Raw genomic sequence first — 56,236 nt, 5'->3', positions numbered from 1 at the left:
TGTTCTTCCGGCTAAAAGCGAGGTGACCAATATAAAATCGCCGGTATCGTGGGTGGGAAACAAAGCGCCCATCCTCCCCGTTATTTACAATCTGTTCCCTCTGGAATACGGCAGGTTTGTAGAGGTGTTCGGCGGCTCCGGCAGTGTTCTGCTGGGCAAACCGCCCGATTCCTTTGAGGTCTATAACGACTTCGACCGGAACCTCACCAACCTTTTTCACTGTATGAAAGAACGTACCATGGCAACTATTCGCGAGTTGGGCTTTTGCAATCTGAACTCTCGTGATGACTTCCAGGCCATCAAGAAGTTTTTCCAGCACGAACACTTCGATGACCGTTTCCTGGCAGAAGAAATGGAACTGACGGAAGTCCTGTTCTCGCCCCCAGCCGCAGAGGAACTGCAGGCCATCCGGCAGCGCATCACCAAGGACTACGACGTGCGCCGGGCGGCCATGTACCTGAAACTGCTGCGCTACAGCTATTCCAGCGGAAAGAAATCCTTTGCATCCCAGCCATTCGACCTACGGCGGCTGTTCGGCCTTATCCAGCAGCTAGAGAGCAGGCTGGCCAACGTGGTCATAGAGAACCAGGACTTCGAAACCCTCATCCACCACTATGACCGGCCCGACACGTTCTTCTACCTGGACCCGCCCTACTTCTCTACGGAAGATATGTATGCGGTTGAATTCGCCTGGGCCGATCATGTGCGCCTGCGGGATACAGCAGCCGCTATGCAGGGAAAGTTCCTGCTGTCCTACAACGATTGTGCTGAAATCCGGGGGTTATACGATGGATTCCCCATGTTTGATTTTACCAGGGTACACTCCATGGCCCAGAGGTACGAGGCCGGGAAGGAGTTCAAGGAGCTGCTCATCGGCAACTATGACCTGTCTGTGCGGGAAAAGGCCGAGCCTGCGCAGATGAAATTTGAAATATAGGGAGTGATTATTTTGTCAACTGAACAATTTATTCTTGTGTCCGTCCCCCTGGAGATGTTCCTGGAGGCGGGCATCAATACGGAGAGTATCATCCAGGTGAGTTCCCGTGCAGGGAAAATCATCATCGACACACCCGACACCACCAGCGACTACGTCTGCGACCGGGACTGTGAAAGCTGCCCTCTCAACACCATGCCCTGCGAGTTTGACTGTGAGAATTGTCCCTGCGAGGCCAACTGTGATGGAAGGGGGTTGGACGAATGAACACGAAACTTTTGCGCATCTTGGGCAAGCGCGGCCGCATCACCATCCCCTATGAGATCAGGCAGCGTGTGGGCTTTGCATACAACGACGTGCTGTCCTTCACCGAATCCAGCGACGGCAGGTCGGTGATCGTCCGCAGAGAGAAGCTCTGCGACAACTGCCAGGGCAAGACTGTGCAGGCAGTGACGGATGACAGAGCCATGCTCCTGGAACTGCTGGATTCCCTGCCCCTGGAACTGCAAAAGGCAGCGTTCGTGCAGCTTTCGGAAAGCCTGGGCAGGCTGCCCCGCAGGGAGATCAGAACTTCCCCTCCGGGCATCCGGAGCGCCGACACGCCCCTCTAACAGGAGGTGCATCCCCTTGAAATTAATACGCGCTCCGCCCAGATCACAAGCCATTTCTGACCGTATCTTTGTTGTATATTTATTCGGTTTTGGTCTGGACTTTTGGATTTCTTGTGGTATGATTGTGGTCAAGAAAAACTCCAAGAAAGGATGAATCCTATGAAGAAAATCTTGACCGCCATCCTGACCGCGGCGCTGCTTATAAGCAGCGCCGGGTGCCAAGCAAAACAGCCCCAGGCCGCACAAAGCGCGCCGGAACCCACTCCCCAGGCCCTTGTAGTGAATGTGGAATCGCCCACTAAAACAACCGATGAACGCATCGACACAAGCGCCACTATGGAGCAGATCACCGCTGGACTCAAGATAAAGCTGGATACCACAGAAAAGGGAAAAGCGGCCACGCAAACCCAAGACAAGGCGCAGTACACCGCCCCGGTAACAAGCCAGGAAAAGGCCAAGGAACCCGCGGAAAGCCTGGATATACAGCAGTCCGAACCCACCACAGCACCAAGAACAGCGGCATCCACACCTGCCCCAAAACAACCTGCCACAGAGCCGGACGCCTACCTGAAAGTCACTGTGAAGGCCACTCCTACCCCACCACCAGCGGCTACACCGGCTCCCACGCCGGAACCGCCAGCACCTACACCTGCCCCTGCCGAGCCTACCCCGGAACCCATCATCGAGGAACCTGCCTTCGACATCGGCTACTGGATCGGCTACGCCCAAAGCTGCGCCCAGGGCCTGGGCCTGCGGCTGGAAAGCAGCGCGGTAGACTGCTGGGATAACCCCATCGGGGCTGGGCCGCACAGCACCTGTCTGGAGAGGGACATCAACAGCAGACTGAATAGATATGCAAGCGACCCGGATATCACCGATGTGTGGATATGGTACGAGTCCACCGGCGGGAACACCTACAACATTTATATCGGATACGCATGAAAATAAAATAACCATCAAAAAGCGCACTGTGAAAAAGCAGTGCGCTTTTTTTATTGCCCGTCAGGGCAGAAAAGGAGAAAAATATATGACATCTACTCTGAAACGGAGAAGTCTGGCAGTTATTATGACGCTGCTCATGTGCTTTTCCATGTTCGCCAGTTTCGGCACCACAGCCCAGGCCGCAGGGGAGCGTTCCGAGATCTATATGATTAGTTTTCCGCGCGGCACCGATGCCAACCGGGAGCATTGGGAGCGCGATGACCTCCAGTTCATGAACGGCTGGCATATGGACGCCTATGATATGTTCGCCGCATTCTGCGTGGGCTCGTATGAGGGCAAGATTGCCTACTGCATCGAGCCGGGCGTTCATATTGAAAATGGCGACCCTTTCACCTCCAAAGATGAAACCTTTTGGGACAACTACCCGTCGGCCTACAACAAAACTATTGACGCCGATACTATCAAATCGCTGATTGGGCGCATTTTGCAGTACGGCTACACCGGCACGGTCGACCCCGATTGGGTATCACAAAACGCTGCGGGCGCAGACAAACTGGCCCATGTCTATGCTACGCAGCTTTTGATTTGGGAAACCATCGTGGGTGAGCGGGACGAAAATTTCGGCCATGTCAGCACCGGCGGAAAGAATCCTGTGATGGATTTCATCAAGCAGGGCCATCCTCTGCGCAGCAGGATTCTGGACCACTACAACAGCATGGTCACCAGTGTGCAGAACCACAGCAAGGTTCCCTCTTTTATGGCAAAAAGCAAGGGCAAGGCCCCCACTATTGAACTGGAATGGGACGGCAGCCAGTATACTGCCACACTGACCGATACCAACAAAGTGCTGGATAACTACACCTTTTCGTCCGATTATACTGGCATGAAGTTCACCGCCAGCGGGAATACGCTGACTATCACCACTCTCACCGCGCCCACCAGCGACGTGACCGTCAGCGCCAGCAAGAAAGATTCCAAGCGTATGGGCCTTGTGGTGTGGGACGATGGCACCTTCGGGCCGAACAGCGGCAAACAGGACACGGTGACCTATACCCAACCGGTCACGGACCCTATCGCCGCCTATCTCAAAATGAAAGTCTCCTACGGCTCCGCTAAGATCGTCAAGACTTCCGAGGACGGCAAAGTGTCTGGCATTACCTTCCAGGTCACCGGCAACGGCATCGACCAGACCGTCACCACAGACAGCAAAGGTGAGGTGCAGATTGAGAACCTCCAGCCCGGCGAATACACTGTAACCGAGCAGATGTCTGGTGACTATGTTCCCCAGGAGCCGCAGAAAGTGACCGTGCAGGCCGGTCAGACGGTAACCGTGTCTTTCAACAACACTCTCCAGAAGGGCAGCTTGACCGTCACCAAAAACAGTGAAGATGGCCTAAACTCTGGTGTTCGCTTCCATCTCTACGGCACTTCCAGCGTAGGCGAAACTGTTGATTTGTACGCCACCACCAACAGTTCCGGCGTGGCACAGTTTGCCGATGTTCCCACCGGCAGCGGGTACACTCTGGAGGAAGTGGACACGGCTGTCCGCTACGTTGTGCCTGCTGCACAGACCACCAAAATTGAGTGGGAGAAGGTCACCAATGCCACCTTCCGTAATGTGCTGAAGAAGTTCAATATCTCGCTCAATAAAGTGGACAAAGAAACCTCCGCTCCCCAAGGGGACGCTACCCTCGCTGGTGCTGTTTACGGCGTATACAAGGACGGCAGTCTGGTGGACACCTACACCACCGACAGCGACGGTCATTTTACCACCAGCTATTACACCTGCGGTTCCGGCTGGACGGTGCAGGAGATCGCTCCCAGCGAAGGGTACCTGTTGGATACAGCCGTGTATCCCGTAGGCGCTGACCCCAAGCAGTATGAGGTGGAGTTCAACTCTGTTCCCGCTCTCACCAGCCCAGAAACCGTGCAGAAGGGAAAGATCACCATCATCAAGCACTGCGATGATGGCTCCACACAGATTGAGACTCCCGAAGTCGGCGCTGAGTTTGCCGTGTTCCTCAAGTCTTCCGGCAGTTATGATAACGCAAAGGAGTCCGAGCGGGACTATCTGACCTGCGACGAAAACGGCTTTGCTGCTCCCTTACGGCGTGTATACCGTCCGCCAGACCAAGGGCTGGGATGGGCGCGAGCTCATGAAGGACTTCGACGTGTTCATCAATAAGGACGGCGGCGTGTACCGCTATCTCATTAACAATGCTCCCTTCGCTAGTTACGTCAAGGTCATCAAGACGGACGCGGAAACCGGCAAGGCCATTCCCTATGCAGGTGCGGGTTTCCAGATTTACGATCCCAACGGTCAGTTGGTGACCATGCAGTTCACCTATCCGGCAGTCACCAAAATCGATACCTTCTATACCACCAACGACGGCACCCTCATCACCCCGGAGTCCCTGCCCTACGGCACAGGATACTCCCTGGTGGAGGTGCAGGCCCCATACAGCTATGTGCTTAACTCCGAGCCTGTCTATTTTGACATCACCCCGGACAATTCCACTGAAGAAAGCGCCGTCACCGTGGTAGAAGTTGAGCGGCCAAATATGCCTCAGAAGGGCAAAATCTGCATCACGAAACTGGGCGAAGTGTTCTCCTCCGTGACAGCTCTGGGCGGAGCTGCCACCGACGAGGACGGTAATGAAATCATCTTCCCTGTCAGCTACCAGCCGGTATATGAAGAAAAAGCCCTGGCAGGCGCAGTCTATGAAATCACCGCGGCCGAGGATATCGTTACTCCCGATGGTACCCTGCGGTATTCCGCAGGCGAGGTGGTGTCCACCCTTACGACCGTCCAGGACGGCCCCGTTGCCACTGAACCCCTCTACCTGGGGAAGTACCAGGTGCGGGAAGTCGAGGCCCCGTTTGGCACAGTGTTGGACCAGGAAACGCACATCGTAGAAATGACCTACGCAGGACAGGAAATTGATATCACTGAAACTTCTTCCACTCTCCATGACGACCGGCAGAAGATAAAAATCAGCCTGGATAAGGTACTGGAACAGGACGAGAATTTTGGGATTGGCATGAACGGCGAGATCACTATGGTGCAGTTCGGGCTGTACGCTGCCGAGGACATCACCTCTGCGGATGGTTCCGTCATACCCGCCGATGGCTTGATTGAAACCATAAACTGCACCGAGGACGGCTCCGTTGTGTTTGTCACCGACCTCCCTCTGGGCAGTTACTATGTCAAAGAGGTTTCTACTGATAAGCACTACACCCTGCCGGACACTGTGTACCCGGTTGTGTTTGAGTACGCAGGACAGGACGTGGCTCTGGTGGAAATTGCCCTGAACGACGGCGAACCCATTCCCAATGAACTCATCTATGGCAGCATCAAGGGCCTGAAAATTGACCGGGAGAACCAGGAAACCATCGCTGGTGCGCTGTTTGGATTGTTCCATCCAGGTACACTTCAGTTCACCTCTGACACTGCCATACTGACCTCTACTTCAGATGAGGAAGGTGTGTTCAGCTTTGAGAATGTCCCTCTGGGGAACTGGATCGTCCGTGAACTGCAGCCTGCCGAGGGCTATCTTCCCAACACGGATGTCCATCATGTGCAGGTGGAGCGGGACGAGCAGGTCATTGAAATTAACGTGGTAAATGACAAGGTGCCGGAGTTGGGCACTACCGCCAGCATCGGCGGCGAGAAAGAGATCAACGCAACGGAGATTTTCATCCTGGAAGATGTAGTAGAGTACACCCACCTGGTGCCGGGCAAGGACTATACCGTCAAGGGTGTGCTTATGGACAAGGCAACCGGCGACCCCCTGAAAATCAGCAACGAAGAAGTCCGCTCTGAAACCGTATTCACCCCTGAGAATCCCAGCGGCACGGTAACCGTTGTCTTTGAATTTGATTCCAAGTATATCAAAGCTGATACCGATATCGTGGTGTTTGAGAATCTGTACCAGGATGGCCGGGAGTTGGCTGTTCATGCGGATATTGAGGACGAGTCCCAGACCGTAACCGTCCATGTGCCGGAGATCGGCACCCAGGCCACTATCGGAGAGGAAAAGGAAGTAACAATCGATGGTCCGGTCACCATTGACGATGTGGTAGCATTTAAGAACCTTACTCCCGGCAAGGAATACAGTGTTTATGGAATCCTCATGGACAAAACCACCGGCGAGGCCCTCAAGGTTGCAGGTGAGGAAATCCATGCAGAAACCACCTTTATCCCGGAAGCGGCTGACGGCGACACTGTAGTACAGTTCACCTTCGACACCACCGGGCTGGTGGATTCCACCGAGATTGTGGCCTTCGAGAGCCTGTCCCGTGAAGGGATCGAGCTGGCTGCTCATGCCAATATTGAAGATCCTGCCCAGACCGTCAAAGTGACTGTCACCGGGCCGCGGATCGGCACGAAAGCCACTGTGGACGGCAAGAAAGAGGTATCCGCCGAGGGCCTCATCACTATTGAGGACGTGGTGTCTTACAAGGGCCTGGCTGCTGGGAAAGAGTACAAGCTGACCGGCACGCTCATGAACAAGACCACTGGCGAACCTTTCAAGCTGAATGGTGAGGAAATCCACAGTGAAGTTGTGTTTACTCCCGAAAAAGCTGAAGGGGAGGTCACTGTTTCCTTCCCCTTTGACACCTCTTGGGTGAACTCCACTACAGATATCGTGGTGTTCGAGAAACTGTCTCTGAACGGCAAGGAGATCGCCCGTCATGAGGATATTGGCGACAAGGAGCAGACCGTCACCATCATCGTCACCAGGCCGGAGATCAGCACAAAGGCCACCATCAACGGCAAGGGAGAAGCTGCGCCTGCTAAGAGCATCACCATCGAGGACGTAGTGTCCTACAAGAACCTGACTCCCGGCACAGAGTACAAGCTGGCAGGCGTGCTTATGGATAAGGCGACCGGCAATCCGTTCAAGGTTGGCGACAAAGAAATCCGCGCCGAGGCCACCTTTACGCCTGAAAAGGCCGATGGCGAAACTGTAGTGCAGTTCACCTTCGACGGCAGCGGCATCACCCAGGCCACGGAAATCGTGGTGTTTGAAACTCTGTACCAGGGCGAAGTAAAAATCGCCGCCCACGAGGATATCAGCGACGAGGGCCAGACCGTGAAGATCGTGCTGCCCACGCCGGATAAGCCCACCACTCCCAACCCCGGAAATCCTCAGACCGGCGACCGCTCCATGATGGGCTTCTGGCTGGGCCTGGGCGCAATCGCCTTGGGCGGCCTGGTGTCCGGTATCATTATGTACAGCAGAAAGAAAAAGGAGCAGGATTTTGAATGATGAAAAAGGTGTATATCTGCGCGCCCCTTGCAGGGGACGTGGAAGGAAATATTGAGAAAGCACGGCGGTACTCTGAATACGCACTGAGGTGCGGGGCGGCTCCGGTCACCCCGCATTTTTATGCGCTCTGTTTGAATGATGATTTGCCCGAGGAGCGTGAGATGGGCATGGCTGCGGGGCTTAGCCTGTTGTGGTTCTGCGATGAGGTCTGGGTGTTCAGCGACCAGACTACGGACGGCATGAGGGCTGAAATCAGGCTGGCGCACAATCTCAATATCAAGGTTAGAATTATCAAGGAACACGAAATCAAAAAAGTGATAGGAGATGTTGCGGCATGAAAAAAAGATGGATGAAGATTCTGTTCTGTACGATTTTTGCGGCGCTTCTGGTGCCGGTGTTCGCCATTGCTGCAAGCGCCACTGGCGATGTGGCCGGAGCTATCCAGAGCACCTGGACTGCAGCCCAGACCCAGATACGCACGGTAGTGGACAATGTGGTGTTCCCCGTCATCGACATGATCCTGGCGGTGCTTTTCTTTGTTAAAGTAGGCGGTGCGTATTTTGATTACCGCAAGCATGGTCAGCTGGAGTTTACGGCTCCGGCCATCCTGTTCGCCTGCCTGATTTTTACCCTCACAGCGCCGCTCTATATCTGGACGATCCTGTAATTTTTTGAACCGGGAGATGGGCGGCGTGTGCCGTCCATCGTCCCTACATTTTAGGAGGTGGTCAACATTTTTGATTGGTTAGGCGACATCCTGGGCGGCATCGGAAGTGCCGTGGGCGGGGTGTTCGATACGATTGGAGAGCAGGTCTCGGCGGCCATCTGGGACGCGATGATACGCTGGTTTTATAACACGATTTTTGACGCGGCCAGCGATTTCTTCACCATGATGGGCAACATGGGAGCCGATATTTTCGACCTGAACTGGGTCAGCGCGACAATTTCCCTCTTCACCTTGTTCGGCTGGTCGCTGTTTATTGCTGGTACCGTTGTGGCCGTCTTCGATATAGCTATAGAATATCAGACGGGCAGGGCCAGTGTCAAGAATACAGCGATAAATGTGCTGAAAGGATTCTTCGCCTGCTCCCTCATAGGAGTTGCACCCATGGAACTCTACAAATTCTGCATCAGCCTGCAAAACACCTTCGCCGGGGACTTGACCCGCATTTTCTCCGGCGAACAGGCACAGGGGTTATCCGAGCAGAGCATCGCCATTCTGACGGCAAACTTTGTACTGCCTCAGAACACCGTGATAGGGCTGTTTGAACTGCTGGCTCTAATTGCCTTTTCCTACTGCGTAATGAAGATATTCTTTGCAAATATCAAGCGCGGCGGTATCCTCCTCATCCAGATGGCGGTGGGGGCGCTGTATATGTTCTCGGTTCCCAGAGGATACACCGACGGCTTCAACCAGTGGGTGAAGCAGATCATTGCCCTGTGCCTGACGGCATTCATGCAGACAACTCTGCTGTTCCTGGGCCTGCTGACCTTCTCGGACAATATGCTGCTGGCCCTGGGCATTATGCTGGCGGCAGGCGAGGTACCGAGGATCGCACAGCAGTTTGGGTTGGATTCCAGCGTAAAAGTCAACATGATGAGTGTTGTTCATGCCACCAGCACGGCGGTCAACATGACCCGGTCGGTGGCAAAGGCCCTGGCGTGAGGTGCGGCATGAAAGATAATATGGAATTGGAGCGCGGCGATATCTCCATTGACCCTGACATGGAGATAGACGGTGATATTGGCCAGGAAATCACGGTTTATATTGAAACCTGGTTTGATGTGGATAAGAAGTTCGGCATTCACATCAATGCGGAAGAAGAGGCTTGGCTCAATTTATACGGAAAATTCAACCCCTTTGAAGATACTCTGCGCATTGAGTGCGAGATCAGCCGGGATAATGAATGTTCGTATTTTGACTATGAACCCACTGCCGCTGAGTCTCAGCTCATCAAGGAAATGATCTCAGAAAAAATTCAGGAGAAATACGGCACAACTCCCCAGGAATTCTGCGATGAATTTATGGTGGGGCCAAGCCTGGGAGGTATCAAATGACGACCTATTTATATCCGCAAAATCTGAAAGCGACGGCGAATCTCTGGCTGTGGGGCCTGCGGGATTTCGCCATACTGTGCGTAGCGGCGCTGCTGTCCGTACTGGCGCTGGTGCAGCTCCACTTTATGGTACCGGCGGCAGTGACGTTGTGTTTTGGCTTTCTCACCATCCGCATGGATGACACAACGGTGCTGGATTTCCTGCGGTATGCCGCCAGCTACTTTATATCCAGCCAGCAAGTATTTGAATGGAGGTAACAATATGGGCAAAAAGAAGAAAGGGCGCTCCACCCAGGGACTCATGGGGATACAGAATTTCACAAGGTACGGGCTTGCCACCAGCCGTGGCGAGCTCTTGTTTTTCCTGGTGTCCCCCACCAATATCTCGGTGCTGTCACACACGAACATCGAGATAAAGATCAGGCACCTCATGATGGTGCTGTCCGCCATCCCGGACATTGAGATCACCTGCACCGACTCCTGCGAGTGCTTCGATGACAACCAGGCATATCTGCAAGGGCGGCTTTATGAAGAACGCAATCCCCAGGTGCGGCAGCTCCTGGAGCAGGACATGGATATGCTGGACCGGGCGCAGGCGGAGATGGCAACAGCCCGGCAGTTCCTGTTTATCAGCCGGTGCAAAGGGATGAAATCCGACCAGGTGTTCCAGGCTGTGAACCGTATCGAGAAAGTCATATCCGAGCAGGGCTTTGAGGTGCGGCGCATGAGGAAAAGCGACATCAAGCGCTTTCTGGCTATCTATTTCGATTCCAGCATGAATGGCGACCAGCTGCCCGACACAGACGGCGGCCAGTTTTTCGAGGTATATCATGACGAACCGGAGGATTAAGTTCGGCGTTTTTGCCTTTCTGTTGTTGGGTATCATCGTCACCTGTGGGGTAATGATTAGCAGTGAATTCCTCTCACAGCAGAAAGAAAAAGAGGACTTCGAGCAGCTCGTCAAGCTGGTGACGGTGAAGAATCTCGATGCGGTTCCCGCGCCATCGGGAACTCCCGCTGCCGCTGAGCAGCCAGGGGCTACCGCAGCTCTTAACCCGGATAACGGGGAAGAATCCCAAGAACAGCGCCGTGACCTCTCCGAATTGTTCGCCATGAACGATGATTTTGTAGGTTGGCTGTGTATCCCCGGCACCGATATCAACTATCCGGTCATGCACACGACGGATGATCCAGAGCGGTACCTGCGCAGGAATTTTCACGGCGAGTACAGCGAATCGGGTGTGCCTTTCCTGGATTTTCGGTGTAGCCTGGATAGCGACAACCTCATCATTTACGGTCACAACATGATGAATGGAACCATGTTCGCGGGGCTGCGGGGGTATGTGCAGAAAGATTTCTGCGAACAGCATCCCATCATTGAGTTTCAAACAGCGGACGGCTGTGCTGAGTATCAGGTGTTCGCCGTGGTCCAGGTAAAAAGTAACGACGCGTGGTACAAATTTGTGGGCGCCGATACTGCGGAAGATTTCAATAAGGCCGTTGGGAATATTGCAGACAGGGCGCTGTTCACGGTTGGATGTTTGCCTGAATATGGCAGCCAGCTTTTGACTCTGTCCACCTGTTACGACTCTGCCCACAATGGCAGGCTGCTGGTTATTGCGGCAAAAATATAGAAATGGAAGTGTTTATATGTTTAAGCAAAAGCGTAGAAAGATGAATCCGGCCCAGCTTGAAGCCGTCCGCACCAAGGACTTCTTCGACTGCATCCTGCCTGGTACTGTGCGTTTCATGAGTGACTATTATATCGTGGGCGACAGCTACCGGTCAGTGTGGGTGGTGCGCGAGTACCCGCCCAGCACCGAGGAGCAGGCCATCCTCTCCCAGCTTGCCGACCGCAGCGGCGTGACCCTGCGCATCTACCATCGGCTGGTGGAGCCTATGGAGCAGAGGAAAATCATGCAGAACGCCACCCGCAAAAACAAGCTCATGTCCGGCGGCAATGATGTGAATGAAACTATCGAGGCCCAGGGCAATCTCCAGGATGTAGTGGAACTGCTGGCGAACCTGCGGAAGAACAAGGAACCCCTGCTCCACTGTTCCGTCTTTATCGAGCTCAAGGCTCGGACACTGGACAAGTTGAAAGAGTTGCAGAGCGAGATATCCATGGAACTGACCCGCTCCAAAATCTCTGTCGACCGGCTCACCCTGCGGCAGAAAGAGGGCTTCCTCTCTGTACTGCCTGTGGGTGCCAATCAGTTTGGGGCGCAGTATGAACGGGTACTGCCTGCCAGCTCGGTGGCGAATTTGTACCCCTTTAACTTCTCCGGCAAGACAGATCCTCATGGGCTGTATATCGGCAGGGACAAATATGGCTCCAATGTGCTGGTGGATTTCGACCGCCGCGCCGAGGACAAAACGACCAGTAATATTCTCATCCTGGGCAATTCCGGGCAAGGCAAGTCCTATCTGCTGAAACTCATTTTAACAAATATCCGGGAAAGTGGCAAGACCTGTATTTGTTTAGATCCCGAAAGTGAGTATGAGGAACTGACCCGCGCCCTGGGCGGCTGCTATATCGATTTCATGTCCGGCGAGTACACCATCAACCCGCTGGAACCCAAGGCATGGACGGACGGCTCTGGCGATGTGGATGCCGGTACGCCTGATGCCTTCAAGCGGGTAACACGACTCTCTCAGCACATCGCTTTCCTCAAAGACTTCTTCCGGGCCTACAAGGATTTCAGCGACCCGCAGATCGATACCATTGAGATTCTGCTTATGAAGCTCTACGCCCGGTTCGGCATCACGGACAGCACCGATTACTCCACTAAGCGGCCCACAGATTTCCCCATCATGTCCGACTTCTATAAGCTCTGCCAGGAGGAATTCAACACCTACGACAGAGAAAGGAAGTACCTCTATACCGAGGAAATGCTCCAGGAAGTGTGCCTGGGCATCAACTCCATGTGCGTGGGTGCGGAGTCCAAATATTTCAACGGACACACCAATATCGTCGATGATAAGTTCCTGTGCTTTGGTGTCAAGGGCCTCATGGACACCAACAAGCGCCTGAAAGACGCCATGCTGTTCAATATCCTCTCTTATATGTCCAATGAACTGTTGGGCAAAGGCAATACCGCCGCCAGCATCGACGAGCTCTATTTGTTCCTGACTAACATGACCGCAATCGAATATATCCGTAACGCCATGAAGCGTGTTCGTAAAAAGGATTCCTCGATCATCCTGGCCAGCCAGAATATCGAGGATTTTCTGATTCCTTCGATTCGGGAGTTCACGAAACCGCTGTTCTCCATCCCCACCCATCAGTTCCTGTTCAATGCAGGACAGATCAATCCCAAGGACTTCATGGACGCCTTGCAGGTGGAGCCCAGCGAATTTGAGCTGATAAAGTACCCGGAGCGTGGCACCTGCCTGTACCGCTGCGGTAACGAGAGATACCTGCTCCAGGTAATCGCCCCGGATTACAAGTCCGCTCTGTTCGGGAAAGCAGGCGGCAGATGAGCGCAGCTCTGGGGGCTGCGCTGAAAAAGATTGCTGTTGCTCTGCTGTCAGACCCGAAAACGCTGAAGAAAGTGGTCGGCATCGTGCTGACGCTGTTAGTGGCGGTCATCATGCCCATCGCGGCGGTTATCGCCATTTTCAGCACTGATTTTGAAATCGATGTGGGCGACTTCCAGCGGCTGGCGGTACAGAACCTCACTGTCGAACAGCGTGCCGATCTGCAATTCATGGAGGACACCGGCAATGCCATCCAAGCGGAACTGACCGGCAGCGGGCAGGAAAAACGGCTCAAAGAGGCGTTGGTGCTGTTCGTTTTTGCTCTGGGCGACTTTGCCCATGAGCCAGATTTTGCCGCAAAGCTGGCCGGATGTTTTGTTGAGGGACAGACCCATGCAGAACTCATCGCCGCTGTCAATGCCGCTTTCGGGACGGACATCGACCCTGCGGATTTCGAGAAGATCATGACCTTCGTGAACCGGCAGATCGTGGACGTGGCCCGCTCCCAGCTTGGCAACGTGGGCGGTGAACCGTACTGGAGTTGGTATGGATTCCCCTCGCGGGTAGAATGGTGCGCCTGTTTTGTCTCTTGGTGCTCCGACCAGTGCGGCTATATCGACAGTGGCATCATCCCCCGCTTTTCCGGCTGCAGCCAGGGCGTCAACTGGTTTAAGGCGCGGGATTTGTGGCTGGACGGTTCCGCCACACCCACCTCCGGCATGATAATATTCTTCGATTGGATGGACGATGACGGAACCCAGGATGGCAATTCAGACCACGTCGGCATCGTGGAGAAGGTAGAAAACGGCAGGGTGTACACCATAGAAGGGAACTCCGGCGACGCCTGCCAGCAGAACAGCTACCCCATAGGGTACTTTGAGATCCTGGGTTACGGCACACCAAAATATGAGATTATGGGAGGTAACGACGATGATAGTGAAAGTAATTCCCCAGCGCAAGGAGCCTGAGATCAAGGCCCAGCCTTGGGAGATCGAGCGCATTGTGGAGCTGCCGCCCGGCGAGTTCCGCTATTTGAAAGAACACCTGCTGCGGGACCATCCTTGCATTGCGGAACACGCCAGTGAACTGCACATAGATGGGCATGGCATCACCCACGGAATGCTGGTGCTGTGTGAGGGCATCGATGACGGCATCCTTGTGAATTCGGAGGGGATGGCCTACGCACGGTACGCCGCATATCTGTCTGGTGCGAGGACGCTGTCCCTCATGGATCGGTATCCCACTCTGCGGGATTTCTGTGTGCAGATGGACGCGCTGGTGGACAAGTACGTCCATCAGGCGATTGCCGGTCAGGAGGATGGGAAGTATACCATCTCCTATACAGATGTGGAAGCGGATGTCGAAAAACAAATCTTTGACGAGGACCTGACTGCTTTTGACTGGCGGCTGTTTCTGGATATGCTCTCCGCGCGCCCGGAATTTGATGAGATGGATACCACAAACAATGAAATATGCCTGACAGTTGCCCAGGAGTTTGTGCAGGACGAAACTCCTGGGATGTCTATGTGAAGCCGTCATGCTGGTAGAAGAAACGTTCTTCGGCAGACATGATAAAGTACAGATCGCCATCGACCGGCTCCGCACCTTTGAGCCGCCGGATGGGTACTATCTTGCATTCAGCGGCGGCAAAGACAGCCAAACCGTCTACCACCTGTGCCGGGAAGCTGGGATAATCAGATTAGTTTTGAAGATTTACAAATATAAGGAGTTGATTTGCCATGAAAAAGGATTCTATCACCATCCCCTACGATGAAGAAAAGCTGGCTGCTCTGCGGCTGTACCTGGAGCAGAAAGGTCAGTCGGTGGAACAGGAAATGGTCTCTGCTGTGGATGCCCTGTACGCCAAAGCCGTTCCCGGCAACGTTCGTGAGTTCCTGGATCTTCGCTCGGGCGTGGAAGTAAAACCTGCAGAACGGCGTAAGCGCCCCAGGCCGCAGGCAGAGCCGGAACCTGCTCCGGCTCCTGCCCCGGAAAGCAGTGACAGCTTTTGAGGACGCAAAAGTTTGGAATAGAGATCGAGATGACCGGCATCACCAGGGCCGCGGCAGCCCAGGTGATAGCCGGTCATTTTGATACCAGCGCCACCCATGTGGGCGGGATATATGACGCCTTCGCTGTCCGTGACGGCGGCAACCGCCAATGGAAAGTGGTCAGCGATTCGTCTATCCGCAGAGAATCCCGGCGGGGACAGTCCGCCAACTCTTCCTATGCCGTGGAGTTTGTGTCCCCCATCTGCAAGTACGAGGACATCGAAACTATTCAGGAATTGATTCGTAAATTGCGCTCTGCCGGAGCTAAGGTCAACGATTCCTGCGGCATCCATATCCATGTAGATGCTTCAAACCATGACGTGAAAACTCTCCGCAATATTGTGAATATCATGGCCGCAAAGGAGGACTTGCTCTACAAAACCCTCAAGGTGGACGTACACCGGCAGCATTATTGTGCGAAAACGGATACCAGATTTCTGGACGAACTTAATGAAAAGCGTCCCACTTCCATGAATACCCTGGAGTATATTTGGTACAACGGGCCGTCGGGCAGGTATCAGCATTACGATGAAACACGGTACCACGGGCTTAATCTGCACAGCGTGTTCTCCAAGGGGACCATCGAGTTTCGCCTGTTTAACTCCACGCTCCATGCCGGGGAGATCAAGTCCTATATCCAGTTGTGCTTGGCGATAAGCCACCAGGCGCTGGTACAGAAATCGGCATCCAGAATTAAGACGCAGAGCAGCAATGAGAAGTATACCTTCCGGGTATGGCTCCTGCGGCTGGGGCTGATCGGTGACGAGTTCAAAACGGCCCGGCACCATCTGCTGAAGAACCTGGAAGGTAATATCGCCTGGAAAGATCCATCCCAGGCCGAAGCTCAAAAGCAGCGTTTGGCTGAGAAACGGCTGGCGGAATCGGTTGCCCAGGCCATGCAGCAGTCCCCTGTGCCGCCAGAATCCACAGAAGAAAATGAGCAAGATGAGTCCCATGAAATGGGCATGAGAATGTGAAAGGAAGGCTGATATGGCTAAAAAATTGTATGTTGCCTACGGCAGCAATCTCAACAAGGGACAGATGAAGTACCGCTGTCCTACTGCTAAATTTTACGGAACCGGTGTGCTGCAGGGATATGAGTTGCAGTTCAAGGGCCGGGAGCACACAGCGTTCGCTACCATTGCGCCCAAGGACGGTGCCTCCGTCCCTGTTGGGCTATGGGAGATCCAACCCAGGGATGAAAGGGCGCTGGATATGTATGAAGGATTCCCCAGCCACTATTTCAAGAAAGATGTGCCGGTACAGGTGGGCGGCAAAGAAGTCAGCGCCATGGTTTATGTGATGAACCTGCGGATGAATTTCAACCTGCCCTCGCCCAGCTATTACGCTACGGTGCATCAAGGTTACCGTGACTGTGGCCTGGACACTGCTGCGCTGGAACAGGCTTTGCAGAGCAGCGCACAGCATTATTACGATTCCGCCGTGCGGTATGAACAGCAGTCCCTGTTCGATTACGACGAGGATGAACCGGGGGAAGATGAGGATTTCGGTGAGGATGAGGAAGATGAATGGGAGGATGTGGATGAAGATGAGGGTTATGATTTCCGCTTTCATATGTAAGGAGGTGGCAGCGTGAACCGGGCAAAAGAACTGCGGCGTTCCCTCGGTGATGATTATTCATTTCAGAAATTCATGAGTGACCGAAGGGTTGCCCGTCTGTGCAGGCAATCTTTACCCCGGCGGATTAATACCGTTGCCGCCAGCCTGACTGTAGGCTGCATGAAAATAAACTCGGTGCTGTTCCAGGCAGATGGTTCCCTGCGGTTGGGTTATGATGTGTATGTCAAGGATTCCCCTGGCTCTGCCGAGTGGATTTGTTTCGACAGCCCCAGCACCCCCGCCAGCCTGAAAGAGCAGGATATGCTGGCCGTGCTGGACAGGATCGTCAGCGAGAACGGCCTGTCCTATACCGAGTGCTGCTTTGAGCGGCTGGAGGGCATCATGCCGCCAGATAAGAAAATCTAATGCGGTGGATCAGCACAGTCGGCCCACGTTGCCCGCCTTGTAGCCCTGTGTCGGGGCTTACAGGGCCAGGTCGGGAAAATACTCGGCCCAGGTCCCAGGCAGACCGTGTTGGGCCTTTGTGGGCCAGGTTTGGATAGGTGCTGGTTTTAGGGGATTTGGGGCGGGTTTAGGCAAGGTCGAAAAGCAAGCGGGAGAAAATGCAGGGGTTGCTGCTGCACCCCTGCATGGTTCACCGCGTCCGGCAATGCCGGTCGCGTCGGGCGTTTTCGGGCTTCAGGGTCAAAAAACAAAAAGGGGTTGCTAAATTCGTTTTCCGAGAAAAATGAGGTTGCAAACCGGATAAACGGCGGTATTCCGCCAGATATTCCGGGGTTGCGCTGATAGAAGGGAGTGTCGCAAGATTTCGGTACCAAAGGACAAATACAAATTCGCGCTGTGGCTCCACCCGGACACGCTGGCGAAAGTCAAGGAGCTATACCGGCAGGACGATTGCCGCAGTAAATCTGAGTTTATCGAAAAGGCGATTCGGTTTTATATTGGCTGTCTCAGCGCCGAGGATAGCACATCCTATCTTCCCAACGCCTTTCTCTCCAACATGAAAAGCATTGTGGCTGAGAGCGACAGTCGTCATAGCAAAATGCTTTTTAAGTTGGCGGTGGAGCTTGCCATGCTCATGAACGTGGTTGCTGCCAGCAGTGAGATTGACGAGATATCCCTGGCTCGGCTGCGTGGGGAGTGCGTTCAGGAGGTCAAGCGGCTCAACGGCAACTTCCGTTTTGAGGATGCGGTCGAGTGGCAAAGTTAGTCACGAAGTTTAAATTCTTGAAACCTAGCGCTCGACAGGGGCGCGGCGGGTACGCAAAATATATTGCTACCCGTGACGGTGTAGAAAAAATCGATGACAGCAAGAAGTTCGCGCCTGCCACCTGGAATCAGAAGCAACTCATAAAAAAGATACTGCGCGATTTTCCAGATAGTAAGGAGATGTTGGAGTATGAAGATTACCGGCAGAAACAAACGGTTGAATCTGCGTCGGAGTTTATCTCCCGCGCCATTGAGGACAATGCCGCATCCGACACTATGAACGCAAAAACCTACGCCGACTATATCGCCACCCGGCCCCGCGCTGAACGCTTCGGCTCCCATGGACTGTTTACGGATGACGGTGTGCAGGTGAACCTCGCGGAGGTATCGCGGGAGCTTAACGAATATGGCGGCAATGTGTGGACGGCAATCGTTTCCCTGCACCGTGAAGATGCAGAGCGTTTGGGCTTTGATAACGGCTCCCGCTGGCGGGATATGCTGCGCACCCAGACCCAGGCGCTCTCAGAAAACCTGCGCATTCCCATTGGGCACCTGAAATGGTTTGCCGCGTTTCACAACGAATCGCACCACCCTCATGTGCATCTGATTGCATACTCCACCGTAGAGAGTGAAGGATACCTCACCAAGCAGGGTGTGCAGAAATTGCGTTCATCTTTTGCAAAAGATATTTTTGCACAGAATTTGCTCTGCATCTATGAAAAGCAAACGGAGCATAGAAACCGGCTATGCTCAGAGAGCAAAGATGTGTTGTCTGAAATCGTTTCGCAGATAAATGCTGGTGGGTATTCTAATCCGCATTTGGAGGAACTGCTGGTACAGCTTGCCCGGCGGCTGTACCGTACCAAAGGCAAAAAGGTGTATGAGTATCTCAAGGCCGACGTGAAAGCGATTGTGGATTCCATTGTAGATGAACTGGCAAAAGACAATCGTATCTCCGCGCTTTACGATTTGTGGTATGAGCAGAGGGAAAATGTGTTGCGCACCTATAACAGCGATCTGCCTGAGAGGGTGCCGCTGTCGCAGAACAAGGAGTTCAAAGCGATAAAAAATGCTGTTATCCAAGCAACTATGGATTTGGTTTTGGATAGTCAGCAGGGGCAGATTATAGCTGAAAATGAGGATGAAATCACGCATAGGCAATCCCCACCAGTTGCCGGTGCTGGTATTGGCATGAACGCTCTGCGCCTGCTCCAGCAGACCAGCCAAATCCTACAAAACAAGGTGCGTCCTATCTATCAGGACAGAAACGTCGACCGCAAGCTGCGCCGGAAAATCAATGAGAAAAAGCAGGCGCAGGGGTTGCGGCAGGGGTAAAATCATACTGATTTTTTCAGGAAATCTTCTGTAGGTTTGCCCACTCGGTTTCTCTGGACTTGTGCCGCCAAACTGGGTATTGTTGTGACTGGAGGTGTTACTATGAAAATACTTGATATGCTCTATGATGGCCAAATCTATCCTGCTGAAACCGTTAAGCCCGCAACAGAAAAGTATCAGCGGCTTGATAAGGAACGGACGCAGGTGCTGGATGAACTGCACGACTCCCTGGCTGACAACCAAGTTCATCAGTTAGAAAGGGTGGTAACTTTGTCTCTTTCCCTCTCTGACGAGGAATGCAGGGCTATTGTTCATCGAGGGCCTGCGCGTCGGCATAGGGCTGATGCAGGAACTGGACGAGCTAAACCGGCAGAGCAAGTAAAAACAGAAGGAGGGGGCCGTGCCACCGGGCGCGGCTTTTTCCTCTTGGAAAGGAGATCAATGGCATATATTCATTTTACCGACCAGCAAAAAGAGAAAGCACGGCACACCGACCTAGCTGGCCTGCTCCGCAGCCAAGGCGAAACCCTGCGTAAGTCTGGTTCGGAGTTGGAATGGCTGGACGGTTCTCAGAAGGTCACCATCCGTGGCAATCTCTGGTTCCACCAGTACGAACAGGTGGGCGGTGACTCCATTGACTTTGTGAGAAAATTCTACCACAAATCCTACCCGGAGGCAATGGAATATTTGCTGGGCCAGAGCGGTGGTATGCTTTCCGTTATGCCTCCCAAGCAAAAACTTGCGCCAAAATTCGAACTGCCGCCTGCCAATCACAATATGCGCCGGGTGTTCGCCTATCTGCTGAACAGGCGCGGTATCGATAAGGATGTGCTATACGCTTTTGTTCACAAAAAGATGATATACGAATCCGCACAGTACCACAACGTGGTGTTTGTGGGCTTTGATAATGATGGCACTCCCCGCCACGCTAACAAGCGTGGAACTGGCTCTGCCTCAACCTACAAGGGCAACGCGGCAGGAAGTGTGCCTGAGTACAGTTTCCATTGGAACGGTAGGAGTGACCGGCTTTATTTGTTTGAGGCTCCCATCGATATGCTGTCCTTCATCTCCATGAACAAGGACGGCTGGCGCGACCACAGCTATGCGGCGGCCTGCTCTGTTTCGGACAAAGTGCTGTTTCAATGTCTTCATGATAATTCTGCAATCAGCAAGGTTTCCATTTGTTTTGACAGCGACGAACCGGGCCAGCTTGCCGCCCAAAGAATAAATGCAAAACTCATCATGCAGGGTGTAGATTCCGAAATTCTCGTGCCGGTCAACAAGGACTGGAACGAGGATTTGCAATGTGATGAAGGATTGGAGGTGGATGAACCATGCCAAACATTGCGCCGTTGATTTTTGTGGCGGCTCTCATGTTCTGTGTCCTGTCGGGCGTGACCCTGCTGGCGCATATCTATAACCTCAACAATATTAAGGCAAAGACCGTTGGCGACGGACAACATGGTACCGCTCGATGGGCAACAAAAGCGGAGATAAAAAGGGTGTACCGCCACGTTCCATTTACACCGGAACGCTGGCGGGAGCAGGCCGCTCATGCACAAGAACCCACCATGGAAAATGGTGAGCCGCTCCCCCAGGGAATTGTTGTTGGTTGTACCAGCAAAAAAGAAACCTTTGCCATGATAGACACCGGCGATGTCCACACTATGATGATCGGTGCGGCGGGTGTGGGCAAAACTGCATACTGGCTCTACCCCTGCATTGAGTATGCCTGCGCGTCCGGCATGAGCTGGCTCGGGACGGATACAAAGGGGGACGTGGCACGAAATTACGGCGCCATTGCCGAAAAATACGGCTACCATGTTTCTGTGATTGACCTGCGTAACCCCACCCGCTCCCATGGAAACAACCTGCTCCATCTGGTTAACAAATATATGGATGCCTATCTTGAGTGTCCCGACCAGCTTGCGTACAAGGCCAAGGCTGAGAAGTACGCCAAGATCATCGCCAAGACCATCATCATGTCCGGCATGGACGGCGCGTCCTTTGGAGACAATGCCTACTTTTACGATGCCGCTGAAGGTCTGCTGACAGCGACCATTTTGCTGGTGGCAGAGTTCTGCGAACCGCAAAAGCGGCACATCGTTTCCGTGTTCAAAATCATCCAAGAACTCCTTGCCCCTTCCCAGCAGAAAGGGCAAAACCAGTTCCAGCAGCTCATGGCAATGCTCCCAAATGACCACAAAGCCAAGTGGTTTGCCGGGGCCGCGCTGAACACTTCAAAGGAGTCTATGGCAAGTGTTATGGGTACGGCACTGTCACGGCTAAACTCGTTCCTCGACAGCGAACTCGAACAGATTCTATGCTTTGATACAGAGATAGATGCCGAGCGGTTTTGCAACGAGAAGTGTGCCGTGTTCGTTATTTTACCGGAGGAAAACCCTAATTCTTTCTTTATGATCTCGCTGATTATTCAGCAGCTATACCGTGAGATCCTCTCCGTGGCTGACGAAAACGGCGGCAAGCTGAAAAACAGATGCGTGTTCTTTGCTGACGAATTTGGCACCATTCCAAAGATTGAATCCGCTGAAATGATGTTCTCCGCCTCCCGCTCCCGCCGCTTGCAGATCGTGCCCATCATCCAATCCTTTGCCCAGCTTGAAAAGAACTACGGAAAAGAGGGTGCGGAAATTATCGTCGACAATTTACAGGATATTATCTTCGGCGGGTTCGCGCCCAACAGCAACTCCGCCGAGGTGCTGTCCAAGGCGCTGGGTAGCAAGACGGTGATGTCCGGTTCTGTTTCCCGTAGCAAGAACGACCCCAGCCAATCTTTGCAGATGATAGAGCGCCCACTCATGACGCCAGATGAGTTGAAGTCTATGCCCAAGGGTCAGTTCATCGTGATGAAAACCGGCTTCTACCCCATGAAGGTCAAGCTCAAGTTGTACTTCGATTGGGGTATCCAGTTTGACGAGCAATACGCTGTCCCAGAAAACGGTAACCGCAAGGTGGCCTATGCGGAGAAGAACGAACTCCTCCAGGCCATCGTGCTGAAGTACCATCCCGACTGGCTGAAGAATGATGATACACCGCCGGAGGATGTGCCTGCTGGTGGACAGAGTCAGGACGCTCCCGCGCAGAGACAGCGCAAACGCACGTCAAAGAAGAAAGGCCCCGCCAACAGGCAGAACAGGCCGCTGAAAGAGATTGCTCCGCGCAATAGAGAATCCGAGGTAATCCAGGATGGGCCGGTTTGATTTTCTCTATAAAATGGACTTGCAGCACCGGGCCGTGGCTGTGTATATTTATCTGGCAGACCGGGCGAACAAGGATGGAGAGTGCTGGCCTGCCATTCCTACCATCGCTAGGGAATTGAAATTGTCGCAGTCTACGGTGCGCCGGGCTTTGCAGGATTTGAGAAAAGCTGAATTATTGGAAACAGAACAGCGCTACCGTGCCAAGGGCGGCAAGAGCAGTTTGCTTTTCCGCCTCAAAAAAATGTGACATAAAAGAACACCTGCCGCCAGGGCGCCTTTGCGCTCTCTCGGTGGCAGGTGTATATTGTCATGATAATATATCAAATCGATTTTCAAAATGAAAAATGAACAAGTGAGATGGCTTAATGACAATCATCTTTCCAGCATCTTCCCTGCCTTGTAATAAAAATATAAATCGTTTTTTAATATATCTCGCTTCTTTTTCTGGTATTCTTGATATGCCGCAGCTATTTTTGTAGCAGCCCAAGCGCCACCTGCAACTAACATTGTTGTGTCTGCTGAAACCGCCTGCGTAAAAGAGGGAATAACTCCTGCGGCTGCCACTCCGATAAATAGACCACCTACTGATTTCAGAAACTCACGATCAGCAAACACATTTCCAAACAAATTCCTAATAAAGCTATTTTCTTTTGTTAACTCATCAATTTCTAAAACAGCAGGAGCAATTTCTTGGTAATACAGCCGAGAACACTCAGCTTCAAAATCGTCATCCCAGGGAAGTAGCTGAATGTTTTCAGAGTAGGAAATCATCTTGCTTCTAAATCTAACGATTGCTTTATCTAACTCTTTCCGTATATCAATAATTTCATCTACAGACGCTTCATTAAAATCTGGAAGGCGTGCAAATAAATTATCACTAAGCCTTGCGTGAGTTATTCTTTGTTTTTCCTGTTCACTAAATGTAATGATTCGTGATGCCATAGCACTCCTCATTAAGTTGCTACACGGTTCATCAAATAGTGGCATAGAATTCCGGACAGACTTACTAAGAAGTCCAAAGTATTCAGAAACACAACCATCTACATCTGCTAAACTGTGTTGAAATTTCTGTAGTACCAGTTTGCCCGACCTAAGTAATTTGTTCAGTTCTTCGGTTTGTGTTTCTCCCATCATTTCTAAAAATGGAATATCTATTTCATTTATTAACTCTTTGAGCTGGTTTCGCAATTCGATTTTTTGCAATACTGGAATCGCTTTATATTTTTTATTGTACATTATGCTTGATAGCTGGTTGACCACAGACAATCCCTCTGCATATGTTTGAGGATCACGTTCCTCAATTAGAGGCAGTGCCAGTTTAAGAATCTTTATGATCTGTTTCTCATCAAAATTATCTTCTCGTACCGTTAATTGAGTATATATGTACGCCATCGGGCTGATTAGGGTTATCCTATCTGCATATAGCAACGCAGATTTAATATATCGCAATTCCTTATCTATGTGCGTCAATTCTGGCTGTACTGCAATTGTGAATTCAAATCCCATCGTTTCCTCCGACTAAAATAATTATAACAAAAGCCGTCGATTCGCAGCAGAAGAAGCTAAAACAAGGTCTATTTTTGTAATGATAATAAGTAGCATCAGTATTCCTGCCCAATGCACTCAGTTCTCTCAAATAGAACGCCTGGGGATATGTCAAGATGTTCCCAAGTGACATTCCGCATCTTTCAAATTATGGTCGCCCCACTCTTTCATATAAGCTATCACATCCATAAAGCTCTTGCCCAGTTCCGTCAGTGTATACTCAACCCTGGGCGGTACCTCATGAAAGTCATGACGAAGAAGAAACCCATCCGCCTCCAACTCCCGTAGCTGCTTCGTCAGCGACGATTCCGTGATCTCCCCCAACTGCCTCCGCAGCGCGCCGAACCGTCGGATATCATGAAAAGCGATGTAGTAGAGAATCTCCAACTTCCACTTCCCGCCCAATATCTTTTGCAACGTGGACATAGTCTTGCAGCGCTCCACGGCCTGCTCCGTTTTTCTCATAGGACAACACCTCTTTGTTAACATTATAACGCATAGCGCCGCGTGAATCAAGGTACTACAAAAAAGTACCGTACTTGATTTTGCTCTGTATCGGGCTATAATGGGTAAAAAAAGGGAGGTTTTCACAATGAAATTTACAGGAACCATTTGGCGTCCACCCTATGAAGCGTCTTCGCTGCTGCTGGAAGTCACGGCGGGATGCACACACAACAAGTGCAAATTCTGCACGCTCTACAACGACCTGCCGTTCAAGTTTAGAATGTCCCCAATGGAAGATATTGAGTGCGACTTGCAGGAGGTTGCCAATACGCTGAAACAGTGGAACGGCTTTCAGTTCGACCGTGCCTTTCTCACCGGCGCAAACCCATTTGTGCTGAAAACTGAGCGCTTACTTGCTATCGCTGAACTTGTCCGCAAATATGTCCCCACGGTGCAGACTATAGGCTGTTTTGCGCGGGTGACGGACATCACGCTGAAATCTGACAGCGACCTGACCACGCTGACCCAGGCGGGATTTGATGGCCTGACCATCGGTATCGAAACCGGTGATGATGAGGCTCTGCGTTTTATGAACAAGGGCTACGCCGCCGCAGACATTGTGGGGCAGTGCACCCGACTGGACAGGGCAGGTATCCGCTATAACTTCTTCTACCTTGTGGGTATTTCTGGCGTGGGACGGGGCGAAATCAGTGCGAAAGCCACCGCTGCTGTGTGCAATCAGCTACGCCCGCAACTCATTGGAGCCAATATGCTGACTATATACCCGGATTCGGAACTTTATCAGGAAATCCAGCGTGGCAACTGGCGGGAGGAAAACGAAGTGGAGAAGTATCGGGAAATCCGCACCTTGATTGAACGCCTTGATATTCCCACGCAGTTTGCTGCGCTTGGTGCGTCTAATGCGTTTCAGCTTCACGGCGCTCTGCCCCAAGACAAAGCCGCTTTGATAGCGGCGATCGACCAAATTATTGATAGCGTGGGCGAAGAAAGACTGCGGGATTACCGCAAGAATCTCCGTCATCTGTAAGGAGGGATTCTCGTGCATTTTACAGGAAGAACTTGGCGGCCGCCATATGAATCACAGTCTGTCATTTTGCAGGCAACCTCCGGCTGTACACACAACAAATGTACCTTTTGCAGTCTCTATAAAGACGAGAAATTCCGGATGTCCCCAATGGATGAATTTGAGGAGGATTTGGCGGAAATCAAGAGCTATCAACCCAACGCCCGGCGGGTGTTTCTTACAGGTGCAAACCCCTTTGCCATGAGTTATGAGAACCTCAAGCTACGAGCTTTGACCGTTCGAGAATATCTCATCAAGTGCCAGTCCATCGCCATGTTTGCAAGTATTCGGGACATCAAGAACAAGGAAGTCTGGCAGCTAAAGAAACTGCGAGCCATGGGTATCAATGGCCTGAGTATCGGCACAGAAAGCGGCGATGACGCCACCCTTGCGCTGGCGAATAAGGGCTATACTTCTGCTGATATTTTGGAGCAGTGCCGCAAGCTGGATAAGGCCGGAATCGAGTATTACTTTGTCTATATGACCGGGCTGGCTGGGAAAGGAAATGGGCAGCGCAATGCTATCAACTCTGCAAAGGTGTTTAGCCAGCTCAATCCATATTTTATCTCGGTAGATTCTCTGACGCTTTTCCCTGACACACAGTTATATCATATGGCAAAGCAAGGCAAATTCACACCCGCAGATGAAAAAGAGCGTATTGAGGAATTACAAACACTGATTGAAAATTTGCACATACGAACCCATCTTTTTGCAAACTCCGTGTCCAATTACTTCCCCTTTGTGGCTCGATTGCCATATGAACGGGATAAGGCAATCAATGAACTACAGGATATTCTGGATGGAACCGATGAGGATGAGATGTTAGAGTATCGACAGAATTTGAAGTCGCTTTGATAAAAACACTCCTTCCGCCAAGAGAAAACTGTATGCTCTCGGTGGAAGGTGGTACCTGTCATGATGGAAGGTGTAGTGAACTAACCAATATAAGAAGTACACTACAGAGAAGAAAAATGCTCCTTCAATGCGGCGATCCACCCCTCTAGCGCCTGAGCCAGTACCAACTGCTGCCGTAACACAGCCATTCCGGTCTCCGGCACTTCAGGCGCATCCTCTTTCTGGCGGTAGTTTTCCTTCAGGTTTTCAGTAAGTTCATTTATGTTCTTTTCAATCTGAGAAATGCAGCCTGCCTGCGCTTCTGGCGGCAAGCTGTCCAGATTCACGATAACAGCGTTGAAATCCAGGAACAGCCGGATCGGCTGTGCGGAAATGTCCATCATCAGCCGCTCAAACTCCCGCTCACCCTTTTCAGTCAGCGTATAGACGGCTTTCTCCGGCATCTTTCCCTCTTTCACAATTTCAGCAGTGATAAATCCTTTTTCCTCCAGTTGGAGGGCCTTTTTATAAATTGATTGGGTGCTGATTTTTACCCACTTCGATATGTTTCGGTACTCCACAAGCTTTTGGATATCATATGCACCCATCGAACCCTTTTTCAGCATTCCTAAGACAATCAGGTCTATTGTAGCCATCTGCTGCCGCCTTTCCGCAAGAGCAATTCTTTATTATCATGATACTCTATTTTAGAACGAGTGTCAAGGGAATATTCTTTTGGAAATTACTCTCTTGACAACCGATCTAATTTGTAGTATAATCCCTTTCGCGGCAACTGCTCTAAAGTGTACTACTGAATAAACTATCGGTTGCCCGAAAGGAGTATTGACATGAGCAAAAGGCACGACAAAATGGAATTGCTGAGCAGCGCTCCCGTCCCAAAGGCGCTCTTGGCCCTGGGCATCCCTATCATGATCGGGATGCTCATCAACGCCCTGTATAATCTGGTGGACGCCTACTTCGTAGGAGGGCTGGGTGAAAGCCAGATGGGAGCTATCTCCGTTGTTTTCCCCTTGGGGCAGGTGGTAGTGGGACTTGGCTTGATGTTTGGCAACGGTGCGGCTTCCTACCTATCCCGGCTGCTGGGAAGCGGGAAAAATGAGGCCGCCAACAAAGTTGCCAGTACCGCATTGTATGGCAGTGTCCTTATTGGGGCTGTCCTTATCGTCGGCGCCAGTATATTTCTGGAACCGATTCTGACCATGCTAGGGGCAACGGAAACCATTATGTCCTATGCGGTAACATATGCAAGGATTTATGTGCTCTCCTCCATCTTCAATGTGTTCAACGTCACGATGAACAATATTGCGTCAAGTGAAGGGGCTGCGAAAACCACTATGTGCGCCCTGCTCCTGGGGGCAGTCCTTAACATCGGCCTTGATCCTGTGTTTATTTATACTCTTGACATGGGAGTTGCTGGAGCAGCCATTGCCACGGCAATATCTCAATTTGTTTCCACTCTGGTGTACTTGACATATGTGTTCAGAAAGAAATCTGCCTTTACTTTCAGTATAAGAGAGTTTGCTCCCACAAAGCAGATGATGGCGGAAATTTTGAAAATTGGTGTTCCAACACTCACATTTCAAGTCCTCACCAGCGTATCCATCGCTCTTATCAACCGGGCCGCCAGCAATTATGGTGATGCGGTCATCGCCGGAATGGGAGCCGTCACAAGGGTGACTTCTATGGGAACATTAGTGGTATTTGGATTCTTAAAAGGTTTCCAGCCTATTGCTGGGTTCAGCTACGGAGCAAAAAAGTTTGACCGGCTCAAGGAAGCCATCAGAACATCCACAATGTGGTCGACAATCTTCTGTGTGATCACCGGGCTGCTCATGGCAATTTTTTCAACGCAGATCATCTCAGCCTTCACAGACGGTAATGCTGAAATGATATCTGTAGGCGCAAGCTCTTTAAGGGCAAACGGCATATCTTTCATTCTATTCGGGTTCTACACTGTGTACTCGTCCCTTCTCCTGGCCTTGGGAAAAGGAGCTGCAGGATTTTTCCTTGGCGCTTGCAGACAAGGAATCTGCTTTGTGCCGGTCATCCTACTGCTACCCGCACTGTGTGGACTAAATGGGATACTTTACGCACAGCCTATTGCTGATGCCGCTTCTGCCATAATTACGGTGCTGATGGCAATACGTCTTCACCGGGAATTGGAAAAGTCTGCCATGGCTATATAAACATAGACACAATAAGAACTAACTGCGCAAAAGCCAGCCGCTCAGTCGCAGAGCTGCGCAAAGAGAAAGTGGGGATGTACACTTGCAGAAGAAACAACAGAAATCAAGATGGATACATTGTCCTTCATGTGGAGGCAAGACACGCAACAAAGTGTACCAGGACACCGTCCTTATCAACTTCCCCCTATTCTGTCCAAAATGTAGAAAAGAAACGCCGATAGATGTTGTACAATTCAAAATGATAATTAAAAAATGAGCCAGTCGTACTATACGGAGAGCCTGCATCCTCTACTGAGGGTACAGGCTCTTTTCTGTTCTACTGGATTTTGATAGCGGAATTTGTCCGGATCGCAGCGATAATTGATTCGATTATCGGAGCCAACGCGAGCGCCTCTTCTTCGCTGCAGTCTTCTACTAGGAACCGCAGCCGGCGTAGGCCAGGGCTGTCCCGCAAAAGCTCTGGGTAAAACACCTCTCGTGAATCAATTTTCAGAGAACGGATCAAGGGATACAGAACTTCCAATTTGGGATTTCCCTTGTAGTTCTCTATGTTCAGTACGGTTCGGACATCCACATCAGCAGCCTCAGCGACCTGCCGTTGTGTGACCCCCAGTTCACCTCTGGCTCGTTTCACAGCATCACCCAGTGGGCGTGTATATTGTGGCATTCTACTTCACCTCAGAAATATTGTACAATACACGCCGCTTCGACAAAATTCATTAAAATACCTCAATTTACTGTATTGAGATTCCTGTCTGGAGTGAAATGACCCTTTGTGCGCCTTATTTGGACTTATCGGAAGCATACACCGGATTAAATTGTATTTCAATGTTCTGAGATAAGTCTGTATGCCTTTGGTGATGTATTACAATACACTTCATCAAAGACAGAAAAAGATAAAGCTTTTAAACTCTATAGTCTTGTTTTCACAAGGTGCCGAAGCCCACCCCAATCAATCGTTTTGCAAACCCAAAACAGATTGATTGGAGGAATCACGGTGGAATACACACCAAAGAAAGTGTTCGTTTTGGAAAAAGGAATGTACCTGGAGCTCAGTTACACTGAATTCCGACAGAAAGAAGATACATACAGAGGCAGGTGGTTTATCCCCTTGCACGGTATGCTGATGGAAGTGCCCGAGGACGAGTACAAGGCATTTTATAAGAACAAACGCCGCGAAAAATATCTGAGGGAGCGCTCCAGAGATAATGACGATTTTTCCTACGATATGCTCACCACAGACGATTTCAACGGCGAGGATATTCTGGTAGATACAGCAGCGGACACACAAGGCCAGGCAGAGAGAAGTATTCTGCTAGAAAAGCTGCGTGAAGGACTAGGACATCTGTCTCCAAGTGACAAACAGCTTATAGAGGCGCTCTATGTACGGCAAATGACCGAACGAGAATATGCGTCGATTTGTGGTATCTACCATAACGCGGTTCACAAGCAAAAGAAACGGATTCTTGCCAACCTGAAAGAAAATTTAAAAAAATAGGAATTTCAGGGTGTGCAAGCCCCTCACTTTTTGGCCTGGAAAGTGAGGGGCCTTTTTTATCCTCTTGTTGCACTTTGAAAGCCGAATACCCAGCGCACCTTTTACTTTCCTTCTGCCGCCGTGAGGAGCGGCAGCCACATGAGCGGACGCCAGCTTATGGCCTCCAGGCTCAGACGGCAGGATGCACACCTGCCGACGGCGATGACCGGCAGAAGGGATAATGATACTTGCGTCCCGTCCTAAAGCCGAGCGTGGCCCGTCGCAGCAAAGGAGGGCGCCCTGCGGAGATCCCGCAGGTGGTGAGATTCCAATGAGGTTAAAGGCATAACCGGGAGGTGCGTTCCCCGTCCAGGGGTGTTGAGAACAAATGTGGACGAGCAAAACGATTGATACAAGGCGGCAGTCTGCCCTTTGGCTGCCGCCATTACTTACGGAGGGAACTATGAGAAATGTTAAGCGCGGCGAAATTTACTACGCCGATCTCTCGCCGGTCGTAGGGAGTGAACAGGACGGCACCCGTCCTGTCCTCGTCATCCAGAATGACACCGGCAACAAGTTCAGCCCTACCACCATCGTAGCGGCTATCACCAGCAAGTCAGATAAAGCCAAGCTGCCCACCCACGTTATTGTTCACGCAGAGGGGCTGGATATGGAATCTGTTGTCCTGCTGGAGCAGATTAGGACTATCGACAAGCGCAGGCTGATTCGGTATAGCGGCAAACTGGATAAGGTCGCTATGGGCCGTGTCGACCATGCCATCATTGTCAGCTTTGGAATCAAATATATGGAGGGCCTGCTATGACAAACGATATCAACAATTCTGCCTTTGCCTATAGTGTGAATCTGCTCCGCCTGCTGCTGAAAATGCAGCTCATTACGCAGGAGGAATACGAACGCATTTTGCAGATTTCTGCCGCCCACTACGGCACCGAAAAAATATATGTCTGAAGTGAAAACTCTGGCGGCTTGCGCTGGATGTATCTGAACTCTTGTGGTATTGTTGGTGATGCCAAAAGGCGAAAATACAATGAAAGGAATGGTGCATATGACTGTAACCGATATCAGCCGGGAACCGCAAAAGCCCAAAGTTATCCGGCTTGCCGCATACTGCCGGGTGTCCAGCAAATCCGTCGACCAGCTACACTCTTTTGCGGCACAAATCCGCTACTACAAGGATTATGAGCGCAAGAACCCGCAGTACAAGCTGGTGGATGTGTATGCTGACGAGGGCTTGAGCGGCACGGACATGAAAAAGCGTGATGAGCAGAACAGGCTCATCCGTGACTGCAAGCTGGGCAAAATCGACCGGGTCATTACGAAGTCCGTGTCACGGTTCGCCCGGAACACGCAGGAACTGCTGGTAGCCCTGCGTACCCTCAAGGAATTGGGCGTGAGCATCTATTTCGAGGAACAGGGCATCGACAGCGACAAGATGAACATGGAAATGCTGGTGACTTTCCCCGGTATGGCGGCCCAGCAGGAGAGCGTGAACATCTCCGACCACATGCGAAGAAGTTATCAAATGCGCATGGAGTCCGGGGAGTTTAATTGCTGCGCTCCGGCTTATGGGTACGATTTGGTCGATGGCCAGCTTGTGGTGAAGGAGGACGAGGCCAAAGTTATCCGCCGCATTTTTGACCTCTACCTGCAAGGAATTGGCAAACAGAATATCGCAAATATCCTCAACGCGGAGGGTGTCCCTCGCCGGTATGCGCAGAAGAAATGGTACCACAACACCATCAATTATGTGATCAACAACGAGCGATATATGGGCGATGCGCTTCTGCAAAAGAAGTTCACAACGGACACCCTGCCCTTCAAAAAGAAAAAGAACCGCGGAGAAATGCCGCAGTATTATGTGGAGAACAGCAACCCACCCATTGTCAGCAAAGAGGTGTATCAAGCGGCGCAGGAACTGCAAAAGTCACGAAACGTCAGCCACAAGCGCGAAGGTGACTGCACCTTAACAGGTGTCCTCCACTGCCCTGAGTGTGGCCGGACGTTCCGCAGGCTGCTCTTAAACGGCACCGCCTACTGGCTATGCAGTGGCAAGGCAGCAGGGGCTACAGATTGTCAAAGCAGACGTGTGCGAGAAAATGCTGTGTTCGACACCTTCTGCTTGATGGTGGATAAGTTGGCCTCCCATCGGCAAGACCTGCTGGGCACACTCATCCACCAACTGGAGATGGTGCAGAATCATGGCAGCGAGAGCCAGGAAAAGATACGGCAGATCGACAAGCAGATAGCTGATTTGAGTGCGCAAAATCTGGTGGTTGCACGGCTCCATACCAATGGTGTGCTGAACGCTACTGACTTTGCTTCGCAATCTTCGGTTATCAGCAACAAAATCAATACTCTGCGGCTGGATCGTAAAAAGGTGCTGGCCGAAGATGAGAACGATGAGCTGATATACACGCTGAAATCACTGGACGATACTCTGGCAGGATATGTGCCGAGTGAGACCTTCAACCAAGCGCTATTTGAGGAAATCGTGCAGAGCATCACGGTTGTGGATAACGCCCGGTTGACCTTCCACCTCGTCGGCGGGCTGGCACTCACTGAGCAAATCTCGGAGAATGTGAGGTGTCGCACAGCATGAAAAAGAGAAATATCCCCTTCGGGTATCAGTATCAGAATGGTGCGATAACCACGCATCCGCAAGAGGCTGCTGTGCTGAATCGCATTTTCAGCGAGTACCAAAACGGCCTGTCCCTGCTGGAAATTGCCAGCCGCCTGAACGATGAAAATATCGAGTACCAGCCCGGCGTTACCGGCTGGAACAAATCCCGCATTATGCGCCTGATTGAGGATGAGCGGTATAACGGCAAGGATGGATTTCCGGCTATCATTGACGAGGACACTCATCAGGCCATGATTGAGATGAAGGCCCAAAAGAATACCCAGCACAGCACTGACCGTAACCATGAGATTTTTCATATAGATGTGCCGATGATTTGCCCCACTTGTGGCGGCGAAATGGTTCGACGGCACGACAGCCGATTCAGGAAGTGCCAACAGCGGTGGATATGTTCCAATGCAGACTGCCGCACAATAATTCACAAGGCTGATAGCGACCTGCTGGATGATATTACTGTACTGCTAAACCGGGCGATTGTCAATCCTGACTTAGTGCAGGTTCCAATTGTCGATGAGTTCATGAGTGTGCAGACTCTGAAAGCTGAAAATGAGATTGCTCGGACACTTGATACGCTTGATTATGATAAAAATGCCCTGAGAAAAGCAATGTTGGAGTGCGCGTCTCTCAAGTATGAGGACATCGACTCCGCCCCGTATATTACCCATAGATTGAAAGCGGTTCTCGCAGATGCGGGGCCGCTTTCAGCTTTTTCTCTGCCGCTTTTCAAGAGGACAGTTCAGGCCATCCACCTTGAAAAAGACGGCGCAATAGCCATCACATTAATAAATAATCAGATCATTGGAAAGGAAGATGAAGATGCAACCAGTAGCAACTACCCCGCAGAAAGTAGTGCGGAAAATACCAGCGAAGATCAACATCTCTGAAGAAATCAAGCAGGCTCACCGGCAGCTTCGGGTAGCCGCCTATTGCCGCGTTTCCACGGCCCAGGAGGAGCAGTTGAACAGCTATGACGTGCAGGTAAGGTACTACACCGAGAAGATCCGAAGCGAGCCAAAATGGGCCTTTGTTGGCATTTTTGCGGACAGGGGGCTTTCTGGTACCAGCACCAAAAAGCGTGACGAGTTCAACAAGATGATAAAGATGTGTCGACGCGGCAAGATCGACATGATCATCACGAAGTCCATCAGCCGGTTTGCCCGGAATACCGCTGACGTGCTAAAATATGTGCGTATGCTCAAAGAGATTGGCGTGGACATTTTCTTCGAGGAACAGAATATCCACAGTACCCAGCCAGGGGCTGAGTTTTATATCACCATTTATGGCAGCATTGCCCAGAGTGAATCCGAAAACATCAGTGCCAATGTCATATGGGGCAAAAACCAGAGCGCGAAAGAGGGCAAGGTTGCTTTCCACTACAAAAACTTCCTCGGCTACCGCAGGGGTGAAGATGGCAAACCTGAAATCGACCCTGAAGAAGCTGAGATCGTCAAAATGATTTATGAGCGGTTCCTGGCCGGGGACAGCATGAGGGGAATCGTGGAGACGCTGGACACGACGGGTGTGCCCACCCCCGGCGGTCAAGGGAAATGGCACCGCTCCACTGTGTGCTCGATCCTCCAAAATGAACGGTACAAAGGCGATGCAATTATCAATAAAACCTACGTTGTGGACTGTCTGAGCAAGAAAGTTAAGCGCAACGATGGGCAGGCCCGGCCCAAGTATTATGTGGAGAATAATCACCCAGCAATCATTGATGCCGCCACATTTGGCCGTGTGCAGGAGGAATTGGCCCGGCGCACCGGGAAACGGAAAGTTAAGCAAAAGGGCACCAAAACAGAGCAAGGACGTTACTCCAGTAAGTATGCCTTAACAGAACTGCTGGTCTGTGGTGAGTGCGGTACTCCCTATCGCCGATGCACCTGGACGGTCAAGGGTGAGAAGAAACCGGTCTGGAGGTGCATCAACCGGCTTGACTTTGGAAAGAAATACTGTCACCACTCACCCACCATGGATGAGAGTGTGTTGCAGGAGGCCGTCATGGCGGCGATCATGCGCACGGCAAAGCAGAGTGCCGATGTGCTGGGCACCTTGAAATTGCATATCGGTATGGGATTGAAAAACGATGATAGTGAGGATAACAGCCTGGATATCCAGATAAGGATAGCAGAAATTGACGCAGAATTCAAGGCTATGCTCCAGGCTATTGCTACCGATACGGTTGAGGACTTTGATGAGCAGAAGGCCACGGAGCTCATGGTAGAGAGAAACAGCCTAGAGCGACAGCTGGCTCAGTATGACAATACACAGCAGGAAAAAGAGAACACTGAATCACGACTGGTTGAGATTTTTACTATCCTGGAGGGGCTGGAGAATCACCCCATGGAGTACGATGATCGGCTGGTGCGGCAGGTGCTGGAGTGCGTGGTGGTGGAGTCCAAAGAAAAAATCAAGGTGATTTTTTCGGGAGGGCTAGAGATTGAACAGACGATAGCGGTTTGATGTGAGAGTTCGGATACGCACACCGATTTGCCAAAAAAATCTTTTGGCTGTTCATTCACAAAAGGAGACAAAAGCCATTTAGAGGCTTTTGTCTCCCAAATTAATGTCTAAAATTCTATGAAGGAACAAAAAGGCGCAGAACCGCCTATGATACCGTGCTTTTTGTTTCTTCATCAGCCTAAAATATCCCGATAAGCCGCTAAATCATGTTTGCCAAAAGAAAAGAAGAAACCTAATAACGCTAATATATATGTTTTGCTTGAAAACTCTTGCACAATCTGATATAATTATAAAGAAGAAGAAATCCGTGAAGTTGTCCCCATTGGAAGCAAAGATTTTGGGTAAGATATGCTAAGGCTTTCGCCGCGATGAGAACAAGAGAATAGAAACAGTCCCACAGGAAGTCAAAATTGTACAAGAAATTTTTTCTTTCTGCCTGTCAGGAAATATTATAAAGATAAATTTAATTAACACACTATAAAGTACAGGCACACTGACTTTGTGTGGGAAGAAATGTGTAAGAATTATAAACATCAGACAACCTAAATAAAACTGGAGAGCGCAGATAAAAACAGAAGAAATTATAATAATTGAAATAATATAAAACTCTGAAAAATTCAGGATATAATGTAGAGCGAAATCCAAATCCCTTCCAATGGAACGCCAGATTCAGAATGATTATATGGAATGAAATATATTGGGTTCGCTCCAAGGAGCAAATTAATGCGTCAAACTATAGTAAAAGATTTAAAATATATTAGGTCATATATAGAAACAAAAAAATTTTTTCTTGTCCACGATAGTGCGTATAACAATCTCAAAATCAAGGCATTTTTTGACGAATTTTCACATGTGGACTTTTGTGGGTTTACTTCAAATCCTTTGTACGAACAAGCATGCAAAGGCGTAGAACTTTTCAATAAAAGTAAATGTGAATTAATTGTAGCTGTTGGGGGCGGTAGCACGATTGATGTAGCTAAATGTATCAAACTGTATTGCCGCATGGACAGTAGTGTCAACTATTTTAATCAGGAGAATTTCGATTCAGGCGTGACGCTTATTGCAATTCCTACCACAGCTGGGTCAGGGAGCGAATCCACTAGTCATGCTGTAATTTATTATGAAGGTTTAAAGCAGTCAATTTCCCATGCAAGCATTCTTCCCAATTGCGCAGTTTTAGAGCCATCTGTTTTGGATACACTGCCTATATATCAGAAAAAATGTACCATGCTTGATGCACTTTGTCAAGCAATCGAATCCTGGTGGTCGCTTAACTCAACTGATAAAAGCAGAGGGTATGCTCGGAAGGCTATTCTAACAATCAAGGAGAATTGGGAAGATTACATTTTTGGGAATTCAAACTCTGTTGCTGAAAAGATACTAGATGCAGCAAACTATGCTGGACGTGCTATTAATATTACTGCAACAACATCTGCCCATGCTATGAGCTATATGATAACTTCAATATATAAAATTCCTCATGGGCATGCGGTTGCTCTATGCATGAGAGAAGTGTGGAACTATACGCTTAACCATATGAATGCTTGCATTGATCGGAGGGGAGAGAAATACTTCAAAGATACCTTGGATCACATTGCAACGATTATCGATTTGTCATACTATACATCAATGATATGTAAAATGGGAATGAACAATCCAAAGTCAATAAATAGAGATGCGGAACTAGATATATTAGTCCGGTTAGTTAATCCTGAAAGATTAAGAAACAATCCTATTTCATTTAGCAATGAAGCCATTAGAGATATGTATTTAAGAATTGTAGATTAGCAGAAGTTAATACTCCGTGAGGCACTAAAGAGATTGGGAAGTTCATCGACAAGAGCATATATTAGGGCCTGTTTAAAAAATAAGAGTTGCACAAACCGAGAAATGGTGCTACAATAGAAGCATGAAACGATATGAATTGACAAAGGAAAACTGAGAACAAATCAAGCCGCTACTACCACCAGAAACAACATGGAAACGAGGACGCCCCCTAAAAGATAATCGACCGATGCTGGATGGGATGCTACGGATCGCCCGAAGCAGTGCACAATGGCGGGAATGGCCGGAGGCTTACGGTCCCTGGCAATCGGTGTATGCCCGCTTTGCAAAGTGGTGTGACGATGACACGCTTGAGAAATTGTTTCGTGCGCTGTCTGCGGATTCGGATATGGAAAATTCGAGCATAGACTCCACTTGTATCAAGTTGCATGAAAGCGCCAACGGGGAGGGGGACATCAGATAAGGCAGTTGGACATACCAGGGGCGGTCTAAATACCAAAACTACACGCGATAGCGGAAGGACTTGGCAATCTGACGGCATTCTTTCTGTCTGCTGGAAATGACCACGATTTCATTCACACGGTTGAATTGCTGGATAAACTTGAAATCAGCGACAGCCATGTATTGGCAGATTGTGCCTATGGAGCGCAATCAATCCGAGATTACATTTTGGAACATGGATCCAACTATATAATCCCCCCTCAAAGCAATATTGCTGAGCCTTGGCCAGTAGGCTGGTATCTCTATAAGGAGCGCCATTTGATTGAGTGTTTCTTCCAGAAAATCAAATGGTTTCGTAGAATTGCCACTCGTTATGACAAGCCGGATGTCTCTTTTCTCGCCTGCGTACATTTTGCCGCTATTGCAATTTTCTTGATTTAGACTATGATACGGTGTCGATACATGATATTTGGCAAAGGTATGCTTTTCTTAGGTTCTAGTGCGATTGGGGGTACTGATCATAATCGCTTGCATCTATTAGAGTTTGCATCGGTTTAGGTATTAATGATTTCATATAAACAGTGAAGGGAATTAGTTATGCATTTGAAATTAATAGCTTTAGATTTAGATAAAACCTTGCTTCATAATGATAATAGTATTTCTGACTACTCGATAGATATTCTGACAGAATGCCAACAAAGAGGCATAATTATCGCTATAGCAACTGCAAGGTCAGAATATTCCGCAAAGAAGTATTTGGATAAAATTAATCCGGATGTGGTCATTACTTCTGGAGGAGCCATTGCTAAGCTAGGCAATAGAGTTATACATAAGGCTTTAATTCCACAAGAAGTGCTGAATTCAATTATTCAAAGCACAATAAATCATCCGCTAATTAATTGCATCCGTGTAATGGGCGAAATTCATGAATTATCAAATAAAACTGGTTTACCAAAAGGAAAAAAGGATTATGGGCACTATGACTATTCAGATTTTAAAGAGGCGCTGCATGAGGATGCCTTAAAAATTCAGTTTGAAACAAGTGATATCAATTTCTTGGAGTCTCTAATTAGAAAATATCCGGACTGCGAGCTAATATCTTACCGCAATGAGAATCTTCACAAGATAGCAAACACACTTGCGAATAAGCTTGATGCCATAAGAAGTGTATGCTATGCCTGTAATATTCAATTAGCAGAAATTGCCGCATTCGGAGATGATATGTCCGATTTCAAGCTTCTTGAGGCTGTAGGCATGGGGATAGCCGTTGAAAATGCAGTTGAAGTGGTGAAAAATGTTGCGGATTTTGTGTGCCCATCCAACGATGAGGACGGTGTGGCAATATATATTGAAAGGTATATTCGAGGTATCTATTATGCATGATTTTATTGTTTTTTCATCTAAAGAGCAATATGAACTTTCAAAGGAAATACAAGGGGAATTTTTAAAGCAAAAAACAGATTGCAAGTTGTGGGGAAATGACTTCTTTCAACCCTCCATATATACACTCGATAGTTTAAGTAACCTTTCTGATAACTACCACAATGCAATAGTTATTTTAGGAGAGGATGATTGCGTAAAGACAAGAGGTAAAAAAGAAATTGTTCCAAGAGACAACGTCATCTTTGAACTTGGAATCTGCATTGGACAGCTAGGATTAAATCACACCTTTTTTGCCCACTCCGACAAAGTGAAGATTCCTTCGGATCTTTTGGGGATTACACCTATAAAGTATCCTTCGGATTTCACAGATAATAATATGATTGCTAGTTATATTGTATCGCAGGTTGATAAGCGTACAAAATTACACTCAGCTGATCAACCAATACGTAAAGTAATTATGTGGGAGGAGTATTCCTCCTTAGTTAAAGACCTTTTAAACGTCTTAAAGAAATCCGTCAATTTTGGTGGCTACTATTTTGAAGTTATACTTAGTGTCAGCAGGGGGGGGAATATTTTATCAAATATGATTTCTCGCACCTATGGACAGAATATGCCCGTGTTTTGTCTTCAAGAAGATAGACGTGATGGAAATGGAGTGTACAATACATCGGAAGTAAATGATATTAACCAAGAGATTGTAAAATTGATTAAGGAACGGGGATATAAGTATATTCTTGTAGTGGATAGTGCTGTGAGAACCGGTCTAACTTTGCAACGAGCTCGAAATTATTTAAAGGATGAATTGGATGAAAAAGTGTCAATAAAAACAGCCGTTTTGTTATTAGACCAAAAACTCAAACATAGCACCCCTGTAGATTACTATGCCAAGAAAATAAATACAAAAGGGATAGCTTTTTTCTATAATCAATTCGATTGAAAAGAGATGAAAATATGATTCTCGACACCTTAGAAAAAATAAGCGATGTGCACCATGAATGTATACAGGCTGATATCTGGACAAGTAATACGTGGATATTGAGTGAAGCATTTAGTACCTTGATTGCGCAATTACAAGAGAAGAAAGAATTTCTTGCAACAATTCAAACACAAGAATCCGGAAAACCAATAAAGTATAGTGTGATCGAGATAGAGCGGTGTATAGCCCAATTGCGACAGGCAATCACTTTTTTGCAATGTGGTGTTTCAAAAAGGAGCAACATGCCTGAATCAAGGTGTATTTCCCTTGGCGTTGTTTTAGCAATAACAACATTTAGTTCTCCATATAGTTCTTTTTTCCACAAAGTTATTCCTGCAATAATCTGTGGTGATACATTTGTTTTTTCACCCTCACCAAAGGTATACTACTGTAGTGAAGTCATGTTTCTTATTACAGAGAATTGCTTGAAGAAGTATTTCCCAGATATTGAGAAAAGTTTGATTTGTATTAACACAAAATTAATAAATTCTAGCGAAGTGCTCGATAGATTACGGTTTGATTATGTTTTGTTTACTGGGAAATCAGAAACAGCTTATGAAATCAAAAAAAAGATAGGTCGTTGCCATGGCCTATTTGAGACCGGATCCTGCGCTATGGCATATGTGGATGAGACAATCAGAGATATAGAAACGCTTGCTGAAAAATTGGTTTCTGCAGCATTTTCACAGACTGGTATGCGATGCATAGGCTTAAAAAATTTGTTTATCCATGAGCACATCAGTAAAGAATTGATTGAAAACATTTTGGAATGTACAAAAAAAATACATTGTGGCGATCCTTTAAATTCTGAAGTAATGGTTGGCCCCATTTTTGATCAAGTTGCATTGACCTGTTTATATGATACAATCACTTGGTTGAAGAATTCTGGGTATTCTCTCCTTGCGGGAGGATTTATAAAAAGCAACTTATTAATGCCAACAATTTTGCTTGATGAATCCCAAACTGAGTATTCCATAAAAGAAATGTACGGCCCTATTCTTTGTATTCATGTTGTAGAAAACTATAAAGATATTAGCCAAGTATATTATAGACGAAGCAGTCTTAATACTGCTTTCTTCTCTGAAAGCCTTGATTCAATTAGCGATTTTATAAACTATTGTAATACGTGTGGCACCATCTGTATTAACTGTGGTCCGGATAAACGAGATGATGAATTACCATTTGGCGGGTTTTATGACGAGAACGATGGGAAAGAGGATTTAGAAACTTTGATTAAGGAACTTTCAATTGAGCAAAAAATTCTCTATGGCAAAAATGCGTTTTTAGATAGCTAATTAGATGAATAAAACAGTATAGTCCGAGAGGTCTAATGAACTTTATAACAATTTCTGCTTTTACTATACAAACAATTGTAGAGAATTTTAGTGAAAGATTAAACTAGTTGTATGCATTTTTTGGGGGGTTCAGATACATCCACTAATTTGGCAAAAATATCTTTTTTGACGTGCATTCACACAGATAAATCCCGGAATTCCTTGGAATTCCGGGATTTTCTCGTGTTTTGGAGTGGTGGTATGCGGTCTGGGATGCCGCTCCCAGGGGCGTGTATTTTGCTGTTTTTTCGTATCTGGTCGCATCCGTTTCTAAACTTTCCGTCTGGCACATCATCAATAAATCATCAAAAATCCGGGGTGCTCTCCCCTGCGCTGGTCCGTTCTTGCTAAAAATTGAACCCGTCTGTTATCCCTTGCAGGCGGGTGGTGTCCTTCCTGACGTAGTACATTTCGGTTATCTGCGAGGTGCTGTGGCCCAAGAGGTCGGCTACTTGGCGGGGCGATAAGGCGTGAATCGTACCGTCTGGCTGTTTCACTCCATTTATTAGCTGGGTCGCAAAATGGTGTCTGAGGCTATGGAGGCCCTTTTGCTCTATCTCTGCGGCCTTCAAAATCCGGTAGTACCTCTTGCGGAAGTTCACCGGCCTGGTGTAGTCGCCCTTCTCGTCGCTTACAAGGGGCGTATTTGGCCCGAAAAACCGCTCCTGGCGTAACTCCTCTATCGCGGCTATAGCTGCCCCATTCAGGGGCACACGGCGCTTGCTGGTGGCTGTTTTGGTTTTGCCCACCTTGACCTCTCTGCCGGGGACATAATCTATTCCCTCACGCCTGCACACCTCTTTCACGTTCTGGCGTACTTCAAGATATCTGCCCTCGAGGTTAATGTCGCTATTAAGGAGGCCAAGCAGTTCGCCTGTGCGGAGGCCGGTGTTCAACATGAGGATGTAGGCTGCTGGTTGCTGGTATTTGGGCTTGCCGTTTGAAAATCTGCTGAACGCCTCGGCCTTGAATTTCTCGATTTCTTCCGGTGTGAACACCGTGACCGTTTCTTGGGTTGGTAAGTCCTCTTTGTTCTGCGCTGCCATGAAATTTGACTTCTTTATCATGGGTACACTGTTCATGGGATTCTTGGCGAGGACTTCCTGCTGGGTCAGGTAGCGGAAATACTCGTTGAGAACAATGTAAACTTTCTTTACCGTGGTGTAGGCATAACCCTCGTTCATCCAGTAGTTAAGCACTTCCTTGAGGTCGGCGGCGCTGATGTCACCTACCACCTTGTCACCAAGCAGAGGAAAAATTTGGTGCTCTACCGTGCATTCGCAACGGTCATAGGTTGTGCGCTCCACGGAAGGAAACTTGAACATCTGGAGCCAGTGGGTCATGCTCCCTTTCAAAGTTTTGCAAGATTCATTGGACTCCTGCAAGGCGTTGTTGAAGTCCGCAACGTAGTTGGTCATCTTCTTTGTAACTTCGGCCTTGGTAGTGCCCGAGAAGGATTTGCGCTTACGCTCTCCTCGCTCATCCATGTACCAAACTGTACCACCCCAGCGGTCGTCGGTTCGCTTAAAGGCTTTTCCATTTGTGAGCAGTTTCTTTTGTGCCATTTGTCAGCCCTCCTTTCGTCAACAACACAACATACCACACCTTACCGTGAAAGTCCACTGACATTTTTCTTACTTTTTCTGACCTTTCGAAAAAGCCCTTTCCTTGTTTTGCGGCGCAAATTTTGAGCGCCGAACAAAGCCCCTTCAACTCCCCTTTAGAGGCAGGGGGAGAGCCGGGAGCTCCCGGCTCATGCGGACGGCGTATAGCCGAACGCTATGCTTGCCCTGCCCCATGGGCAGGTTATCTCGTGCATATTCTTGCCTAAAACTACCATTCATCCACCGACCCCTGATTTTCAGAAAGAGAAATCCCTCATTTTGCCCTAACGGTCGGCTCTGCTGTCCGATGTCACCTGCGCGGTAGACACCGCGCTTTAACCTGCTTGTCCTTTTGACGGACTACTAAGGCATTCCTATCTGGATATTCTTCCATAATCTTGCATATTTCTGCCTTTCTGGCTCGACGGTGTCTATCTTCAAAATTGCCAGCAGCGCCCAAAGCGGCACTGACTTCCCTCGATTTATGGAAAGAGCAAGGGGTCATCTCATAAAATGCCCCTTGCTCCTAACAAACCGCCAGAGGCAATTATTCATGTTCCTCTGACGTTATCATGCAGACTACAGTTCCCGTCAAAAATATTCTGTTCTCTGTCCCTCTCTATACTCCAGCTTATGGAGCCATGTCATGCTCTCTATCCACGCCTGGTACTGGGTATAATCCAAGGTAGACTTAGAGCCATTGACCGCCCAAGTTATATCCGTTTCTCCAGGGATAATGGGATTCATTGACTTAATCCGATAGTCCACTTTCTCGCTCAGCGTTAGTCTGCCGTCAGAAAGAGAGTATAGCTTGATTTCCCCTGTGTTGGTAGTGTCAGGATGTTTATACCCTGAGTTCTAACTGCGGGTACAGATATACTTTTTGCCTTGTCTGCTCACCACCCCAATCCTGCCGCCGGGAACGCTGGCCAGGCCCATAATCGTTTCATTATCCAGCAGTGTAACTGCTTTGCCATCTCGGGCTGTGTACACGGGACAGCTGATGGCGGTGTTGTTGGTACGCAAAACAATCAGTTCGCTTGTACCATCACCATCCACATCGTGCATGAAGTAGTCTTTGCTGCTCAGATTCTTGGTGATATCCTGATAGGCCATATCCTCCGAATCGGGAGTATCCACCTCGGCAGCCTCCACATAGTGCCTGTACAGGAAGGTTACGATCTCTCCGCGGTTGCAGGTTTTAAGCGGAGAAAACCGATTGCCGCCAGTCCCGCTGGTAATTCCGGCGGCTACTGCCCAATCCACCGCCTTCTTGTAAAAGCTGTTTGGGGAAACGTCTGAAAAGCTGCTGCTGGGACCGCTGGGGGAACCGTTGGCCCTCCACATGAAGGTAGCCGCCTCTCCGCGGGTGCAGGATTTCAAGGGCGAGAAATGGGTCTGATCTGTGCCGGAGGTGATGTGGTTTTCCACCGCCCACAGCACCGGCTTGAAGTAGTAGTCCTTGGTCTTAACGTCCACGAATGGGTTTTGGGTGGAGGAAGGCTCCGGCTTTCCAGCAGCGTTCCAAAGGAAGGTGACAATCTGTCCTCGAGTGCAGGCGGCGCTGGGGCTGAAGGTCATTTTGCTGGTGCCGCTGGTAATTCCATTCTCAACAGCCCACAAAACCGGCTTGCAGTAATACTCTTGTTCTTTCACGTCTAGGAAACCGCCGGTTTTAATGGGGTCCTGGCCGTCCTTCAGCTCGGTATTATAGTGCAGGGACCAGTAGCCCTGGCCGTCGATGACTTTCCACTCCACGATGGCGTAACGCGTGTGTCCCGTAGTTTCATACATACTCTTGAGGCTGTAGGTGACTCGATACTTCCCATCATAAGGCTGGATATTCGTGACAGACGCGCTAAATCCGCCGCCAACGCCGCCCAGCTTATTGTAATAATACCCATCTAGGTAATAAATCGTTGGATTCTCTTTCAGCACAGAGGATTTTAGCGCGGCAATATGGGAGTTGGAGCAGTTGAATATATGGCTCAAGATCCATTCCATCTTTTGGGCGTTGGTTTTCCGATACCCATTCCACTTGCCCTTAGGGTCCTTTCCGTTCCATACTTCCTGGCGGGCCTCTCCGGGATAGAGTGTGTCATTGTAGCAGTAGCCGGAGCCATCGGACAGCATGGCCTCAAAAATATTCTTGGCTCCATACTGGGCAGGGCTGCTGGTTGTGGCGCGTTGGGCATCGTAGGCGGAGCCGCCGGCCCACCAGCCAAACTGAGCCAAGAAGTTTTCCAGCGCTTTGATGTCCGGCGTACTGCTTGAGGTTGGCGCGGTGGTGGGTTTGGCGGTGGGTGTGGAGGTCGGAACAGGTGTGGGGCTTTGGGTCGGTGCCGGACTGGGCGACGATGTAGGCTCGGGGCTGGATTCCCCTCCGGCGCTGACATAGAAAACATAGGTGTTTGTGGAGTAGGTGTAAGAGCTATAGGGGGTGATTTTCACATAATAAGTCCCGGCAGCCAGATTGCTGGGGCCGAATAAATTGCGGGTGTCCGTACCCTTGGAGTCGTACTGGCTTATCTGCTTGAGCGCATTATTATACAGATAAACCCGCCAAACCGTACCGGAGTTATCCAAATAATCATGCTTAAACGTAATGCTGACCGGCCCCTGTTCATCCAGTTCAAACCGGTAAAAATCTTCGTCCAAGTCGCTCATGATACTGCCGCCGACAGACTGATTCACTGGAATGACGTCCGCGTCAGCAAATTGGTCGTTGAACTCCGTTTCCCACGGACCCGCCTCCGGGCCTGATTGCGTGTAGTTCACGGTCAAGCGGTAAGGGACAGTGCCATATGTATAGACGCTATGGGGACTGACCCGCACATAATAGGTCCCGGCAGGCAGCCCGATTATTCCATATTGGTTCTCAAAGGTGTTGCCGGTGCTGTGATATTCGACGATTTGCTTGTACTCGCTGTTGCATACGTCGATATCCCACAATGTGCTGGAATCGTCCACATAGTCATGGGCAAAGGACAGATCGACAGCCCCATCCACAGGCAGTTCAAACCGATAGAAGTCTTTATCTGTATCGCCCATAATGGTGCCGCTGACGGTTCGGTTCGGCTCTATTATGTCAGCTAAGTCGAAAGTATCGTTGAACTCTGTTTCCCATTCCGCGGAGGGTGTGTAATTCACCTTGAATTGATAGGGCTTAGTAGAATATGTGTAGGAACTATATGGCATAATCCCTGCATAATAAGTCCCTGCGGGCAATCCAATAAAATCGTATTCGTTTTTGACATCTTCTCCAGCAGCTCTGTAGATGTTTATAGTTTTGTATTCGTCATTGTAAAGATAGAGATACCAGAGCGAAGAGGAATCGTCGATATACTCATGGTTAAATGAGAGTTTGATATACCCCGGCTGGGAGAGGCTGAACTGAAACAAATCCGTATCGCTGTTATGAATCATGCTGCCATGGACGGTTTCATTTACATCAATCAGGTCAGCTCTGGAAAATTCTCCGTTGTCTTCAGTTTCCCAATCATCCGCTGAAGTATAATTTACTGTCAAATTATAGGGAGCAGTTGAGTAGGTGTAGCTGCTATACGGCGCAACCTCTATGTAGTATGTCCCTGCTGGAAGGCCTACAGGGTCGTATGTGTTGCTGATGTCTTTGCCTTTTGCGGTGTTTTGGTTGATAGCGCCACAATTCCCGTCACAAAGGGTCAGTTTCCAAAGGGTCGAGGAATCGTCTACATAATCATGCTTAAAAGAGAGGCTGATATAGCCATCACTTTCAAGCTGAAATTTATAAAAGTCCAGGTCATCGCCGTGCAATGTTGCACCTGTCAGGACTTCATTGGTGCTGATTTGCTGCGCGGCAGCGAATGAATTATTTTCCTCTGTTTCGCTTGCCGCAGATGAATAGACCGGCAATACGCCCGCGATAAGGCATACTGCCAGTAAGAGTGCAAAGACTTTTTTCATGTTGTTACCCTCCTGAGTTTGAAATAAGAAAGGGCGCAGACTCATCAACTCATTTCGCATATATTACCATATTTTGTGTCATTTTGCAATAGTATTTCAGAGAAACCTGCATATTCCCCATCACTTTTCTAAATAGTCGACAGAGGCCCCTCCCCCATATAAATAATCTTGACTTGATTACAAGTCAGCTTTGTGGTAAACTACAAGCTGGAGGGATTTCTATGTCTATTGAGAAAGCTATCGAAATTGCAGCGGCCTCGGTTGAAATGGAGGGGTTCCATATCGACGAGGAGATCCGGGATTGGTGTCAACAGCTTTTGAGGGGAGAAATCAGTATGGGACAGTATATCAAACTAGCAAAAAAGAAAGTCGGTGTACCAGCCTAATCGCTTACGATTTGGATGCGCTGACCGCTGACTGCTATGATGGCACAGCCTGCCTTATTAATAAGTTTGATATCCACGACAACGCGAAACTTGCCGGGATTGAATCCGCCATTACGTTTACGAAAACCGCTGAGTTGGATCATTCCCCCATTGAAGGCTCTTTTGATTTTGAACATTATAAATCTGTCCACAGATATCTTTTTGAAGATATTTATGATTGGGCCGGTACAATCCGCACGGTTGATGTCTCTAAAAAGGGCACAGTCTTTGTCTTGGCAAAAGATATCGAAAAGATTGCAAATACCGGTTTCATACGCCTTAAAGCTGAGCACTTTTTCAAGAACTATACTTTTAATGCGTTCTGTGACGCAATCGTCGATTTTTATTGCGTTACTAATATGCCGCATCCTTTCCGTGAAGGAAACGGAAGAACTCAGCGTGTTTTCATTTCTCAGTTAATTCGCTATGCCGAATATGATATTGATTTCTCCGGGATTGATTCGGACGAACTAATGATTGCAACCATCCAGGTGGCCAACGGAGTTCGTGACAATCTTTTGAATCTTTTCCGACAGAACCTGTCCGAATGAGAAATCTTTCTGCTTTTCTTTGTTTTGCGGCGAAAATTTGAGGGCTACTGCTGACTTGAAAAAGCGCTTTTTCTATGTTACGATTACCATCATCATTGTACTTTTTCTTCTCAAACAAGGACTATCTGTAGGTCGGAAAGCTTTGGCTTTTGAGCCTGAGAATTTTGAATATCATCAATAAATCATCAAAACTTATCGGACGCGAGTTTTGAAAACACAAATGGCGAAACGGTGCGGAAAACTGGCTGGTATATGTCCGCTGATGCCTTTTCCACATCCACTCCAAAACCGCGTGCCGAGGGTTCGAATCCTTCTGCCCCTGCCACAGACTTGGCCCGGAATTCCTTGGAATTCCGGGCTTTTTCGTGTTTTGGGGCGGCGGCTTGCGGTTTACTGTGCCGTTCTCTATGGCGTATATTTTGCTCTTTTTTCGCATCCGGTGCCATCCGTTTCTAACCTTTCCGTTTGGCACAGCATCAATAAATCATCAAAAATCCGGGGCGCTCTCCCTTGTGCCAGCTTGCTCCTGCTAAAAATTAAATCCGTCTGTGATTCCTTGCAGGCGGGTTGTGTCTTTTTTGACGTAGTACATCTCGGTGATTTGCGAGGTGCTGTGGCCCAGGAGGTCGGCCACCTGCCGGGGCGAGAGTGCTTTGATGGTGCCGTCGGGCTGTTTCACGCCGTTTATCAGTTGGGTCGCAAAATGATGTCTTAAACTGTGCAATCCTTTCTGATCTATGCCCGCTGCTTTCAAAATCCGGTAGTACCTCTTGCGGAAGTTCACCGGCCTGGTGTAGCCGCCCTTCTCGTCGCTCACGAGGGGCGCTGGTCGCCAGTGGCGACCGTCAAGCGCCGACCGAGCCGGCAGGCGAGACCCGCGTGGGGCCGAAGTCGCGTTCTTGGCGCAACTCCCTTACCGCCTGCTCTGCGGCCTGATTCAGGGGCACACGGCGTTTACTGGTGGCTGTTTTCGTTTTGCCGACCTTGACCTCACGGCCTGGCTCGAAATTTACACCATCTCGCTTACAAACTTCCTTTACTCCCTGGCGTACCTCCAGAAATTTATGCTCCAGATCAATGTCGCTGTTGAGCAAGCCCAGCAGTTCCCCGGTGCGGAGTCCGGTATTCAGCATGAGGATGTAGGCCGCTGGCTGTTGGTACTTCGGTTTGCCGTTAGAGTAAGTGTTGAACGCCTCGGCCTTGAATTTCTCGATTTCTTCTGGCGTGAACACCGTGACCGTTTCCTGCGTGGACAGGTCTTCCCTGTTCTGCACTGCCATGAAATTGCTCTTTTTATCATGGGGTTCTTTGCGAAGGTTTCTTGCTGGGTCAGGTAGCGGAAATACTCGTTGAGGACAATGTACACTTTCTTCACCGTGGTATAAACGTAACCCTCCCCCATCCAATGGTTGAGCACTCCCTTGAGGTCAGCGGCGGTTATGTCACCCACCACCTTGTCACCCAGCAGAGGAAAAATTTGATGCTCTACCGTACATTCGCAGCGGTCGTAGGTAGTACGCTCCACTGAGGGGAACTTGAATACCTGGAGCCAGTGGGTCATGCTCTCCTTGAGTGTTCTGCGGGACTCGTCCGACTCCTGCAAGGCATCATTGAAAGCAGCAACGTAGTCTGTCATTTTCTTGGTGACTTCAGCCTTGGTAGTGCCTGAGAATGATTTACGCTTACGCTCTCCTTTCTCGTCCATGTACCAGACTGTGCCGCCCCAGCGGTCATCGGTTCTCTTAAAGGCCTTTCCATTCGTAAGTAGTTTCTTTTGTGCCATGCTTGTCAGCCTCCTTTCGTCAACAACACAACATACCACACCTTGTTTCGAAAGTCCACTGACTTTTTTCTTACTTTTTGCTCTGGCATTTCCGGATTTCTAAAGGCCGTATTCTTTGTTTTGCAATGCAAATTTTGAGCCAGGTATCTTGCCCTTACAAAAGTGGGTTCGGGCTACTGCCCGGTAATCGTGCCGTCCGACAACGTCGGACGAACGCTCTGCTTGCCCTTCCACAATAGTGGAAGTTTTTGCATGACATCCACCGACCCCTGATTTCAGAACCTGCTTATTCCTGATTTTGCCCTAAAGGTCGGCTCTGCCGTCCGATGTCAACTGCGCGGTAGGTCTCGCCTGCCGGCTCGGTCGGTGCTTGACGGTCCCCACCGGGGACCAGCACCCCCGCGCTTTAGCCTGCTTGTCTTTTTGACCGTTCTTACATCTATGGATTATTGAATTTTCTTGCAATTCATTGCATATCCACACCGTTTCCATCCAGTGCCAACCACGCTAAACATCCAGCAATCCTTCCCTCAAATCAGCAGAGGGCATTTCCCTCATTCGGAAAACGCCCTTTTCTGCTAACGACCAAATCTTGCTTTATTTCTTCTCCCGAATCTTGATAGGTACATACAAATCCATCTGGTCATACCCCAGCGCCTTCTTGATCTCCTCCGTAGGATTGAGCATATGTCCCATGGCCCTGTGTCCCGGGCGCTCGTCCAACTCAAAGCCGCTGTCCTCTATCCACTTGAGAATCCCCGCATGAACCCGGTTGCCGATGTCGTCGTCCCCATCCACCGACATAGCTGCCGCGTACAGCCCGCCTTCGAACTCAATGAGCTCATACGGTGCCACATCCTCCGCCGTAACGCCGTCCTCCACAGCCCAGACCCAGGTAGCCTTGTCCTCCTCGAACCAGAGGAAGTCCGGCGATCCGTACATCATCTTCTTCACCAGATGGTTGTGCGCCTCCTGCCACTCCTGGAAAGGCCCCATCACATTCTCGATAGAATCCGCGCCGGAGGAAAATGCCTTGAAAGGGTTGATTTGAACAATACGCACCTCCGGAGCCTTTTTGAGCTTTTCAGAGATGTCAAACAGACGATTCGCCTTGGATGCGTTGCCCTCGTAAGGGATATTCTCAATGCAGGTTTCCACAGTCGCGGCCCGCTCATAGAGCAGTTTCACATCGGTGTCACTGCTGAAATCCATCTTCCTGATTTGCTCGATGAACTCCAGGATAATATCCCGCAGATCCCGGAGCAGGGCCACCTCGTCGTTGATGTCCTCCACCTTTCTTCCCAGCACGTCCAGAACCACATCCGACCCGGCAGACTGGAAAATGAGCTGGATATCCTTGATACTGATATTGAGCTTGCGGAGGATAAGAATTTGCTCCAGTCGTTTCAGCGCCCGCTGATCGTACAGCCGGTAGGCGTAATCCGCCACCCGAGCGCTCTCGATCAGCCCCATGTCTTCATAATACCGGAGTGTCCGTGCGGGGATATTGTAGCGCTCTGTAACCTCTCGGATTTTGATCAAATCTGTCATAATAAAACACCCTTTCTGTGGTTTTGAGTGTATTATATACGCTTCCCCAACGGCAGAGTCAAGCCTTTTTCAAAAACATTTTTACTGGATGACAGATGAAATCTCTTTGAGAGCATCCATTTCCAACTCCTTGCTTCTTTGTAGGATAGCAATCAGTGTTTTTCTCTTTTCATTGGCCTCTCCGACAGTCTCGGGGGCCTTTAAGCCACCCAGGAATTTTTCACACATACCGACGATCTCCTCATACTTGGAGATTGCGGTTGTGATAGGCTGGTCATCGAAACCGTCTATCAGCCGCGCACACAGCTCCAGAAATTGCTTGATACGGAGTTTCCCCTCATAATGGATGAAAATATGCGGGGATAGGCACGCAATATCCACCATACCATGGCTGCTCTCTTTTTGAAGCTCCCAGCACCAATTATCGTATATGACTGCTCCGTAGCCAACCATCGGATCGTCAGAAATACCGCGCTCATTTTGCAGGAGCGCAAGCCCTTTTTTCAGAGCCTCCCTGCACTTTTCCTGGATAGAAACAGGCTTTGAGCCTGGTTTTATCAGCAGCATATCCGGCTTTTTGGCGAACCATTCCGGGTGATTTTTTAGCTGCTGGAAGGACATGACGGAATTTTTCTCGTCATCCCCATCTAGGAATGGAATTCCTTTCAGCACCCTCCCCTGATGGGAGAATCCGGTCGCAAGTATCATATCCGAGTATTCCCTGGGAAGGACGATTACAGGATACCCGCTTAGGATATTTTCCACTGCAAGACGGATGAAATCCTCTTCTTTGCAGTCTGTCCCCTGGCAGAGCTTACCCGTCAAGCCATATACGGAAAGGCCGGTTTCCAGTGCGTCATCCGCGCCCCATGAATACCCAAAGCAGATGGAAGTGAACGCGGATTGAAGGACATATTCCGTGTCGTCATTTATCTGCCGCCCCATGGAATCCCTATGCTCCTCAAGACCCATAAACAGCTTGACCGCCTGGAGTACAGCAGGATAGGCCATACTCCGGGGCCATGTTCTGCCGGAAAAGTCCGCGATGGGGGCGTAGGGCAGCAGGATATGCTCAAAGTTCGCGTTTGCCGTGGGACGGGCGGCATCCGGGAAAAGAATGGTGTCGATGGTACTGTCGAGGATCTCCGCCAATTCTACTAGCAGGGACAACTCCGGCATGGCGCGGCCGTTCTCCCATTTGCTGACCGCCTGGGGGCTGATATTCAGCCGACTGGCGAGTTCATCCTGGGTCAGATTCATACTTTTTCTCAAATCCGAAATTTTCTGACCGGCTTTCACGTTGTCGAACATTACTATTCTCCTTATCATTTTGCTGGGATAGGGCAGGTTGGCCCTTTCAAAAATATTATAGGGGAATCGCAACATTTTAACAATACATAGATGGTTGAAGGCAGGATAGAAATATCAACCTGAGGTTTACCCGAGAACTGTTTGATACTTGAACCCAGCAAAGAATTGTGCTATACTAAAGTTGTAGCGGGAGGTGTTTCTCATGACATCCAAAATTTATTCCATCGACGAAATAAAAGCCATGGTCGCTCCTATCGCCGAGCAGTATGGTGTGGCACGGATATTCCTGTTCGGCTCATATGCCCGGGGAGAAGCGAAACCAGATAGCGATCTGGATTTCCGGGTGGATAAGGGATCTCTCCGAGGGCTGATTCAGCTCGGCGGCCTGTACAGTGATCTTGAGGAAACCTTTGATAAAAAGCTGGACTTGCTTACCACCAACAGCTTGGAGCAGAAATTTTTGGATCGCATATCAAGCGAGGAGATTTTAGTTTATGGACGTTAGCCTGCGTGACCAGGAGATTATTGAGAAAATCAGCCGATACTGCAATGAAATCGACGAGGCTCATGCTGCTTTTCATAAATCATACGATGCATTTGTGAGCAATTCAGTTTACCGCAACGCTGTGTGCCTGTGCCTGATGCAAATCGGAGAGTTGGCGAACCATCTTTCTGATGCGTTCAAAGAAACCTACCGGGAAATCCCCTGGCGGGCTATTCGTGGTATGCGCAATGTTGTGGCTCATGAATATGGCAAAATCGACACAGATACGGTTTGGGAAACTGCGCAGGATGGGGTCAATGAACTGACACAGTTTTGTGAACAGATATTAAGGAAGACTTAGATGAAAGGTGGAATCTTTCTCTTTGTTTAGCGGCTCAGGTTTTGACATGAGGGACGTTCTTTGGGGGCTGAGATTTTTGAATATCATCAATAAATTATCAAAATTTTTGGAGGCGTGTGTTGCGGAAACACAAACGGCTTAACGGCGCGGAAAATTGGCCGTTATATGTCCGTCAATGCTTTTTCCACATCCACTCCAAAACCGCGTGCCGAGGGTTCGAATCCTTCTGCCCCTGCCAAAGACTTGGCCCGGAATTCCTTGGAATTCCGGGCTTTTCTTGTGTTTTGGGGTTGCGGGATGTGGTCTACAATGTTGCTACCTATGGCGTGTATTTTGCTCTTTTTTCGCATCCAGCGCCATCCGTTTCTAACCTTTCCGTCTGGCACATCATCAATAAATCATCAAAAATTCGGGGCGCTCTCTCCTGTGCTGCCTTGCTCTCGCCAAAAATTGAATCCGTCTGTGATTCCTTGCAGGCGGGTGGTGTCTTTTTTGACGTAATACATCTCAGTGATTTGTGAGGTACTGTGGCCCAGGAGGTCGGCCACCTGTCGAGGTGAGAGGGCCATAAGGGTTCCGTCTGGCTGCCGGGTGCCGTTGACCAGTGAGCTGCCGAATGTGTGCCCTTATGGCATAATAAGGACTTATACCTATTCAGCGTATTCAGTGGAAAGCCATAGAGGCCAGTACCGCAAAACCTTGAAAATACGTGGGATTTGCAGAATCAGACGGAAAGCAAAAGAAGGGAAAATACCCCGCTAAAGGGAAAAAACAAGGGAAAATCTGTCCTATCCACCGCTTGAACTTTCTCGCCCCTTGCAGCTTGCTCCCCAACACCAGAGAGTATATGCCGCTTTCGTTGATAAGCCATCCTCCACGCTGGCCCAAACTCAGTAACGATTCGTTATTGAGTTTGTCTTCACTGTCTACATGGTCTATCAAAGCTTTGCTAGGGTTTTGATACCCCAAAGCTGCCGCCACATCCTTGCCATCTCTCCAATCCCCTAACATCTTCATCCCCTGCCAGCGCTCTGACCGCCCGCCGTTCCTCCTTGAGCACCACCCCCTGGGCAATCCCCAGCGCCCGCGCCGTCTGAGGCCGGGTGTACTGCCGGTAAAACCTGCACCGAACCACCTCGAGCTGTACCGGCGAAAGCACCCGGCAGACCGCCAGGGCCAGTACCCGCGCTGTATATCTTTCGTCCACCTCTCCAAGTTCGCTTTCGGCCCCAGGGTCAGGTATTAGGTCCCCAGTTTCCATATCCGCGTCATCACTGTAGAGAGGTGCGTTAAGGCTGTCAGACACATTCAGCGGATCGTTCCTTTTCATCCCGAGAACGGCCCTAAAACGGTTCTCAGAGGCCCTTGTAAGGTAGGTGGTGAATCGCCACCCCCCTGCGGGCTTATAGGCTCTCACAGCACCCAGAAAGGCCAGAAAGCACTCTTGCTCCAGGTCTTCCATCGTGGCCCCGCGCCGGGCAAAGAAATCAGCGCCATACCGCCGGTAAAAGCGGTGGGCCATCTTATAAAGCAGAAGTTTCACCCGCTCCCATAGTTCCAGCACAGCTTGAGCATTACCCTCTTTTGCCTTTACCGCTAGCCGCTCATTGTTCCGGGGGCCGCTCATCTACATTCCAGCTCCTTTACCAGGGTCTCCAGCTCATCGATCTTCGCCTGCTGTTCGTCCGTGCGAATGGCCCCCAAACTCACATTGCAGGCGTAAAGTATAGCGTTCGCCGCTTTGGGCTCCAGCTCGCCGTTAAGCACCATATTCGCCACCCGGTTCACCGCCCGCCGCACCTCCTTGGAGTTCGTCATATTCAGGCGCTTTGCCACGGTATCACCCCATAACGTCCAGGATGATTACCGGGAAATCCCCGCCGCCGGGGTATCTCTTGGCAAGGTCATCTGTATGTTCCCTGGCTCCGCTCTTACTGGTATATACGGCGGTTTCCCTTTTGCAGTCCACCGGGGACTTACCGCAAAGATGGGCGGTCACAGTCCACCCGGCGGGCCCCGGCTCCATGATGACCGGTCCCGGCACAAGCGGGGAGCGGCTCAGTCTTCGCGCCTGGTATAGCAGCAGATTCAATCTGTCCATAGTCTCAACTCCTTATAAAACAGGGCCCACGAGCTGCCGCCCATGCGCCCCGATATATTTTATTTGCTTGTAGTGCCGGTGGGCTGGGCCTGATAATATATGGCCTTTGCCTTGTTGTCCAGCACAAACGCCCCATAGCATATGCGCCCCTCCACCAGGGCCCCGGAAATCCCGGGCGGGTTATCGTGGATATTGTATGTCTCCAGCTTGGTGGGGGCCACTGTAGCCAAAGGGTGGGCCAGCATAAAGCCGAAATTTCCGGGCAAGCGGGCGGCGGGTACTTTCAGCACCGTTGCTCCGTCCAGCATGGCGATCACACCCCGGAGGCGCATATCGTTACCGATATCTGTCTCCATTGTGATGTCCTTGCTCTTTTTCATCAGGGCATAGGTCTCTGGGGTGACTACCAGTACTCGGTCGGTTTCAGGGACTTCCGCGTCATCCAGAGTCTGAGAGGCGGCGATGATCTGTGGGTATATGTTTTCTGCCGTCAGCGCCAGCGGGTCGGGCAGGTTCCCGGCGTTTTCGCACATCTGGGCATATGTGTAAGTGTCCACCTCAGGGATGACCCGCTCCCTCAGCTGCCGGGCCAGGGCAGTGGCGGCGGCAAGCTGCTGGGCGGTCTCGTCCTGGTCAAGCGCGTCAATGGCAAAGGTAAAGGAGCGGTCGCGGGTCAGGGTCATTTCCTCTGTGGTCGCGTCCAGGGAGGCCACAGGGCCATATCTCGACCAGCTGTCCGTCGCGGGGCCGGAGCGCCCGTAGTCGTTCATGGTGCTGGTAGAGATTTTGTATATCCG

The 56,236-nt window shown here is 49.8% G+C and carries 63 protein-coding genes and 2 pseudogenes; 47 read left to right on the top strand and 18 right to left on the bottom strand.

Annotated features, from left to right (window positions below):
* The first annotated feature begins 52 nt into the window (after window positions 1–52).
* The 26 genes and pseudogenes from U8U01_RS12015 to U8U01_RS11890 all read left to right on the top strand — a co-directional run bounded on the left by U8U01_RS12015 (window position 53) and on the right by U8U01_RS11890 (window position 22,941).
* Window positions 53–937 carry a DNA adenine methylase gene (locus tag U8U01_RS12015; protein ID WP_322174500.1) on the top strand — a complete coding sequence of 295 codons (885 nt, stop codon included), beginning with the start codon at window positions 53–55 and terminating at the stop codon, window positions 935–937.
* Window positions 938–949: 12 nt separating this feature from the next.
* Complete coding sequence (locus tag U8U01_RS12010; RefSeq protein WP_322174498.1) at window positions 950–1,201, top strand: hypothetical protein; 252 nt, start codon at window positions 950–952, stop codon at window positions 1,199–1,201.
* Complete coding sequence (locus tag U8U01_RS12005) at window positions 1,198–1,545, top strand: AbrB/MazE/SpoVT family DNA-binding domain-containing protein (protein WP_322174497.1); 348 nt, start codon at window positions 1,198–1,200, stop codon at window positions 1,543–1,545. The genes U8U01_RS12010 and U8U01_RS12005 overlap by 4 nt, the downstream gene beginning before the upstream one ends.
* Window positions 1,546–1,704: 159 nt before the next feature.
* The gene (locus tag U8U01_RS12000; RefSeq protein ID WP_322174495.1) at window positions 1,705–2,487 is read left to right on the top strand and encodes a hypothetical protein; all 783 of its coding nucleotides are present in this window, start codon (window positions 1,705–1,707) and stop codon (window positions 2,485–2,487) included.
* Window positions 2,488–2,572: 85 nt separating this feature from the next.
* Complete coding sequence (locus tag U8U01_RS11995) at window positions 2,573–4,672, top strand: SpaA isopeptide-forming pilin-related protein (RefSeq protein WP_322174494.1); 2,100 nt, start codon at window positions 2,573–2,575, stop codon at window positions 4,670–4,672.
* Window positions 4,581–7,760 carry a VaFE repeat-containing surface-anchored protein gene (locus tag U8U01_RS11990; protein WP_322174493.1) on the top strand — a complete coding sequence of 1,060 codons (3,180 nt, stop codon included), beginning with the start codon at window positions 4,581–4,583 and terminating at the stop codon, window positions 7,758–7,760. Before U8U01_RS11995 ends, U8U01_RS11990 begins: the two co-directional genes overlap by 92 nt.
* On the top strand, window positions 7,757–8,098 hold the full coding sequence (locus tag U8U01_RS11985; protein ID WP_322174491.1) for a DUF7768 domain-containing protein: 342 nt from the start codon (window positions 7,757–7,759) through the stop codon (window positions 8,096–8,098). The genes U8U01_RS11990 and U8U01_RS11985 overlap by 4 nt, the downstream gene beginning before the upstream one ends.
* Complete coding sequence (locus tag U8U01_RS11980) at window positions 8,095–8,427, top strand: DUF3852 domain-containing protein (RefSeq protein WP_322174489.1); 333 nt, start codon at window positions 8,095–8,097, stop codon at window positions 8,425–8,427. The genes U8U01_RS11985 and U8U01_RS11980 overlap by 4 nt, the downstream gene beginning before the upstream one ends.
* A gap of 132 nt (window positions 8,428–8,559) precedes the next feature.
* Window positions 8,560–9,426: a conjugal transfer protein TrbL family protein gene (locus U8U01_RS11975; RefSeq protein ID WP_437124395.1), complete on the top strand. Its 867-nt coding sequence runs from the start codon at window positions 8,560–8,562 to the stop codon at window positions 9,424–9,426.
* Window positions 9,427–9,434: 8 nt separating this feature from the next.
* Window positions 9,435–9,818, top strand: coding sequence for a hypothetical protein (locus tag U8U01_RS11970; RefSeq protein WP_322174485.1), 384 nt, complete (start codon window positions 9,435–9,437; stop codon window positions 9,816–9,818).
* Complete coding sequence (locus U8U01_RS11965; protein ID WP_322174483.1) at window positions 9,815–10,075, top strand: hypothetical protein; 261 nt, start codon at window positions 9,815–9,817, stop codon at window positions 10,073–10,075. Before U8U01_RS11970 ends, U8U01_RS11965 begins: the two co-directional genes overlap by 4 nt.
* Before the next feature lie 4 nt (window positions 10,076–10,079).
* Window positions 10,080–10,667, top strand: coding sequence for a hypothetical protein (locus U8U01_RS11960; protein ID WP_322174482.1), 588 nt, complete (start codon window positions 10,080–10,082; stop codon window positions 10,665–10,667).
* The gene (locus tag U8U01_RS11955) at window positions 10,648–11,451 is read left to right on the top strand and encodes a class B sortase (RefSeq protein ID WP_322174480.1); all 804 of its coding nucleotides are present in this window, start codon (window positions 10,648–10,650) and stop codon (window positions 11,449–11,451) included. The genes U8U01_RS11960 and U8U01_RS11955 overlap by 20 nt, the downstream gene beginning before the upstream one ends.
* 16 nt (window positions 11,452–11,467) lie before the next feature.
* Window positions 11,468–13,300 (top strand): VirB4 family type IV secretion system protein, encoded by a 1,833-nt coding sequence (locus U8U01_RS11950; protein ID WP_322174478.1) that lies wholly within the window; start codon window positions 11,468–11,470, stop codon window positions 13,298–13,300.
* Between the two features lie 479 nt (window positions 13,301–13,779).
* Window positions 13,780–14,205: pseudogene (locus tag U8U01_RS17480) on the top strand (CHAP domain-containing protein); the annotation flags it as partial.
* 22 nt (window positions 14,206–14,227) lie between these two features.
* Complete coding sequence (locus U8U01_RS11940) at window positions 14,228–14,827, top strand: DUF6329 domain-containing protein (protein WP_322174475.1); 600 nt, start codon at window positions 14,228–14,230, stop codon at window positions 14,825–14,827.
* 7 nt (window positions 14,828–14,834) lie between these two features.
* Window positions 14,835–15,071, top strand: a complete 237-nt coding sequence (locus tag U8U01_RS11935) for a hypothetical protein (RefSeq protein WP_322174473.1) — start codon at window positions 14,835–14,837, stop codon at window positions 15,069–15,071.
* Entirely contained in the window at window positions 15,037–15,309 is a 273-nt protein-coding gene (locus tag U8U01_RS11930) for a DUF6103 family protein (RefSeq protein ID WP_322174472.1), read from the top strand. Before U8U01_RS11935 ends, U8U01_RS11930 begins: the two co-directional genes overlap by 35 nt.
* Entirely contained in the window at window positions 15,306–16,325 is a 1,020-nt protein-coding gene (locus U8U01_RS11925; protein ID WP_322174470.1) for an amidoligase family protein, read from the top strand. Before U8U01_RS11930 ends, U8U01_RS11925 begins: the two co-directional genes overlap by 4 nt.
* A 13-nt stretch (window positions 16,326–16,338) precedes the next feature.
* Window positions 16,339–16,929 (top strand): gamma-glutamylcyclotransferase family protein, encoded by a 591-nt coding sequence (locus U8U01_RS11920; RefSeq protein WP_322174468.1) that lies wholly within the window; start codon window positions 16,339–16,341, stop codon window positions 16,927–16,929.
* 12 nt (window positions 16,930–16,941) lie between these two features.
* Entirely contained in the window at window positions 16,942–17,334 is a 393-nt protein-coding gene (locus U8U01_RS11915; protein WP_322174466.1) for a hypothetical protein, read from the top strand.
* A 595-nt stretch (window positions 17,335–17,929) separates the two neighbouring features.
* On the top strand, window positions 17,930–18,139 hold the full coding sequence (locus tag U8U01_RS11910) for a hypothetical protein (RefSeq protein WP_322174464.1): 210 nt from the start codon (window positions 17,930–17,932) through the stop codon (window positions 18,137–18,139).
* On the top strand, window positions 18,127–19,473 hold the full coding sequence (gene mobP3, locus U8U01_RS11905; RefSeq protein ID WP_322174462.1) for a MobP3 family relaxase: 1,347 nt from the start codon (window positions 18,127–18,129) through the stop codon (window positions 19,471–19,473). The genes U8U01_RS11910 and mobP3 overlap by 13 nt, the downstream gene beginning before the upstream one ends.
* 102 nt (window positions 19,474–19,575) lie before the next feature.
* Window positions 19,576–20,829: a DUF6809 family protein gene (locus tag U8U01_RS11900; protein ID WP_322174460.1), complete on the top strand. Its 1,254-nt coding sequence runs from the start codon at window positions 19,576–19,578 to the stop codon at window positions 20,827–20,829.
* Entirely contained in the window at window positions 20,808–22,694 is a 1,887-nt protein-coding gene (locus tag U8U01_RS11895; protein ID WP_322174458.1) for a VirD4-like conjugal transfer protein, CD1115 family, read from the top strand. The genes U8U01_RS11900 and U8U01_RS11895 overlap by 22 nt, the downstream gene beginning before the upstream one ends.
* Window positions 22,681–22,941, top strand: a complete 261-nt coding sequence (locus tag U8U01_RS11890; protein WP_322174457.1) for a helix-turn-helix domain-containing protein — start codon at window positions 22,681–22,683, stop codon at window positions 22,939–22,941. Before U8U01_RS11895 ends, U8U01_RS11890 begins: the two co-directional genes overlap by 14 nt.
* A 125-nt stretch (window positions 22,942–23,066) precedes the next feature.
* Here U8U01_RS11890 and U8U01_RS11885 read toward each other — a convergent pair whose 3' ends face one another.
* Complete coding sequence (locus tag U8U01_RS11885; RefSeq protein ID WP_322174456.1) at window positions 23,067–24,200, bottom strand: hypothetical protein; 1,134 nt, start codon at window positions 24,198–24,200, stop codon at window positions 23,067–23,069.
* Between the two features lie 150 nt (window positions 24,201–24,350).
* Entirely contained in the window at window positions 24,351–24,704 is a 354-nt protein-coding gene (locus U8U01_RS11880) for a winged helix-turn-helix transcriptional regulator (RefSeq protein WP_322174455.1), read from the bottom strand.
* Between the two features lie 127 nt (window positions 24,705–24,831).
* Between U8U01_RS11880 and U8U01_RS11875 the strand changes: the two genes are divergently transcribed.
* Both U8U01_RS11875 and U8U01_RS11870 read left to right on the top strand, forming a co-directional pair.
* Window positions 24,832–25,731 (top strand): radical SAM protein, encoded by a 900-nt coding sequence (locus U8U01_RS11875; protein ID WP_322174453.1) that lies wholly within the window; start codon window positions 24,832–24,834, stop codon window positions 25,729–25,731.
* 12 nt (window positions 25,732–25,743) lie between these two features.
* Complete coding sequence (locus tag U8U01_RS11870; RefSeq protein WP_322174451.1) at window positions 25,744–26,622, top strand: radical SAM protein; 879 nt, start codon at window positions 25,744–25,746, stop codon at window positions 26,620–26,622.
* 101 nt (window positions 26,623–26,723) lie between these two features.
* Here the strand turns inward: U8U01_RS11870 and U8U01_RS11865 are convergent, their stop codons facing one another.
* Window positions 26,724–27,257, bottom strand: coding sequence for a PadR family transcriptional regulator (locus U8U01_RS11865; protein WP_161471822.1), 534 nt, complete (start codon window positions 27,255–27,257; stop codon window positions 26,724–26,726).
* Between the two features lie 192 nt (window positions 27,258–27,449).
* On the opposite strand from U8U01_RS11865, the gene U8U01_RS11860 reads away from it, so the two are divergent.
* Together U8U01_RS11860 and U8U01_RS17475 are read left to right on the top strand one after the other, a co-directional pair.
* The gene (locus U8U01_RS11860) at window positions 27,450–28,808 is read left to right on the top strand and encodes an MATE family efflux transporter (protein ID WP_322174449.1); all 1,359 of its coding nucleotides are present in this window, start codon (window positions 27,450–27,452) and stop codon (window positions 28,806–28,808) included.
* Window positions 28,809–28,890: 82 nt separating this feature from the next.
* Entirely contained in the window at window positions 28,891–29,064 is a 174-nt protein-coding gene (locus U8U01_RS17475) for a cysteine-rich KTR domain-containing protein (RefSeq protein ID WP_367575620.1), read from the top strand.
* A 60-nt stretch (window positions 29,065–29,124) separates the two neighbouring features.
* Here U8U01_RS17475 and U8U01_RS11850 read toward each other — a convergent pair whose 3' ends face one another.
* The gene (locus U8U01_RS11850; RefSeq protein WP_322174447.1) at window positions 29,125–29,442 is read right to left on the bottom strand and encodes a helix-turn-helix transcriptional regulator; all 318 of its coding nucleotides are present in this window, start codon (window positions 29,440–29,442) and stop codon (window positions 29,125–29,127) included.
* A 345-nt stretch (window positions 29,443–29,787) separates the two neighbouring features.
* Here U8U01_RS11850 and U8U01_RS11845 point away from each other — a divergent pair, with 345 nt between their 5' ends.
* The 12 genes from U8U01_RS11845 (at window position 29,788) to U8U01_RS11795 (ending at window position 41,284) form a co-directional block, all read left to right on the top strand.
* Window positions 29,788–30,306 carry a sigma-70 RNA polymerase sigma factor region 4 domain-containing protein gene (locus tag U8U01_RS11845; protein ID WP_322174445.1) on the top strand — a complete coding sequence of 173 codons (519 nt, stop codon included), beginning with the start codon at window positions 29,788–29,790 and terminating at the stop codon, window positions 30,304–30,306.
* A 442-nt stretch (window positions 30,307–30,748) separates the two neighbouring features.
* Entirely contained in the window at window positions 30,749–31,108 is a 360-nt protein-coding gene (locus tag U8U01_RS11840) for a type II toxin-antitoxin system PemK/MazF family toxin (RefSeq protein ID WP_322174444.1), read from the top strand.
* A complete protein-coding gene (locus U8U01_RS11835) occupies window positions 31,105–31,254 on the top strand; it encodes an SHOCT domain-containing protein (protein WP_322174442.1) in 150 nt (49 codons plus the stop codon). Before U8U01_RS11840 ends, U8U01_RS11835 begins: the two co-directional genes overlap by 4 nt.
* A gap of 97 nt (window positions 31,255–31,351) precedes the next feature.
* Window positions 31,352–32,905: a recombinase family protein gene (locus U8U01_RS11830; protein WP_322174440.1), complete on the top strand. Its 1,554-nt coding sequence runs from the start codon at window positions 31,352–31,354 to the stop codon at window positions 32,903–32,905.
* Window positions 32,902–33,828, top strand: a complete 927-nt coding sequence (locus U8U01_RS11825) for a recombinase family protein (protein ID WP_322174438.1) — start codon at window positions 32,902–32,904, stop codon at window positions 33,826–33,828. The genes U8U01_RS11830 and U8U01_RS11825 overlap by 4 nt, the downstream gene beginning before the upstream one ends.
* Window positions 33,761–35,404, top strand: coding sequence for a recombinase family protein (locus U8U01_RS11820; protein WP_322174436.1), 1,644 nt, complete (start codon window positions 33,761–33,763; stop codon window positions 35,402–35,404). Before U8U01_RS11825 ends, U8U01_RS11820 begins: the two co-directional genes overlap by 68 nt.
* 723 nt (window positions 35,405–36,127) lie before the next feature.
* Window positions 36,128–37,192, top strand: coding sequence for a phosphonoacetaldehyde reductase (locus U8U01_RS11815; protein WP_322174434.1), 1,065 nt, complete (start codon window positions 36,128–36,130; stop codon window positions 37,190–37,192).
* A 160-nt stretch (window positions 37,193–37,352) separates the two neighbouring features.
* Window positions 37,353–37,652, top strand: coding sequence for a transposase (locus tag U8U01_RS17470; protein WP_367575621.1), 300 nt, complete (start codon window positions 37,353–37,355; stop codon window positions 37,650–37,652).
* Between the two features lie 29 nt (window positions 37,653–37,681).
* Entirely contained in the window at window positions 37,682–38,071 is a 390-nt protein-coding gene (locus U8U01_RS11810; protein WP_322174528.1) for a transposase, read from the top strand.
* Between the two features lie 156 nt (window positions 38,072–38,227).
* Complete coding sequence (locus tag U8U01_RS11805) at window positions 38,228–39,013, top strand: HAD family hydrolase (protein ID WP_322174432.1); 786 nt, start codon at window positions 38,228–38,230, stop codon at window positions 39,011–39,013.
* Window positions 39,006–39,950, top strand: coding sequence for a TIR domain-containing protein (locus U8U01_RS11800; protein ID WP_322174430.1), 945 nt, complete (start codon window positions 39,006–39,008; stop codon window positions 39,948–39,950). Before U8U01_RS11805 ends, U8U01_RS11800 begins: the two co-directional genes overlap by 8 nt.
* Complete coding sequence (locus tag U8U01_RS11795) at window positions 39,947–41,284, top strand: aldehyde dehydrogenase family protein (RefSeq protein ID WP_322174428.1); 1,338 nt, start codon at window positions 39,947–39,949, stop codon at window positions 41,282–41,284. Before U8U01_RS11800 ends, U8U01_RS11795 begins: the two co-directional genes overlap by 4 nt.
* 386 nt (window positions 41,285–41,670) lie before the next feature.
* On the opposite strand, the gene U8U01_RS11790 is transcribed toward U8U01_RS11795, so the two are convergent.
* The 3 genes from U8U01_RS11790 to U8U01_RS11780 form a co-directional block, all read right to left on the bottom strand.
* Window positions 41,671–42,888: a tyrosine-type recombinase/integrase gene (locus tag U8U01_RS11790; protein WP_322174426.1), complete on the bottom strand. Its 1,218-nt coding sequence runs from the start codon at window positions 42,886–42,888 to the stop codon at window positions 41,671–41,673.
* A 630-nt stretch (window positions 42,889–43,518) separates the two neighbouring features.
* Window positions 43,519–43,695 (bottom strand): hypothetical protein, encoded by a 177-nt coding sequence (locus U8U01_RS11785; protein WP_322174424.1) that lies wholly within the window; start codon window positions 43,693–43,695, stop codon window positions 43,519–43,521.
* Between the two features lie 90 nt (window positions 43,696–43,785).
* A complete protein-coding gene (locus tag U8U01_RS11780) occupies window positions 43,786–46,872 on the bottom strand; it encodes an S-layer homology domain-containing protein (RefSeq protein ID WP_322174422.1) in 3,087 nt (1,028 codons plus the stop codon).
* Window positions 46,873–47,093: 221 nt separating this feature from the next.
* On the opposite strand from U8U01_RS11780, the gene U8U01_RS11775 reads away from it, so the two are divergent.
* Window positions 47,094–47,258, top strand: coding sequence for an antitoxin VbhA family protein (locus tag U8U01_RS11775; protein ID WP_322174421.1), 165 nt, complete (start codon window positions 47,094–47,096; stop codon window positions 47,256–47,258).
* An 11-nt stretch (window positions 47,259–47,269) separates the two neighbouring features.
* A complete protein-coding gene (locus U8U01_RS11770) occupies window positions 47,270–47,848 on the top strand; it encodes a Fic/DOC family protein (RefSeq protein WP_322174420.1) in 579 nt (192 codons plus the stop codon).
* 185 nt (window positions 47,849–48,033) lie between these two features.
* Here U8U01_RS11770 and U8U01_RS11765 read toward each other — a convergent pair whose 3' ends face one another.
* The 6 genes and pseudogenes from U8U01_RS11765 to U8U01_RS11745 form a co-directional block, all read right to left on the bottom strand.
* Window positions 48,034–48,294: a hypothetical protein gene (locus U8U01_RS11765; protein ID WP_322174418.1), complete on the bottom strand. Its 261-nt coding sequence runs from the start codon at window positions 48,292–48,294 to the stop codon at window positions 48,034–48,036.
* An 83-nt stretch (window positions 48,295–48,377) separates the two neighbouring features.
* Window positions 48,378–48,665, bottom strand: coding sequence for a tyrosine-type recombinase/integrase (locus U8U01_RS11760; RefSeq protein ID WP_322174416.1), 288 nt, complete (start codon window positions 48,663–48,665; stop codon window positions 48,378–48,380).
* Window positions 48,666–48,693: 28 nt separating this feature from the next.
* Window positions 48,694–49,128 (bottom strand): tyrosine-type recombinase/integrase, encoded by a 435-nt coding sequence (locus U8U01_RS11755; protein ID WP_322174415.1) that lies wholly within the window; start codon window positions 49,126–49,128, stop codon window positions 48,694–48,696.
* Between the two features lie 131 nt (window positions 49,129–49,259).
* Window positions 49,260–49,484 (bottom strand): annotated as a pseudogene (locus tag U8U01_RS17465) (tyrosine-type recombinase/integrase); the annotation flags it as partial.
* A gap of 744 nt (window positions 49,485–50,228) precedes the next feature.
* Window positions 50,229–51,182: a MerR family transcriptional regulator gene (locus U8U01_RS11750; protein ID WP_322174413.1), complete on the bottom strand. Its 954-nt coding sequence runs from the start codon at window positions 51,180–51,182 to the stop codon at window positions 50,229–50,231.
* A gap of 81 nt (window positions 51,183–51,263) precedes the next feature.
* On the bottom strand, window positions 51,264–52,511 hold the full coding sequence (locus U8U01_RS11745; RefSeq protein WP_322174411.1) for a helix-turn-helix domain-containing protein: 1,248 nt from the start codon (window positions 52,509–52,511) through the stop codon (window positions 51,264–51,266).
* A 184-nt stretch (window positions 52,512–52,695) separates the two neighbouring features.
* Here U8U01_RS11745 and U8U01_RS11740 point away from each other — a divergent pair, with 184 nt between their 5' ends.
* The 3 genes from U8U01_RS11740 to U8U01_RS11730 all read left to right on the top strand — a co-directional run bounded on the left by U8U01_RS11740 (window position 52,696) and on the right by U8U01_RS11730 (window position 53,859).
* Window positions 52,696–52,998, top strand: a complete 303-nt coding sequence (locus U8U01_RS11740; RefSeq protein WP_322174409.1) for a nucleotidyltransferase family protein — start codon at window positions 52,696–52,698, stop codon at window positions 52,996–52,998.
* A complete protein-coding gene (locus U8U01_RS11735; RefSeq protein WP_322174407.1) occupies window positions 52,988–53,338 on the top strand; it encodes a HepT-like ribonuclease domain-containing protein in 351 nt (116 codons plus the stop codon). The genes U8U01_RS11740 and U8U01_RS11735 overlap by 11 nt, the downstream gene beginning before the upstream one ends.
* Window positions 53,339–53,637: 299 nt before the next feature.
* Window positions 53,638–53,859 (top strand): hypothetical protein, encoded by a 222-nt coding sequence (locus U8U01_RS11730; RefSeq protein ID WP_322174405.1) that lies wholly within the window; start codon window positions 53,638–53,640, stop codon window positions 53,857–53,859.
* A 142-nt stretch (window positions 53,860–54,001) separates the two neighbouring features.
* Here the strand turns inward: U8U01_RS11730 and U8U01_RS11725 are convergent, their stop codons facing one another.
* The 5 genes from U8U01_RS11725 to U8U01_RS11705 all read right to left on the bottom strand — a co-directional run.
* The gene (locus U8U01_RS11725; protein WP_322174403.1) at window positions 54,002–54,280 is read right to left on the bottom strand and encodes a BRO-N domain-containing protein; all 279 of its coding nucleotides are present in this window, start codon (window positions 54,278–54,280) and stop codon (window positions 54,002–54,004) included.
* A gap of 7 nt (window positions 54,281–54,287) precedes the next feature.
* Window positions 54,288–54,965: a sigma-70 family RNA polymerase sigma factor gene (locus U8U01_RS11720; protein WP_322174401.1), complete on the bottom strand. Its 678-nt coding sequence runs from the start codon at window positions 54,963–54,965 to the stop codon at window positions 54,288–54,290.
* A complete protein-coding gene (locus U8U01_RS11715; protein WP_322174399.1) occupies window positions 54,962–55,156 on the bottom strand; it encodes a hypothetical protein in 195 nt (64 codons plus the stop codon). The genes U8U01_RS11720 and U8U01_RS11715 overlap by 4 nt, the downstream gene beginning before the upstream one ends.
* A gap of 22 nt (window positions 55,157–55,178) precedes the next feature.
* Window positions 55,179–55,439: a hypothetical protein gene (locus tag U8U01_RS11710; protein ID WP_322174397.1), complete on the bottom strand. Its 261-nt coding sequence runs from the start codon at window positions 55,437–55,439 to the stop codon at window positions 55,179–55,181.
* A gap of 59 nt (window positions 55,440–55,498) precedes the next feature.
* A partial coding sequence (locus U8U01_RS11705; protein WP_322174395.1) for a phage major capsid protein occupies window positions 55,499–56,236 on the bottom strand: 738 nt, incomplete at its 5' end.

It is taken from the genome of Acutalibacter caecimuris (assembly GCF_034335085.1).
Lineage (GTDB): Bacteria > Bacillota > Clostridia > Oscillospirales > Acutalibacteraceae > Acutalibacter > Acutalibacter caecimuris.
This window is presented reverse-complemented; position numbering and strand designations above follow the sequence as displayed.

What these genes read in the sequence shown, in the direction of transcription:
- U8U01_RS11840 (WP_322174444.1), top strand. Translation starts at nt 30,749, where the DNA reads ATGAGAAATGTTAAGCGCGGCGAAATTTACTACGCCGATCTCTCGCCG.
- U8U01_RS12005 (WP_322174497.1), top strand. Translation starts at nt 1,198, where the DNA reads ATGAACACGAAACTTTTGCGCATCTTGGGCAAGCGCGGCCGCATCACC.
- U8U01_RS11865 (WP_161471822.1), bottom strand. Translation starts at nt 27,257, where the DNA reads ATGGCTACAATAGACCTGATTGTCTTAGGAATGCTGAAAAAGGGTTCG.
- U8U01_RS11715 (WP_322174399.1), bottom strand. Translation starts at nt 55,156, where the DNA reads ATGACGAACTCCAAGGAGGTGCGGCGGGCGGTGAACCGGGTGGCGAAT.
- U8U01_RS11790 (WP_322174426.1), bottom strand. Translation starts at nt 42,888, where the DNA reads ATGGCACAAAAGAAACTGCTCACAAATGGAAAAGCCTTTAAGCGAACC.
- U8U01_RS11815 (WP_322174434.1), top strand. Translation starts at nt 36,128, where the DNA reads ATGCGTCAAACTATAGTAAAAGATTTAAAATATATTAGGTCATATATA.
- U8U01_RS11835 (WP_322174442.1), top strand. Translation starts at nt 31,105, where the DNA reads ATGACAAACGATATCAACAATTCTGCCTTTGCCTATAGTGTGAATCTG.
- U8U01_RS11820 (WP_322174436.1), top strand. Translation starts at nt 33,761, where the DNA reads ATGCAACCAGTAGCAACTACCCCGCAGAAAGTAGTGCGGAAAATACCA.
- U8U01_RS11710 (WP_322174397.1), bottom strand. Translation starts at nt 55,439, where the DNA reads ATGGACAGATTGAATCTGCTGCTATACCAGGCGCGAAGACTGAGCCGC.
- U8U01_RS11800 (WP_322174430.1), top strand. Translation starts at nt 39,006, where the DNA reads ATGCATGATTTTATTGTTTTTTCATCTAAAGAGCAATATGAACTTTCA.
- U8U01_RS11805 (WP_322174432.1), top strand. Translation starts at nt 38,228, where the DNA reads ATGCATTTGAAATTAATAGCTTTAGATTTAGATAAAACCTTGCTTCAT.
- U8U01_RS11910 (WP_322174464.1), top strand. Translation starts at nt 17,930, where the DNA reads ATGAAAAGCATTGTGGCTGAGAGCGACAGTCGTCATAGCAAAATGCTT.
- U8U01_RS12000 (WP_322174495.1), top strand. Translation starts at nt 1,705, where the DNA reads ATGAAGAAAATCTTGACCGCCATCCTGACCGCGGCGCTGCTTATAAGC.
- U8U01_RS11880 (WP_322174455.1), bottom strand. Translation starts at nt 24,704, where the DNA reads ATGAGAAAAACGGAGCAGGCCGTGGAGCGCTGCAAGACTATGTCCACG.
- U8U01_RS11875 (WP_322174453.1), top strand. Translation starts at nt 24,832, where the DNA reads ATGAAATTTACAGGAACCATTTGGCGTCCACCCTATGAAGCGTCTTCG.
- U8U01_RS11885 (WP_322174456.1), bottom strand. Translation starts at nt 24,200, where the DNA reads ATGGGATTTGAATTCACAATTGCAGTACAGCCAGAATTGACGCACATA.
- U8U01_RS11960 (WP_322174482.1), top strand. Translation starts at nt 10,080, where the DNA reads ATGGGCAAAAAGAAGAAAGGGCGCTCCACCCAGGGACTCATGGGGATA.
- U8U01_RS11765 (WP_322174418.1), bottom strand. Translation starts at nt 48,294, where the DNA reads ATGGCACCGGATGCGAAAAAAGAGCAAAATATACGCCATAGAGAACGG.
- U8U01_RS11950 (WP_322174478.1), top strand. Translation starts at nt 11,468, where the DNA reads ATGTTTAAGCAAAAGCGTAGAAAGATGAATCCGGCCCAGCTTGAAGCC.
- U8U01_RS11900 (WP_322174460.1), top strand. Translation starts at nt 19,576, where the DNA reads ATGAAAATACTTGATATGCTCTATGATGGCCAAATCTATCCTGCTGAA.
- U8U01_RS11995 (WP_322174494.1), top strand. Translation starts at nt 2,573, where the DNA reads ATGACATCTACTCTGAAACGGAGAAGTCTGGCAGTTATTATGACGCTG.
- U8U01_RS11735 (WP_322174407.1), top strand. Translation starts at nt 52,988, where the DNA reads ATGGACGTTAGCCTGCGTGACCAGGAGATTATTGAGAAAATCAGCCGA.
- U8U01_RS11985 (WP_322174491.1), top strand. Translation starts at nt 7,757, where the DNA reads ATGATGAAAAAGGTGTATATCTGCGCGCCCCTTGCAGGGGACGTGGAA.
- U8U01_RS11920 (WP_322174468.1), top strand. Translation starts at nt 16,339, where the DNA reads ATGGCTAAAAAATTGTATGTTGCCTACGGCAGCAATCTCAACAAGGGA.
- U8U01_RS11755 (WP_322174415.1), bottom strand. Translation starts at nt 49,128, where the DNA reads ATGGCAGTGCAGAACAGGGAAGACCTGTCCACGCAGGAAACGGTCACG.
- U8U01_RS11825 (WP_322174438.1), top strand. Translation starts at nt 32,902, where the DNA reads ATGAAAAAGAGAAATATCCCCTTCGGGTATCAGTATCAGAATGGTGCG.
- U8U01_RS11775 (WP_322174421.1), top strand. Translation starts at nt 47,094, where the DNA reads ATGTCTATTGAGAAAGCTATCGAAATTGCAGCGGCCTCGGTTGAAATG.
- U8U01_RS11970 (WP_322174485.1), top strand. Translation starts at nt 9,435, where the DNA reads ATGAAAGATAATATGGAATTGGAGCGCGGCGATATCTCCATTGACCCT.
- U8U01_RS11965 (WP_322174483.1), top strand. Translation starts at nt 9,815, where the DNA reads ATGACGACCTATTTATATCCGCAAAATCTGAAAGCGACGGCGAATCTC.
- U8U01_RS11980 (WP_322174489.1), top strand. Translation starts at nt 8,095, where the DNA reads ATGAAAAAAAGATGGATGAAGATTCTGTTCTGTACGATTTTTGCGGCG.
- U8U01_RS11890 (WP_322174457.1), top strand. Translation starts at nt 22,681, where the DNA reads ATGGGCCGGTTTGATTTTCTCTATAAAATGGACTTGCAGCACCGGGCC.
- U8U01_RS11720 (WP_322174401.1), bottom strand. Translation starts at nt 54,965, where the DNA reads ATGAGCGGCCCCCGGAACAATGAGCGGCTAGCGGTAAAGGCAAAAGAG.
- U8U01_RS11955 (WP_322174480.1), top strand. Translation starts at nt 10,648, where the DNA reads ATGACGAACCGGAGGATTAAGTTCGGCGTTTTTGCCTTTCTGTTGTTG.
- U8U01_RS11830 (WP_322174440.1), top strand. Translation starts at nt 31,352, where the DNA reads ATGACTGTAACCGATATCAGCCGGGAACCGCAAAAGCCCAAAGTTATC.
- U8U01_RS11740 (WP_322174409.1), top strand. Translation starts at nt 52,696, where the DNA reads ATGACATCCAAAATTTATTCCATCGACGAAATAAAAGCCATGGTCGCT.
- U8U01_RS11745 (WP_322174411.1), bottom strand. Translation starts at nt 52,511, where the DNA reads ATGATAAGGAGAATAGTAATGTTCGACAACGTGAAAGCCGGTCAGAAA.
- U8U01_RS11895 (WP_322174458.1), top strand. Translation starts at nt 20,808, where the DNA reads ATGCCAAACATTGCGCCGTTGATTTTTGTGGCGGCTCTCATGTTCTGT.
- U8U01_RS11780 (WP_322174422.1), bottom strand. Translation starts at nt 46,872, where the DNA reads ATGAAAAAAGTCTTTGCACTCTTACTGGCAGTATGCCTTATCGCGGGC.
- U8U01_RS11750 (WP_322174413.1), bottom strand. Translation starts at nt 51,182, where the DNA reads ATGACAGATTTGATCAAAATCCGAGAGGTTACAGAGCGCTACAATATC.
- U8U01_RS11860 (WP_322174449.1), top strand. Translation starts at nt 27,450, where the DNA reads ATGAGCAAAAGGCACGACAAAATGGAATTGCTGAGCAGCGCTCCCGTC.
- U8U01_RS11930 (WP_322174472.1), top strand. Translation starts at nt 15,037, where the DNA reads ATGAAAAAGGATTCTATCACCATCCCCTACGATGAAGAAAAGCTGGCT.
- U8U01_RS11940 (WP_322174475.1), top strand. Translation starts at nt 14,228, where the DNA reads ATGATAGTGAAAGTAATTCCCCAGCGCAAGGAGCCTGAGATCAAGGCC.
- U8U01_RS11935 (WP_322174473.1), top strand. Translation starts at nt 14,835, where the DNA reads ATGCTGGTAGAAGAAACGTTCTTCGGCAGACATGATAAAGTACAGATC.